Origin of the sequence: Actinoplanes sp. L3-i22 (genome assembly GCF_019704555.1) — a bacterium.
Lineage (GTDB): Bacteria > Actinomycetota > Actinomycetes > Mycobacteriales > Micromonosporaceae > Actinoplanes.
Map to the genome: position 1 here is coordinate 11879953 of NZ_AP024745.1, position 55968 is coordinate 11935920.

60 protein-coding genes are annotated in these 55968 nt (G+C 70.8%); 40 read left to right on the forward strand and 20 right to left on the reverse strand.

Translation table 11 applies throughout. From position 1 onward, the window contains the following. Window positions 1-8: 8 nt before the first annotated feature. The gene (locus tag L3i22_RS52660; protein WP_221324861.1) at window positions 9-410 is read left to right on the forward strand and encodes a PH domain-containing protein; all 402 of its coding nucleotides are present in this window, start codon (window positions 9-11) and stop codon (window positions 408-410) included. Window positions 411-543: 133 nt separating this feature from the next. Here the strand turns inward: L3i22_RS52660 and L3i22_RS52665 are convergent, their stop codons facing one another. Further along, complete coding sequence (locus L3i22_RS52665; RefSeq protein ID WP_221324862.1) at window positions 544-1455, reverse strand: rhomboid family intramembrane serine protease; 912 nt, start codon at window positions 1453-1455, stop codon at window positions 544-546. Between the two features lie 23 nt (window positions 1456-1478). Next, complete coding sequence (locus tag L3i22_RS52670) at window positions 1479-2003, reverse strand: peptidylprolyl isomerase (RefSeq protein WP_221324863.1); 525 nt, start codon at window positions 2001-2003, stop codon at window positions 1479-1481. A 169-nt stretch (window positions 2004-2172) separates the two neighbouring features. Between L3i22_RS52670 and L3i22_RS52675 the strand changes: the two genes are divergently transcribed. Next, the gene (locus L3i22_RS52675; RefSeq protein WP_221324864.1) at window positions 2173-2739 is read left to right on the forward strand and encodes a hypothetical protein; all 567 of its coding nucleotides are present in this window, start codon (window positions 2173-2175) and stop codon (window positions 2737-2739) included. Between the two features lie 13 nt (window positions 2740-2752). Here L3i22_RS52675 and L3i22_RS52680 read toward each other — a convergent pair whose 3' ends face one another. From L3i22_RS52680 to L3i22_RS52690, 3 genes are all read right to left on the reverse strand, one after another. After that, window positions 2753-3754, reverse strand: coding sequence for a type VII secretion protein EccB (locus L3i22_RS52680; protein WP_221324865.1), 1002 nt, complete (start codon window positions 3752-3754; stop codon window positions 2753-2755). Between the two features lie 33 nt (window positions 3755-3787). Continuing rightward, window positions 3788-4915 (reverse strand): magnesium and cobalt transport protein CorA, encoded by a 1128-nt coding sequence (locus tag L3i22_RS52685; protein ID WP_221324866.1) that lies wholly within the window; start codon window positions 4913-4915, stop codon window positions 3788-3790. A gap of 166 nt (window positions 4916-5081) precedes the next feature. After that, window positions 5082-6176 carry a PLP-dependent aminotransferase family protein gene (locus L3i22_RS52690; RefSeq protein ID WP_221324867.1) on the reverse strand — a complete coding sequence of 365 codons (1095 nt, stop codon included), beginning with the start codon at window positions 6174-6176 and terminating at the stop codon, window positions 5082-5084. A 155-nt stretch (window positions 6177-6331) separates the two neighbouring features. Here L3i22_RS52690 and L3i22_RS52695 point away from each other — a divergent pair, with 155 nt between their 5' ends. From L3i22_RS52695 to L3i22_RS52705, 3 genes are read left to right on the forward strand one after another with little or no spacing between them, the layout of a single operon-like run. After that, on the forward strand, window positions 6332-7063 hold the full coding sequence (locus L3i22_RS52695; RefSeq protein WP_221324868.1) for a sugar phosphate nucleotidyltransferase: 732 nt from the start codon (window positions 6332-6334) through the stop codon (window positions 7061-7063). Continuing rightward, complete coding sequence (locus L3i22_RS52700) at window positions 7051-8112, forward strand: iron-containing alcohol dehydrogenase family protein (RefSeq protein ID WP_221324869.1); 1062 nt, start codon at window positions 7051-7053, stop codon at window positions 8110-8112. Before L3i22_RS52695 ends, L3i22_RS52700 begins: the two co-directional genes overlap by 13 nt. Beyond that, window positions 8087-8818 carry a CDP-alcohol phosphatidyltransferase family protein gene (locus tag L3i22_RS52705; protein ID WP_221324870.1) on the forward strand — a complete coding sequence of 244 codons (732 nt, stop codon included), beginning with the start codon at window positions 8087-8089 and terminating at the stop codon, window positions 8816-8818. Before L3i22_RS52700 ends, L3i22_RS52705 begins: the two co-directional genes overlap by 26 nt. Before the next feature lie 54 nt (window positions 8819-8872). Here the strand turns inward: L3i22_RS52705 and L3i22_RS52710 are convergent, their stop codons facing one another. Together L3i22_RS52710 and L3i22_RS52715 are read right to left on the reverse strand one after the other, a co-directional pair. Then, entirely contained in the window at window positions 8873-10372 is a 1500-nt protein-coding gene (locus L3i22_RS52710) for an arylsulfotransferase family protein (protein ID WP_221324871.1), read from the reverse strand. 30 nt (window positions 10373-10402) lie between these two features. After that, entirely contained in the window at window positions 10403-11575 is a 1173-nt protein-coding gene (locus L3i22_RS52715; protein ID WP_221324872.1) for a glycosyltransferase family 4 protein, read from the reverse strand. Window positions 11576-11599: 24 nt separating this feature from the next. Between L3i22_RS52715 and L3i22_RS52720 the strand changes: the two genes are divergently transcribed. The 12 genes from L3i22_RS52720 to L3i22_RS52775 all read left to right on the forward strand — a co-directional run bounded on the left by L3i22_RS52720 (window position 11600) and on the right by L3i22_RS52775 (window position 26585). Further along, window positions 11600-12463: an Fpg/Nei family DNA glycosylase gene (locus L3i22_RS52720; RefSeq protein WP_221324873.1), complete on the forward strand. Its 864-nt coding sequence runs from the start codon at window positions 11600-11602 to the stop codon at window positions 12461-12463. Window positions 12464-12640: 177 nt separating this feature from the next. After that, entirely contained in the window at window positions 12641-14236 is a 1596-nt protein-coding gene (locus tag L3i22_RS52725) for a sugar transferase (protein ID WP_221324874.1), read from the forward strand. 628 nt (window positions 14237-14864) lie between these two features. After that, window positions 14865-16064 (forward strand): sensor histidine kinase, encoded by a 1200-nt coding sequence (locus tag L3i22_RS52730; protein WP_221324875.1) that lies wholly within the window; start codon window positions 14865-14867, stop codon window positions 16062-16064. A 178-nt stretch (window positions 16065-16242) separates the two neighbouring features. Next, on the forward strand, window positions 16243-16998 hold the full coding sequence (locus L3i22_RS52735; protein ID WP_370644333.1) for a LytR/AlgR family response regulator transcription factor: 756 nt from the start codon (window positions 16243-16245) through the stop codon (window positions 16996-16998). Window positions 16999-17715: 717 nt separating this feature from the next. Then, window positions 17716-18405, forward strand: coding sequence for a response regulator transcription factor (locus tag L3i22_RS52740; RefSeq protein WP_221324877.1), 690 nt, complete (start codon window positions 17716-17718; stop codon window positions 18403-18405). Next, complete coding sequence (locus L3i22_RS52745; protein WP_255657814.1) at window positions 18402-19454, forward strand: HAMP domain-containing sensor histidine kinase; 1053 nt, start codon at window positions 18402-18404, stop codon at window positions 19452-19454. Before L3i22_RS52740 ends, L3i22_RS52745 begins: the two co-directional genes overlap by 4 nt. A gap of 49 nt (window positions 19455-19503) precedes the next feature. Further along, on the forward strand, window positions 19504-21042 hold the full coding sequence (locus L3i22_RS52750; protein ID WP_255657815.1) for a DUF4153 domain-containing protein: 1539 nt from the start codon (window positions 19504-19506) through the stop codon (window positions 21040-21042). Between the two features lie 31 nt (window positions 21043-21073). Next, on the forward strand, window positions 21074-21457 hold the full coding sequence (locus L3i22_RS52755; RefSeq protein ID WP_221324879.1) for a DUF485 domain-containing protein: 384 nt from the start codon (window positions 21074-21076) through the stop codon (window positions 21455-21457). Then, on the forward strand, window positions 21454-23079 hold the full coding sequence (locus tag L3i22_RS52760) for a cation acetate symporter (protein WP_221324880.1): 1626 nt from the start codon (window positions 21454-21456) through the stop codon (window positions 23077-23079). The genes L3i22_RS52755 and L3i22_RS52760 overlap by 4 nt, the downstream gene beginning before the upstream one ends. Before the next feature lie 64 nt (window positions 23080-23143). Beyond that, complete coding sequence (locus L3i22_RS52765; protein ID WP_221324881.1) at window positions 23144-23821, forward strand: septal ring lytic transglycosylase RlpA family protein; 678 nt, start codon at window positions 23144-23146, stop codon at window positions 23819-23821. 401 nt (window positions 23822-24222) lie between these two features. After that, on the forward strand, window positions 24223-25002 hold the full coding sequence (locus tag L3i22_RS52770; RefSeq protein ID WP_221324882.1) for an ABC transporter ATP-binding protein: 780 nt from the start codon (window positions 24223-24225) through the stop codon (window positions 25000-25002). Next, window positions 24993-26585, forward strand: coding sequence for an ABC transporter permease (locus L3i22_RS52775; protein ID WP_255657816.1), 1593 nt, complete (start codon window positions 24993-24995; stop codon window positions 26583-26585). Before L3i22_RS52770 ends, L3i22_RS52775 begins: the two co-directional genes overlap by 10 nt. 3 nt (window positions 26586-26588) lie before the next feature. Here the strand turns inward: L3i22_RS52775 and L3i22_RS52780 are convergent, their stop codons facing one another. After that, entirely contained in the window at window positions 26589-26813 is a 225-nt protein-coding gene (locus L3i22_RS52780; RefSeq protein ID WP_221324883.1) for a hypothetical protein, read from the reverse strand. A 139-nt stretch (window positions 26814-26952) separates the two neighbouring features. Here L3i22_RS52780 and L3i22_RS52785 point away from each other — a divergent pair, with 139 nt between their 5' ends. Further along, the gene (locus L3i22_RS52785; protein WP_221330596.1) at window positions 26953-27660 is read left to right on the forward strand and encodes a GntR family transcriptional regulator; all 708 of its coding nucleotides are present in this window, start codon (window positions 26953-26955) and stop codon (window positions 27658-27660) included. Here the strand turns inward: L3i22_RS52785 and L3i22_RS52790 are convergent. Next, entirely contained in the window at window positions 27608-27886 is a 279-nt protein-coding gene (locus L3i22_RS52790) for a hypothetical protein (RefSeq protein ID WP_255657817.1), read from the reverse strand. The genes L3i22_RS52785 and L3i22_RS52790 overlap by 53 nt on opposite strands. Before the next feature lie 98 nt (window positions 27887-27984). Between L3i22_RS52790 and L3i22_RS52795 the strand changes: the two genes are divergently transcribed. From L3i22_RS52795 to L3i22_RS52830, 8 genes are all read left to right on the forward strand, one after another. Beyond that, a complete protein-coding gene (locus L3i22_RS52795; RefSeq protein ID WP_221324884.1) occupies window positions 27985-28491 on the forward strand; it encodes a flavin reductase family protein in 507 nt (168 codons plus the stop codon). 110 nt (window positions 28492-28601) lie between these two features. Further along, the gene (locus L3i22_RS52800) at window positions 28602-28961 is read left to right on the forward strand and encodes a DUF485 domain-containing protein (RefSeq protein WP_221324885.1); all 360 of its coding nucleotides are present in this window, start codon (window positions 28602-28604) and stop codon (window positions 28959-28961) included. After that, window positions 28961-30640: a cation acetate symporter gene (locus tag L3i22_RS52805; protein WP_221324886.1), complete on the forward strand. Its 1680-nt coding sequence runs from the start codon at window positions 28961-28963 to the stop codon at window positions 30638-30640. Before L3i22_RS52800 ends, L3i22_RS52805 begins: the two co-directional genes overlap by 1 nt. A 147-nt stretch (window positions 30641-30787) precedes the next feature. Next, window positions 30788-31915 (forward strand): LCP family protein, encoded by a 1128-nt coding sequence (locus L3i22_RS52810; protein WP_221324887.1) that lies wholly within the window; start codon window positions 30788-30790, stop codon window positions 31913-31915. A gap of 28 nt (window positions 31916-31943) precedes the next feature. After that, window positions 31944-32279: a rhodanese-like domain-containing protein gene (locus L3i22_RS52815; protein ID WP_221324888.1), complete on the forward strand. Its 336-nt coding sequence runs from the start codon at window positions 31944-31946 to the stop codon at window positions 32277-32279. Beyond that, a complete protein-coding gene (locus L3i22_RS52820; RefSeq protein WP_221324889.1) occupies window positions 32276-33064 on the forward strand; it encodes a glycerophosphodiester phosphodiesterase family protein in 789 nt (262 codons plus the stop codon). Before L3i22_RS52815 ends, L3i22_RS52820 begins: the two co-directional genes overlap by 4 nt. A gap of 48 nt (window positions 33065-33112) precedes the next feature. Beyond that, the gene (locus L3i22_RS52825; protein WP_221324890.1) at window positions 33113-34294 is read left to right on the forward strand and encodes a sensor histidine kinase KdpD; all 1182 of its coding nucleotides are present in this window, start codon (window positions 33113-33115) and stop codon (window positions 34292-34294) included. A 70-nt stretch (window positions 34295-34364) separates the two neighbouring features. Next, a complete protein-coding gene (locus L3i22_RS52830; protein ID WP_221324891.1) occupies window positions 34365-35237 on the forward strand; it encodes a DUF5926 family protein in 873 nt (290 codons plus the stop codon). Between the two features lie 184 nt (window positions 35238-35421). On the opposite strand, the gene L3i22_RS52835 is transcribed toward L3i22_RS52830, so the two are convergent. Both L3i22_RS52835 and L3i22_RS52840 read right to left on the reverse strand, forming a co-directional pair. Next, complete coding sequence (locus tag L3i22_RS52835; RefSeq protein WP_221324892.1) at window positions 35422-35886, reverse strand: hypothetical protein; 465 nt, start codon at window positions 35884-35886, stop codon at window positions 35422-35424. A 42-nt stretch (window positions 35887-35928) separates the two neighbouring features. Further along, window positions 35929-37125 carry an arginine deiminase gene (locus tag L3i22_RS52840; protein WP_370644334.1) on the reverse strand — a complete coding sequence of 399 codons (1197 nt, stop codon included), beginning with the start codon at window positions 37123-37125 and terminating at the stop codon, window positions 35929-35931. Window positions 37126-37418: 293 nt separating this feature from the next. Between L3i22_RS52840 and L3i22_RS52845 the strand changes: the two genes are divergently transcribed. The 5 genes from L3i22_RS52845 to pheA all read left to right on the forward strand — a co-directional run bounded on the left by L3i22_RS52845 (window position 37419) and on the right by pheA (window position 40893). Continuing rightward, window positions 37419-38156: a hypothetical protein gene (locus L3i22_RS52845; RefSeq protein WP_221330599.1), complete on the forward strand. Its 738-nt coding sequence runs from the start codon at window positions 37419-37421 to the stop codon at window positions 38154-38156. 80 nt (window positions 38157-38236) lie between these two features. Then, window positions 38237-38698 (forward strand): PAS domain-containing protein, encoded by a 462-nt coding sequence (locus tag L3i22_RS52850; protein ID WP_221324893.1) that lies wholly within the window; start codon window positions 38237-38239, stop codon window positions 38696-38698. Between the two features lie 83 nt (window positions 38699-38781). After that, window positions 38782-39168 (forward strand): ACT domain-containing protein, encoded by a 387-nt coding sequence (locus tag L3i22_RS52855; protein WP_221324894.1) that lies wholly within the window; start codon window positions 38782-38784, stop codon window positions 39166-39168. Window positions 39169-39208: 40 nt separating this feature from the next. Further along, window positions 39209-39808 (forward strand): hypothetical protein, encoded by a 600-nt coding sequence (locus L3i22_RS52860; protein ID WP_221324895.1) that lies wholly within the window; start codon window positions 39209-39211, stop codon window positions 39806-39808. A 137-nt stretch (window positions 39809-39945) separates the two neighbouring features. Then, entirely contained in the window at window positions 39946-40893 is a 948-nt protein-coding gene (pheA, locus tag L3i22_RS52865; protein ID WP_221324896.1) for a prephenate dehydratase, read from the forward strand. Window positions 40894-41177: 284 nt separating this feature from the next. Here the strand turns inward: pheA and L3i22_RS52870 are convergent, their stop codons facing one another. Next, entirely contained in the window at window positions 41178-41522 is a 345-nt protein-coding gene (locus tag L3i22_RS52870; protein ID WP_221330600.1) for a metallopeptidase family protein, read from the reverse strand. 68 nt (window positions 41523-41590) lie between these two features. Next, window positions 41591-42019 (reverse strand): OsmC family protein, encoded by a 429-nt coding sequence (locus L3i22_RS52875; protein ID WP_221324897.1) that lies wholly within the window; start codon window positions 42017-42019, stop codon window positions 41591-41593. A 153-nt stretch (window positions 42020-42172) separates the two neighbouring features. Between L3i22_RS52875 and L3i22_RS52880 the strand changes: the two genes are divergently transcribed. The 4 genes from L3i22_RS52880 (at window position 42173) to L3i22_RS52895 (ending at window position 45778) form a co-directional block, all read left to right on the forward strand. Beyond that, window positions 42173-42754 carry a hypothetical protein gene (locus L3i22_RS52880; RefSeq protein ID WP_221324898.1) on the forward strand — a complete coding sequence of 194 codons (582 nt, stop codon included), beginning with the start codon at window positions 42173-42175 and terminating at the stop codon, window positions 42752-42754. A gap of 54 nt (window positions 42755-42808) precedes the next feature. Further along, complete coding sequence (gene serS / locus L3i22_RS52885; RefSeq protein ID WP_221324899.1) at window positions 42809-44065, forward strand: serine--tRNA ligase; 1257 nt, start codon at window positions 42809-42811, stop codon at window positions 44063-44065. Window positions 44066-44174: 109 nt separating this feature from the next. After that, window positions 44175-44987, forward strand: a complete 813-nt coding sequence (locus L3i22_RS52890; protein ID WP_221324900.1) for an HAD family hydrolase — start codon at window positions 44175-44177, stop codon at window positions 44985-44987. Next, window positions 44987-45778: an HAD family hydrolase gene (locus tag L3i22_RS52895; RefSeq protein ID WP_221324901.1), complete on the forward strand. Its 792-nt coding sequence runs from the start codon at window positions 44987-44989 to the stop codon at window positions 45776-45778. Before L3i22_RS52890 ends, L3i22_RS52895 begins: the two co-directional genes overlap by 1 nt. 323 nt (window positions 45779-46101) lie before the next feature. Here the strand turns inward: L3i22_RS52895 and L3i22_RS52900 are convergent, their stop codons facing one another. Both L3i22_RS52900 and ddaH read right to left on the reverse strand, forming a co-directional pair. Further along, window positions 46102-46641: a bacterial proteasome activator family protein gene (locus L3i22_RS52900; RefSeq protein WP_221324902.1), complete on the reverse strand. Its 540-nt coding sequence runs from the start codon at window positions 46639-46641 to the stop codon at window positions 46102-46104. A 96-nt stretch (window positions 46642-46737) separates the two neighbouring features. Beyond that, window positions 46738-47568: a dimethylargininase gene (gene ddaH / locus L3i22_RS52905; protein ID WP_221324903.1), complete on the reverse strand. Its 831-nt coding sequence runs from the start codon at window positions 47566-47568 to the stop codon at window positions 46738-46740. Between the two features lie 68 nt (window positions 47569-47636). Here ddaH and L3i22_RS52910 point away from each other — a divergent pair, with 68 nt between their 5' ends. Continuing rightward, complete coding sequence (locus L3i22_RS52910; protein WP_221324904.1) at window positions 47637-48098, forward strand: Lrp/AsnC family transcriptional regulator; 462 nt, start codon at window positions 47637-47639, stop codon at window positions 48096-48098. A 22-nt stretch (window positions 48099-48120) separates the two neighbouring features. Here the strand turns inward: L3i22_RS52910 and L3i22_RS52915 are convergent, their stop codons facing one another. The 3 genes from L3i22_RS52915 to L3i22_RS52925 all read right to left on the reverse strand — a co-directional run bounded on the left by L3i22_RS52915 (window position 48121) and on the right by L3i22_RS52925 (window position 50357). Continuing rightward, window positions 48121-49191 (reverse strand): YbjN domain-containing protein, encoded by a 1071-nt coding sequence (locus tag L3i22_RS52915; protein ID WP_221324905.1) that lies wholly within the window; start codon window positions 49189-49191, stop codon window positions 48121-48123. Window positions 49192-49527: 336 nt separating this feature from the next. Then, window positions 49528-49779, reverse strand: a complete 252-nt coding sequence (locus tag L3i22_RS52920; RefSeq protein ID WP_221324906.1) for a DUF6457 domain-containing protein — start codon at window positions 49777-49779, stop codon at window positions 49528-49530. Next, window positions 49776-50357, reverse strand: a complete 582-nt coding sequence (locus tag L3i22_RS52925) for an NTP transferase domain-containing protein (RefSeq protein WP_221330601.1) — start codon at window positions 50355-50357, stop codon at window positions 49776-49778. The genes L3i22_RS52920 and L3i22_RS52925 overlap by 4 nt, the downstream gene beginning before the upstream one ends. A 327-nt stretch (window positions 50358-50684) precedes the next feature. Here L3i22_RS52925 and fdhD point away from each other — a divergent pair, with 327 nt between their 5' ends. Further along, a complete protein-coding gene (gene fdhD, locus L3i22_RS52930) occupies window positions 50685-51512 on the forward strand; it encodes a formate dehydrogenase accessory sulfurtransferase FdhD (RefSeq protein WP_221324907.1) in 828 nt (275 codons plus the stop codon). A 127-nt stretch (window positions 51513-51639) separates the two neighbouring features. On the opposite strand, the gene L3i22_RS52935 is transcribed toward fdhD, so the two are convergent. Together L3i22_RS52935 and L3i22_RS52940 are read right to left on the reverse strand one after the other, a co-directional pair. Further along, a complete protein-coding gene (locus L3i22_RS52935) occupies window positions 51640-52638 on the reverse strand; it encodes a DUF4192 domain-containing protein (RefSeq protein ID WP_221324908.1) in 999 nt (332 codons plus the stop codon). A gap of 87 nt (window positions 52639-52725) precedes the next feature. After that, window positions 52726-53229, reverse strand: coding sequence for a GNAT family N-acetyltransferase (locus tag L3i22_RS52940; RefSeq protein ID WP_221324909.1), 504 nt, complete (start codon window positions 53227-53229; stop codon window positions 52726-52728). A gap of 56 nt (window positions 53230-53285) precedes the next feature. Between L3i22_RS52940 and L3i22_RS52945 the strand changes: the two genes are divergently transcribed. The 3 genes from L3i22_RS52945 (at window position 53286) to L3i22_RS52955 (ending at window position 55890) form a co-directional block, all read left to right on the forward strand. Further along, window positions 53286-54233 carry a fructosamine kinase family protein gene (locus L3i22_RS52945; RefSeq protein ID WP_221324910.1) on the forward strand — a complete coding sequence of 316 codons (948 nt, stop codon included), beginning with the start codon at window positions 53286-53288 and terminating at the stop codon, window positions 54231-54233. Between the two features lie 239 nt (window positions 54234-54472). Then, window positions 54473-55489 (forward strand): GTP 3',8-cyclase MoaA, encoded by a 1017-nt coding sequence (moaA, locus tag L3i22_RS52950; RefSeq protein WP_255657820.1) that lies wholly within the window; start codon window positions 54473-54475, stop codon window positions 55487-55489. A 131-nt stretch (window positions 55490-55620) separates the two neighbouring features. Further along, complete coding sequence (locus tag L3i22_RS52955) at window positions 55621-55890, forward strand: MoaD/ThiS family protein (protein ID WP_221324911.1); 270 nt, start codon at window positions 55621-55623, stop codon at window positions 55888-55890. Window positions 55891-55968: the final 78 nt, after the last annotated feature.

A 55968-nucleotide genomic window follows, 5' to 3' on the forward strand; every position in this document is an offset into this window, starting at 1 on the left:
GTGTCCCCATGCAATGGCGCGTCAAGCCGGTCCTGCCGGTCACCAAGCTGATGGGCGCGGTCGCGGTGGTGGTGCTGGCCGTCGCGTTCGCCGGCCGCGATCCGGTCCGCTGGACGCTCGCCGTCGTGGTCGGCTCGGGGCTCGCCCTCTGGGCCCTCCGCGACCTGCTGGTGCCGGTCCGTCTCGCCGCGGACACCGACGGCGTCACCGTGGTCACCGGGTTCGCCGGGCGGCGGCGCCTGCCCTGGCCGCAGGTCGAGCGCCTGCGCGTGGACCGCACCAGCCGCCGCGGCCTGAGCAGCGAGTTGCTGGAGATCGACGCGGGCGACGCCATCTATCTCTTCAGCGCACACGAGCTCGGCGCCCTGCCCGAGGACGTCCTTGCCGAGCTCACGGCCCTGCGCATTTAACTGCCGATTTGGTACGACGTGAGCACGGTCCCCCGGCGGTCGCGGTCGCGAGGTCGTCCCCACTCACGGCCGCGGCGCGACGCGCGCGGGGTCACGGGGCGGTGCTCACGCCGTACCCAATAAGGGGTTGAAGTCAAGGAAGAATGTCGTTGGTGCGCCAGATGGCGATGGCGATCAGCGCGACCAGCAACAACACGCAGCCGACCACCTGTTTCGCGGTGCGGTGCGGAAGGCGGGAGTAGGCCAGCACCGTGGTGGCCGCGGCACCGACCGCGAGCCCGCCGAGGTGGCCCTCCTTGGAGACCTGCGGGATCCCGAAGGTGAAGAGCAGGTTGGTGACGAGCAACGGAACCAGGGAGCTGGTGTCCAGCATCAGCCGCCGGTTCACGATGATGATCGCGATGATCAGGCCGAACGTCGCGGTGGAGGCGCCGGCCGACGGCTGGTTGGCCGGCTGCAGGAGGTAACACGCGACGTTGCCGCCGAAGCCGGCCAGGAAGTAGATCGCGAGGAAGCGCGCCGGGCCGAAGCGGGATTCCAGATATGTCCCGATCTGCAGCAGCAGCGTCATGTTGAGCAGCAGGTGCACCACGCCGTAGTGCAGGAACATCGCGGTGATCAACCGGTACCACTCGCCGGCGGCGATGCCGTGCACCGAACCATCCGGATAGGACGCCCAGCCGATCACCTCACCGGCGTCGGTGACCGGGGTGCCCGCGCCCAGCAGGCCGAAGAAGCCACCGGCGCCGGCGATCGCCTTCGGTCCGCCGAGGATCACCGATGCCACCATCACCAGGACGTTGATCCCGATGATGGTGCGCACGGCGTAACCCCCGCGGCCCGCGGCGAGACTCCCGCCGAAGGCGTTGAGCGCTCGCCGCTGGGACCGGCGGCCGTCCTTGACGCAGTCCGGGCATTGATAGCCGACAGTCGCGTCATTCATGCATTTGGGACAGATCGGCTTTTCACACCGACTGCAGCTGAGCAGGGTCTCCGTATCCGGATGCCGGTAACACACCGGAGTCTTGGAGGGCGCCTCACTCATGGCACCAAAGGTACCGTGAGCGCTCAGGCGCGCTCGATCACCACCCGCTCGATGACGACATCCTCACGCGGCCGGTCGCCCGGGCCGGTGGGGGTGTTCGCGATCGAGTCCACGATCTTCGCCGACTGCTCGTCCGCGACCTGGCCGAAGATCGTGTGCCGACGGTTCAGGTGCGGGGTCGGGCCGACCGTGATGAAGAACTGCGAGCCGTTGGTGCCCGGCCCGGCGTTCGCCATGGCCAGCAGGTACGGCCGGTCGAAGGACAGCTCCGGGTGGAACTCGTCACCGAACTTGTAGCCCGGGTCGCCACGGCCGGTGCCGGTCGGGTCACCCAGCTGGATCATGAAGCCGGCGATGACCCGGTGCGAGATGGTGCCGTCGTAGTACGGCCCGCTGCCCGGCTGGTTGGTCCGCGGGTCGGTGTACGGCTTGGTGCCCTCGGCCAGTCCCACGAAGTTCCGGACGGTCTCCGGAGCGTGATCCGGGAACAGCTGAAGCCGGATCGGACCATGGTTGGTTTGCAGGGTGGCGTAAATCGTCTCGGCCACGGGTACTCCCGTCTGCGTTGGATGGGAACAGTCTCTTCAGTTCGGATCCTCCCCCATGTGTCTGATCCGGCCGCGCGGGGGTACCCGAGAGGGCAACATGGGCTGGGAATAACCACAGGAGGTGGCACTGGTGTTCGCAACGATGCGTCGTAAGCGCCGGAGTGCGCGGATGCGTACCGAGCTCGGGCAGAGCGTGGATCACTTCAAGCGCGCCGCTTCGATCGCCGCGCAGGAGACCAGCTCGACCGTCGGGCCTCGGCTCAACGCCGCGGTCGAGCGCGTCCAGCCGGCCGCCGAGAAGGCCAAGGGCGCGGCAACGCAGAGCTGGGACAGCGCGCTCGCGGCGCTGACCCCGCTGGTCACCGCCGCGACCGACAACGTGCGGCAGGCCGGCAAGACCAGCAAGAAGGTCACCAAGCGGGAGCTCAAGGCCCAGCGCAAGCAGGCCGAGAAGCTGCAGCGCAAGGCCCAGAAGGCGCTCGGCCGCAAGCCGCGTGGCCGGGGCAGCAAGCTGGCCGGTTACGCGCTGCTCGGCACCGCGCTCGGGGTCGGCGCCGCCTGGTACGCCAAACGTCGCAGCCAGGCGCAGTGGGAGGAGTACGACGCCGCGCCCAACCCGTCGCCGACCGCTGAGGCCGACGACGCGGCGTTCGAGCCGCTCGAGCCGACCGTCTACACCACGGCGAACGGCACCGCGGCGGCGGCCGAGACCGGCAAGACCAACCCCGCCAAGTAACGAGATCCACCGCTCAGTGCCGGCCGGCCAGCTCCCGATCCAGGAGCGGGCCGGCCGGCAGCATGCCCAGCAACTCCGCCGGGACGGTCACCGGCCGCACGTCCGGGTAGCCGAGCCGGGCCAGTAGCTCCTGGCTCGCCAGCGGGAAGCCCCGCCCGTCCTCGGTGATCAACTGGACGGATCCGGTGCCCGAGGTCACCACGGCGCCCGTGCCGCGGGGCACGTAAATCTCCGCCGTTCCGGCCGGGATCACCGGATCGAGGCGGATCGTCGCCGGCTCGCCCGCCGGGCGGGTGACACACGCCCGTACCGAAAAATCGGTCTGCTCCTCCTCGGCCGGCGCGGCCGTGAGGTCCGGACCGGCCGGCACCGCGTCGATCCAGGCCGTGCTGACCGGCGCCGGGGTCCGCCCGGGCCAGAGATCCGCCGAGCCCTGGAACCGCCGGCCGTCGCGCACCAGGAACGTCCGGCCCGCCGGATCGCGGACCAGCAGCGACCGCGCCCCGGCCGGCGCACCCGGCGGGACCGTGCCGACCAGCAGCGTGCTGCGGCCCGCGCGGTCGGTGCAGACCGTCCAGGCGCCGGTGAGCAGACTCTCCCTCGGCGGCAGCGCGTCCGGCGCGTCCGGGATGCCCAGCGTCGCGCCCAGCGGGACCTTGGCCAGCTTCCCGGTCGCGACCGGCCGGGCGCCGGGGCTCTCGCCGGCCGCCAGCAGCAGACCGGACGTGTAGTTCAGCACCGGGTGCAGGCGGCGGTCGGACTCCAGGTAGACGTACTGCGCGCCGGAGCCGCGGTCGAACAGGACCACCGACGGGTCGGTGGGCTCGGCCAGGCTCGCGCCGGTGAGCATCCCGTAGCCACCCAGCAGGCCGGCGCCGAGCGCGGCGATCAGGACCCCGGTCAGCGCCACCGGGCCGGGCCGGCGCAGCGCGGGGCGGCCCGGATCCGCGTCGTGGGCGACCAGGGCACCGATCAGACGTTCCGACGAGAGCCGCAGGGCCGGTAGATCGCGCACCCGGTCACCTTATCTACCGCTATCGATCTCCGGTCAGAGCCAGCCGTTGCGGCGGAACGCGCGGTACAGCACCACGGTGATCAACGAGAGCAGGGCGACCAGGCCGGGATAGCCGTAGCGCCACTGGGTCTCCGGCATGTAGTCGAAGTTCATCCCGTAGACGCCGGCCGCCGCGGTCCACACCGTGGCGATACCGGCCCAGGCGGCGATCTTGCGCATGTCGTTGTTCTGGTCGACCGTGACCTGGGCCAGGCGCGCCTGCAGGATCGAGTTGAGCAGGTCGTCGTAGGAGGAGACCTGCTCGACCGTACGGGTCAGGTGGTCCTGCACGTCCCGGAAGTACCGCCGGATCTCCTTGGGCACCACGCCCTGGCTCGCGATGATCCCGGCGAGCGGGCGCTGCAGCGGCACCACCGCCCGGCGGAACTCCACCAGCTCCCGCTTGAGCTGGTAGACCTGCTGGATCGGCGCGCTGCGATCGCGGGAGAAGACGCCCTCCTCGATCAGGTCCAGGTCCGCCTCGACCTGCTCGGCGACCTCGAGGTAGCTGTCCACCACCCGGTCGGTCACCGCGTAGGCCACCGCCCACGGGCCCTGCTGCAACAGGTTCACCCGCTGCTTCTCCAGGTCGGCCCGGACCGGCGACATCTCGGACGCCTCGCCGTGCCGGACGGTGATCACGAACCGGTCGCCGACGAAAATCATCATCTGGCCGGTCTCCACCACCTGGGAGCTCTCGGTCAGCTCCTGGTGCGGCACGTACCGCGCGGTCCGCAGGACCAGGAAGTGCATGTCGCCGAACTGCTCCAGCTTCGGCCGCTGCTCGGCCTTGACCGCGTCCTCCACGGTCAGCTCGTGCAGGCCGTAGGTGTGGGCGATCGCGGTCATCTCCAGCTCGGACGGCTGATGCAGGCCGAGCCAGACGAACGCGTCGTCACGCCGGCGCGCCTCGGCGAACGCCTCGTCCGGAGTGAACATGCCGGGAATCCGCTCACCGGCGACGTAGACCCCGCAGTCGACGACGGCGGTCCCGTCCGTACCGGGCTCGCCGGTCTTCTGAATCGCCTCGGCGGAACCGAGGAAGCGATTCATCGCGCGAGCCGCCCAAGCCCTGGACAACGGGCGGTTGCGGCTCCAGGAACCGTTCTCCTGCTCGCTCATGCCGACCTCCCCCGGGTGACCCGACAAACCAATCGAGGCTACTTCGTCGAGCCGCGGGGAGGTTCGGCCGGGCGGGCCGCCGATTGTCGGCGGGGGGTCGGACGCACGGGGCCCACCCGGACGGACCTACTAATGCCCCGATCCGCCCGGGTGGAAACCGGCTGAATTAACCGCGAACCTCGGCGATCGCCGCGGCGAGCCGCCGGACGCCCTCGTCGATCTGGTCGACGGTGACCGCGGAGTACGCCAGGCGCACCGAGCTGCGGCCGCCCTCGAGCAGGAAGTCGCTGCCCTTGACGATCGCGACGCCCTTCTTCATGGCCGCCGGGAACAGCTTGTCCACGTCGACGTCGGAGGGCAGGTCGACCCAGAGGAAGTAACCGCCGTCCGGCTCGGTGAAGGTCGCACCCGGGATGTGCGTACGGATCGACTCGGCCAGCACCCGGGCCCGCTCGCCCAGCGCCGAGCTGACCTTCTGGACCGACTTGTCGATGTCGCCGGAGACGCAGAACTGGTGCACGATCGCCTCGGAGACCATGCCCGGGGAGATGTAGAGGTTGGTCGCCTTCTTCGCGATCGCGTCGATCAGCGCGGCCGGGCCGACCAGGTAACCGACGCGGACGCCGGGGCAGACCGTCTTGGTGAAGCTGGAGGCGTGCACCACCAGGTTGTTCGAGTCCAGCGACAGCATCGACGGCAGCGGCTCGCCACGGAACCGGATGTCGACGTACGGGTCGTCCTCGAAGATCAGGAACTCGTACTGCTCGGCCAGCGCGAGCAGCTCGCGGCGCTTCTCCGCGGAGAGGGTGAGGCCGGCCGGGTTCTGATAGTTCGGGATGATGTGCGCCAGCTTCGGACGGACCCCGGACTCCAGCAGCGCGCGCAGCTCGGCGGTGTCGATGCCGTCCGGCAGCAGCGTCACCTGGTGCACCTTGGCGCCCAGGTTCTGCAGGTTGAGCAGGGTACGGTCGTAGGTCGGCTTCTCCACGATCACGTCGTCGCCGGGCCGCACCAGGTGGCCGAAGAGGAACGCGTCGGCCTGGAGCGAGCCGTTGGTCACGATGACCTGGTCCGGCGAGACACCGTGCTTGTCCGCGATCCACTTGCGCAGCGGCAGGTAGCCGACGGACGTGCCGTACGCGGTAACCCCGGCCGGATCGGCGTCGAAGGCGCGGACGGCGGCGGCCTTCAGGCCCTCCACGTCGACGATGTCCAGCGACGGAGCACCACGGGCGAACGAGATGAGCTGCTCAGCGGTCATGCTGACAAGCTTAGAAGCAGCCCTCGCGGCCTTTGTCCAGTGGCCCGGCGTCCCAAAAACCCTGGCTGCTAGGGAAAGCCAAGGTCACAGGGAAAACAAAGTGAACAATGGGTATATTGCCGGGGTTGCATCATCACCCCTGAAAGGAACGCTTCATGATCGGTCTCGTTCTTGCCGCCGGTGCTGGCCGCCGGCTGCGCCCGTACACGGACACGCTGCCGAAGGCGCTGGTCCCGGTCGACGGGGAGACCACGATCATGGACATCTCCCTGCGAAACCTCGCCGCGGCGGGGCTGACCGACGTCACCATCGTAGTCGGGTACTGCGCAAACGCGGTCGAAGAGCGCAAAGAGGGCTTCGAGCAGAAGTACGGCGTCACGATCTCCCTGGTCCACAACGACAAGGCCGAGGAGTGGAACAACGCCTATTCGTTGTGGCTCGCCCGGGACCACTTCGCCGCGGGTGTCCTGATGGTGAACGGCGACACCGTGCACCCGATCAGCATCGAGCACACCCTCCTCGCCAAGCGTGGCCCCAGCATCCTGCTCGCCGTCGACACCGTTAAGAAGTTGGCCGACGAAGAGATGAAGACGGTTTTCGACGCGGACGGCCAACTCACCAAGATCACGAAGCTGATGGATCCCTCCGAGGCGTACGGCGAGTACATCGGGGCCAACATCATCGAGGCGTCCGCCGCGTCCGCGCTGGCCGACGCGCTCAAGACGACCTGGGAGCGCAACCCTGATCTCTACTACGAGGACGGCTTCCAGGAGTACGCGAACCGCGGTGGCCAGGTCCGCGCGGCCGAGATCGGCCAGGTGGACTGGGTCGAGGTGGACAACCACGACGACCTGGCGAAGGCCCGGGACATCGCATGCCGCTACTAGCCCGTAGCGTCCAGACCCCGCTGCACATCGACGTCCGGCGGGGTGCGGTCGCGGACCTCGGCCGGATCCTCGCCGACGGCCGCATCTCGGCCGGTGGCGACGTCGCGGTGGTGGTCGGCCCGGGGCTGGGCGAGCGGATCGTCGACCTGCTGCGGCCCTCGCTGAAGTCGGCGACGGTCTACGTCACCACCGGCGGCACGCTCGACGCCGCCCTGGAGCTGGCCGACAAGCTGCGCTCCGGCCACTACGACGCGGTCGTCGGCATCGGCGGCGGCAAGACCGTCGACACCGCGAAGTACGCCGCCAGCCGCTGGGGTCTGCCGATGGTCTCGGTCGCCACCAGCCTGGCCAACGACGGCATCGCGTCCCCGGTGGCCAGCCTGGTCAACGACGGGATCAAGGGGTCGTACGGGGTGCACATCCCGTTCGGCGTGATCGTCGACCTGGACTTCGTCGAGACCGGGCCGGAACGGGTCAACCGGTCCGGCATCGGTGACGTGATCAGCAACATCAGCGCGCTGGCCGACTGGGAGCTGGCCCGGCTGGTCCGCGGCGAGCCGGTGGACGGCCTGGCCGCGTCACTGGCCCGGATGGGCGCCGAGGCGGTGCTGACCATGCCCGGCGACATGAACGACGACGCGTTCGTCACCGTGCTCGCCGAGGCGCTGATCTCCAGCGGCCTGGCGATGGCGGTGAGCGGCAGCAGCCGGCCGTCCAGCGGCGGCTGTCACGAGATCATGCACGCGATCGACTCGCTCTTCCCGGACACCGCCTCGCACGGCGAGCTCGCCGGGCTGGGCGCGCTGTTCTGCACGTTCCTGCGCGGCGACGAGCGTCGCTTCGGGCAGATGGCGGACTGTCTGGAGCGGCACCTGCTGCCCCGGACGCCGTCCGACGTCGGCCTGAGCGCCGAGCAGTTCGTCGAGGCGGTCGAGTTCGCTCCGCGGACCCGGCCGGACCGGTACACGATCCTCGAACATCTGGCCATGTCGCCGGAGGAAACCCGCCAGAGGTTGACCGAGTATGAGAACGCCCTCGCAGCCCGCTGAGGCCGGACCTCAGCCCACCGCCGCCGACTACTACGCGGTCAACCGGGGCGGCGGCCTGTTCAGCGAGGCGATCAGCCAGCGGATCGGCGCGCGGCTCGCCGTCTTCGCGTACCGCAACCGGCTCAGCCCGACCGTGATGACCATCGGCAACCTCGGCTTCGGCTGCCTCACCTCGTTCGTGGTGATCGCGACCGCCGGTCCGGTCGCGCACGGTCAGGTGTGGGGCTGGTTGATCGGCCTGGTCGCGCTGGTCGGCTGGCAGCTGGCCTACGCGTTCGACTGCTCCGACGGCCAGCTGGCCCGGGTGACCGGCCAGACCAGCGCGGCCGGCGGCCGACTCGACGTGCTCTGCGACGTCGCGGTGCAGTCCGCGCTGGTCGCGGCGATCTCGGCGGTCGCCAAGGCGCAGCAGCCGGACACCCCCGCGTGGCTGCTGTCCGCGTTCGCGGCGACCTGGATGGTCAACCTGGTCACCTCGGTGATGCAGACCGGCGCCCAGGCGTCGAGCATGGTGACCAGCCGTTCGCTGCCGATCCGCGCGGCGAAACTGGTTCGCGACTACGGCGCGGTGATCGCGCTGGCCGGCGTCGTGCTGACCGCCGCACCGCAGTGGGCGGTCTGGTTCGTCGGCTTGTTCACCCTGGTCAACGGCGGTTTCCTGGCGGCCAGCATCGCGTTCACCGGACGCACCGCGCTGCGGGGTTAACGGCAAAGTCAAAAACATTGCGACGGTACGTCGTACCGTCGCAATGTTTTTGATCTAGACCCGGACCGGAATCGCGGAGGACGAGCCCAGCACCGTCCCCTTGGCGTCCAGCGCCTCGGCCACCACGTACTCCGGCGTGCCGGTGATCGTCAGCGTCGTCTCGAAGCCGGTCCGCGCGGCCTCCACGGTCGCGCTCAGTTCTTGCGGCTGACCGCCGGCCCGGGCCCGCCATTTCGCCACCCCGGTGTGCCCGTTCCAGCTGGCCGTGACGATCACGTTGCCGCCCTCGACCCGCAGGCCGAGCGCCGGCTGGTCGTGCGGCGCCCCGGCCCACTCCGCCTTGTAGGCCCGGTACGACTGGTTGTCCAGCGGCAGGTGCCCGGCCAGGCGCACGGTCCCGTCCACGGCGTGCTCGGTGAAGTGCGGGTCCTGCCCCCAGCCGATGAACGAGCCGCCGTCGGCCAGCTCCCGGAAGTTGCCCTGGGTGGGCGCGGAGACCCGGTCCGGGTGCACGTACTCGGCGGCGAACGTGACCTTCTTGGCCGCCTCGTCCACCTTGAACACCAGCCCGCGGGAGTAGTCGCGCACCTTGGTCACCCCGGCGCCGTTGTCGAAGACGCTGTAGCTGCCGTCCCGGCGCCGCCGGAAGTCGTGCTGCCAGGCGAACTTCGCCTGCTCGTCGACGGCGAAGTCGGACTTCTTCCCGCCGATCCGCCAGAGCACCTCGCCGGTCTCCTTGTGGACCTTGTAGACGGTCCAGGTGTGCCGGGCGGAGAGCAGCAGGTGCCCGTCCGCGTCCAGGCCGACCGAGTTCGGGTGCAGGTAGTCGTAGGGCAGGTGGGCCGAGTCGCCCTGGGGCAGCGGGGCGTACGACTCGGCGAGCGTGACGTGCTCGCTGGCCCGCCACTCGAACAGCTTCTTCCCGGTGGCGATGTCCACCTCCTGCAGCAGCCCGTCGTGCAGGACGCCGTCCTTGGGGCCGCCGAGCGGGCTGAGGTCGTACGCGATCGGGTCGTAGACCCAGAACAGCGCGGTGTCCCGCGGGGTGATCACGAAGTCGTGCTGGTCGGCCTGCTCGGTGCCGGCCGCGCGCACCCGGGTGATCTCCCGGTAGGCCTGGTCCGCGATCACGAACTCGCCCTGCCCGACGCCCTGTCCGCCGGTGCCGCCGATGGTCCCCTCCCACCAGGTCAGCACGGGTTTGTCCCGGTACAGCTGCGCCTTGAAGTCGATCGCCACGGTGGCCGGGTCGGGCACCTTCTTGAACCAGACCGGCGACCCGGTCTCGTCCACCATCAGCGGGCCCCACAGCCCGGTCCCGGAGGCCGGGGTCAGCAGGATGTAGCCCGGCACGGTCCCGTTCGCCGCGGTGGTGATCGTGACGTCCGGGAGCGTGCGCAGGTCGGGGCGGGAACGGTACTTGGGCGGGCCGGCGGCGGTGGTCGGCTTTTCCACCGGCGCGGGTGGATCGCCGATCTTGCCGAGGGCGAATCCGGCCCCGCCGGCGGCCACGGCCGCGGCGGAGCCGACGAGGAGAGCACGACGCGAAATCACAGACGCGAACTTCCCCGACGAGGCCGAAAACTACCTCGACGTACGCTGTGAATCCGTCCTCATGCCCGCGTAGACCTCGATCAAACGCTTGGTCAGCACATCCGGGTGGAAATGGCTCAGGTACCGCTCCCGGGCCGCGACCGCCGCGCCCGCCGCCCCGGCCCGCGCCACCGGCAGGACCTCGGCCAGCGCCGCCGGGTCCGGCTGCGCCAGCCAGCCGGCCGACCCGATCAGGTAGGGCACGCCGCCGACCGCGGTGCCGAGCACCGGCCGGCCGGACGCCATCGCCTCCAGGATCACCGTGGGCAGGACGTCCTCCCAGGTCGGGACGGCGACCACGACCGACGACGCGCGCCGGGCCGCGGTCATCCCGGCCCGGTCCAGCGGGCCCAGGTAGGTCACGTCGGCCCGCTCCGCGGCGGCCTGCTCGGCCAGGTGCCGCAGCTCGCCGTCGCCGGCGATCCGCAGCGGGCCGAGTGACCCGTCCGGGTGCCGCCGCCACGCGTCCAGCAGCAGGCCCAGGCCCTTCTCCGGGGAGAGCCGGGCGCCGTAGAGGAACCCGTCACCGAGCGGTTCCGGCTGCCCCGGGTCGGGCAGCCCGTTCGGCTTGATCACGATGCGCTCGTCCGGGATGCCGTAGTCGGCCAGGTGCGCGGCGATCTTGTCGGTGAGCGCGATGTAGCGGTCCACCGAGCGCCAGGTCGGCCGGTGCACGGCCAGCGTGGTCGCCATGATCGCGCTCTGCGCCGCCGAGCCGCGGTAGCACTTGTGCTTGATCGCCGGCCAGCCCAGCACCTTGCCGCGGCAGTCGTGACAGTTGTGCCCGTCCCGGAAGTACAGGCCCGAGGAGCAGACCTGCCGGTAGTTGTGCACGGTCTGGACGACCGGGACGCCGAGTCGGTGCGCGGTGCGGATCACCCTGGGCGATAAGAGGGGGTATGGGTTATGGAGGTGCAATACATCCGGTTTTTCATTTTCAATCAAAGCTGCAAGATCACGCTGGGCCTGGACGCCGAGCAGCGGCGCCACCGGCAGCAACGCTTTCTGCGCGGGCGAGAACGACTCGATCGAGTCCGAGCTCCGTTGAAACGGCACGACGTCCAGGCCGGCCGACCGGAGCTGCTCGATCTCGGTGTCCACGATGACGTTCTCCCCGGAGGGAATCGCCTCGCGGTACCGGTTGTGTGCAACCACCACCTTCACGGGTCAGAACGCTACCGTGGAGCTGTGCCCGAACTCCCCGAGGTCGAGGCGCTCGCTGCGTACCTGCGGGAGCGCGCGGTCGGCCACACCGTGCAGCGCTTCGAGGTCTCCTCGTTCAGCGCGTTGAAGACGTACGATCCGGCGCCCTCGGCCCTGACCGGACTGCCGATCACCTCGGCCGGCCGGCACGGCAAGTTCCTGGACATCGGCATCGGCCCCGAGGTGCACCTGGTCGTGCACCTGGCCCGGGCCGGCTGGCTGCACTACCGGGACGCGTTCAAGTCGCCGGCCCCGCTCAAGCCGGGCAGCGGCCCGATCGCGCTCCGGCTCCGCCTCGACGACGGCTCCGGCTTCGACCTGACCGAGGCCGGCACGCAGAAGTCGCTCGCCGCCTACCTGGTGCGCGACCCGCGTACCGAGGTCCCCGGCGTGTCCCGGCTCGGCCCGGACGCGCTGGAGGTCTCCCGCGACGAGTTCGCCGCCCTGATGAAATCCCGGAACGGCCAGGTCAAGGGCGTGCTCGTCGACCAGGAGGTGATCGCCGGGATCGGCAACGCCTACTCCGACGAGATCCTGCATGTGGCGAAGATGTCACCTTTCGCCCTCACCGGGAAGCTCACCGACGAGCAGCTCACCACGTTGTACGAGGCGATGCGCGAAGTGGAGACCGACGCGGTGCAGCGCTCCGTCGGACAGCGAGCCGCCGAACTGAAGGGCGAGAAGCGGGCCGGAATGCGGGTGCACGCCCGGACCGGTCTGCCGTGCCCGGTTTGCGGGGACACCGTGCGTGAGGTCTCGTTCGCCGACAAGAGCCTGCAATATTGCGCTACCTGCCAGACCGGTGGGAAACCGCTCGCCGATCGCCGCCTGTCCAAGTTGGTCCGGTGAACGCAGCCACCGGCTGGTTACGCAGCGTGCCGGTAAGGATTGCTACCACAACGTCACCTTCTCTCCGGCCGATCCATCGGTATAGTGGCCCGGTCCCTGGACACCGTTGTGACGCGAACGGGTACGGCGGACCCGCCGACGGCCCCGAGGCCGTGGCGGTGCGTAATCTTTTTCCGGATGCGGGAGGACGTAGGCGAAGTGACGACTAGCCTGCATCGCCCAACGACCGACAGCAGCCGGAGTAAGAACGTGCGGTACGACAGCTTCGAGTGGCCGCAGAAGGACGAGCAGCCACCGAGCAACGGTGTCCCCCGATCGGCGTGGACCCGACAGCACCGCCGGCTCTCGCGCTGGCATCGGCCGTACACCGCGGTCTTGATCGTTCTCGACATCCTCTCCACCCTCGGCGCCAGCCTGATCGCTGACAACTTCCTCGAGAAGTCGCGGAGTGGTTTCCAGTTCAAGAGCTGGGGCTTCCTCGAGGGCGGCGACCTCTTCAACTTCTTCGCCTACGTGGTCCTCCCGCTCGGCTGGCTGATCCTGCTCTGGACCAACGGCACGTACGACCGCCGTTACCTGGGCCTGGGCAGCGAGGAGTTCAAGCGGATCGTGCGCACCTCGGTCACCGTGGTGGCCGCGGTCTCGCTGCTCGCGTTCGCCACCAAGACCGGCCTGTCGCGTGGCACGGTCGCCACGGTGTCGCTGAGCGCGCTGCTGTTCATCCTGATCGGCCGGGTCACCGCACGGCAGGTGCTGCACGTCTCGCGCCGCCGCACCGGCCACGGCGCGCACCGGATGGTCCTGGTCGGCACGCTGCCCGAGGCGCTCGAGGTCTACACCGCGGTCACCCGCAGCCCGGCCGCCGGCCTGATCCCGGTCGCCATCCACATCACCGACGGCTACGCGGCCACCCGCGGCATCGAGACGCCGATCCCGATCTTCACCGGCCGGGACGTGCTGTCCCTGGTCCGCGAGGTCGGCGCGGACACCATCGCGGTCTGCGGCTCGGCCAGCGCCGAGCCCGGCGAGCTGCGCCGCCTGGCCTGGCAGCTGGAGGGCACCGGCGTCGACCTGGTCGTCGCGCCGCAGCTCACCGACATCGCCGGCCCCCGGGTGCACATCCGCCCGATCGAGGGCCTGCCGCTGCTGCACGTCGAGGAGCCCACGCTCTCCGGCCCCGGCTGGCTGATCAAGAACCTGATCGACCGGGTCGTCGCCGCGATCGGCCTGCTCCTGATCAGCCCGATCCTCGCGGTGATCGCGCTCGGCATCCGGCTCTCCGACCCCGGCCCGGTGATCTTCCGGCAGACCCGGGTCGGCCACGACGGCCAGACGTTCAAGGTCTGGAAGTTCCGGACGATGTACGTCGACGCCGAGGAGCGCAAGGCCACGCTGGAGGAGCTCAACGAGTCCGACGGCATGCTCTTCAAGATGAAGCACGACCCGCGGATCTTCGCCTTCGGCCAGAAACTGCGCGCGACGTCGCTGGACGAGCTGCCCCAGCTGATCAACGTGCTCAAGGGCGAGATGTCGCTGGTCGGGCCGCGCCCGCTGCCCGCCGACGACGGCGACTACCTGGGCGACGTCCGCCGACGCCTCCTGGTCCGGCCCGGCATCACCGGGTTGTGGCAGGTCAGCGGCCGCTCCGACCTGTCCTGGGACGAAGCGGTCCGGCTGGACCTCTACTACGTCGACAACTGGTCGCTCACCTACGACCTGAGCATCCTGTGGCGCACGATCTGGGTGGTTCTGCGGCGCAAGGGCGCTTACTGACCGACAGCTTTCCGGAACGGCCCGCTCCTTGCGGGCCGTTTTTTGTTGCCTCAGGCTTCGCCATCAAGATCTTTTTTGCCTCGGCTGCGGCCAATAACTGATCGTCGCTCCCGCGGGGACCCCTGCGGGCTTCGCAGGGCGCTGGCGCGCCCAGAACGCGAAGCCCTCCGGGGCGATGTCCGTGGGTGGTTGCGGCCCCAAAACCCCGTCACCGAGCAGCGGAAACGTCGCCTCCGGGAACTTTCTCCAAAAAAGTTCGGCCGGGGTGTCACCTGAGCCGGCCGGAAGCCACGTCTATCCAGGCGTCAGTCCATTGAGCACAGCGGGCTGAGGGAGGATCACGACCGGCGCGCCCGGCGTGTCACTGCGGTCCGGCTGCCACGGGGGGAGCCAGACGAGCGACCCGCCGGGCGTCCGCCACGCCCGTGTCCACAACCCCGTCAACGCCCCAAGCCGGATCGTTCAGCCGCAGGTCCGCTTGCTCCGGGGTCGCGGGGGATCGACTGCCTGATCGTGCTGGGCCGACTGCTTGGTCGCGGGACCGGTTTGCCGGGGCACGCGGGCGAGTTATCCACAGGCGTGGAAGTGGGCATGGCGCGCGGGGCGGGAAGGCGACAGGATCTGTGCCGTGGCGGGACAGATCGGAAGCGTGCTGGCGGTCATCGCCGTGCTGGCGGCATTGGCCGCCGCGGTGGTGGCCGTGTTGCGGCTGCGCGCCCGCCGCGGGATCGCCACCACCATGCAGCGCGCCACCTGGGAGGTGCTGCACACCGCGTCGCTGGCCGCCGAGCCGCTGCGGGCCGGGCTCACCCCGGCCACCGCCGCCAAGGCCGCGCGACATCTGCGCACGCTGGTGGGCGCGGTCGGCCTGAGCCTGTCCGACGGTGATCGTTGCCTGGCGTTCGACGGCCGCGGCGCCCACCACAGCGACCAGTTCACCGCCGCCGCCCAGCGGGCTCTCGGCAGCCGGCGGTCGGTCGTCCTGACCGCCGGTGACCTGCCCTGCGATCGGGTGGACTGCGTGGTCCGCGGCGCGGTGGTCGCCCCGCTGCCCGGGCCGGGCGTGGCCGCCGCCGGTGCGGCCGCCCTGGTCGCGGTCTCCGACGGCCCACCCGCGCCGGGCCTGGTTCAGGCCACGCTGGAGGCGGCCCGCTGGGCGAGCTCGCAGCTCGCGCTCGCCGAGCTGGACACGTCGCGGGAGCGGCTGGCCCGGGCCGAGGTGCGAGCGCTGCGCGCGCAGATCAGCCCGCACTTCATCTACAACGCGCTGACCGCGATCGCCTCGTTCGTGCGCACCGACCCGGAGCGCGCCCGCGAGCTGATCCTGGAGTTCGCCGAGTTCACGAGATACTCGTTCCGGGCCCACGGCGAGTTCACCACGCTCGCCGAGGAGCTGCGCTCGATCGATCGTTATCTGACCATCGAGCGGGCCCGGTTCGGCGACCGGCTGCAGGTCCGGCTGCAGATCGCGCCCGAGGTGCTGCCCGTCGGTCTCCCGTTCCTGTGCCTGCAGCCCCTGGTGGAGAACGCGGTTCGCCACGGCCTGTCCCGCAAACCCGGCGTCGGTATGGTGAGCATCGAGGCACGTGACGCCGGCGCGGAGTGCCACATCACGGTCGAGGACGACGGCGTCGGCATGGACCCGTCGGTGTTCGGCCAGGACAGTTCGGACAATGAGGATGGCCAGCACGTCGGCCTGGTGAATGTGGACGAACGCCTGCGCTCGGTGTTCGGCGACCACCACGGCCTGGTCGTCGAGACGGCGCCCGGAGCGGGGACGAAGGTGAGCATGCGAGTGCCGAAATTCCACCCACAGGTGCGAGCATGACCGCTGCTCTGGCCGGCGCCGGCCACACTTCGCGCGCGGGCACGATCACTGCTCGGGCCGGGGGCGACGGGGCTTCGCGGGCGGGCGTGATCGCTGGCCGGGTCGGGGCGGGCAACACTTTGCGGGCGGGTGTGGTCGCTGCTCGGGTCGGGGTTGACGGGGCTTTGCGGGGGTGGGCATGAGTCTTGTCGTGCTGGCGGTGGATGACGAGCCACCGGCGCTGGACGAGCTGGCCTACCTGTTGAACGCGGACGGCCGGGTGGCACACGTGCACCGGGCCGGCGACGCGACCGAGGCGCTGCGGGTGCTGCGCGACACCGAGGTGGACGCGGTCTTCCTGGACATCCGGATGCCCGGGCTGGACGGCATGGAGCTGGCCCGCATCCTGCGCCGGTTCGCGCATCCGCCGGCGATCGTCTTCGTCACGGCCTATGACGACGGCGCGGTGGACGCGTTCGACCTGGGCGTGACGGACTACGTGCGGAAACCGGTGCGCGCCGAGCGGCTCGGCGAGTCGTTGCGGCGGGTGGCCGGGCTGCGGGCCGCCGCGACACCGGCGACGTCCGCCGCCGCGGCCACGCTGCCGGACGAGCCGGCGATCCCGGTCGAGCTGGCCGGCACCACCCGGATGCTGCCCCGCTCCTCGGTGCGGTGGGTGGAGGCGCAGGGCGACTACGCGCGGCTGCACACCGCGGAGGCTTCTCACCTGGTCCGGGTCTCGCTGGCGACGCTGGCCGAGCGCTGGGCGAATGCCGGTTTCGTCCGGATCCATCGATCGTTCCTGGTGCAGTTGCGGCTGGTCACCGAGCTGCGGTTGACCGGTTCCGGCTATGTGGTGGCGGTCGACGGCGTCGAGCTTCCGGTCAGCCGACGGCACACGCGAGAGCTGAAAGATCGTCTGATTCGTGCCGCCAAGCACGACTGGACCCGCTAATCCACACCACTATCCACAGCCTCACCGACTTTCCCACAGAGTTATCCACAGGCTGGCGGGGGTTAACCACAAGCCCGCCTTAAGGCGTCGACGCTCTTCCACCGGCCCGGCGGCGGCCTTCCGGAATGCCTCGCAAGCCCGGCACCACCTGCGCAAACGATCAACTGGAGCGGCTGCCGACGCGCACCGGAGAATCGATGTCCGTTACTGGTCAGCGCCAAAATCCGGGCCGCGCCGGGATGCGGACGGCCGTAATCGTCTCGGCCGTGCACGCCACGCCGGGATCCGGGCGGGCGTGGTCGTCTCGACCGTGTGCGCCACGCCGGGATGCGGACGGCCGTGGTCGTCTCGGCCGTGTGCGCCACGCCGGGATCCGGGCGGGCGTGGTCGTCTCGACCGTGTGCGCCACCGCGGGATCATCTCCACAGTTCGTTCACAACTCCACCCCCAGCCCTCCCCGACCGGTCAATAGGCTGCTGCCCACACGACGCGAGCCGGTGAGTCACGGGGGCGCACCGGTCCGCGTCGTGTGCAGGGCAAACCTTAGGATCCGGTCGGCAAGCCGGGTCCGAAGAAACACGGCGCAGCGCCGAAGCAGTGGCAAGGCAGCGGTAGAAGCGGCACCACAGCGGTGGCAAGGCAGCGGCAGCAGCGGCGCCGAAGCAGTAGCAGGGCAGCGATAGATCAGCGGTGAAGCAGCGGTAAGGGGTGACGGCGATGGAGACGACGGCCGAGCGACGGGTTCTCGTCGTGGAGGACGATCGGGCCATCGCCGACGCCGTGGCCGCCCGGCTGCGTGCCGAGGGGTTCCTGGTGCAGATCGCCGGGGACGGGCCGAGCGCGGTCGAGGCGGCCCGGCGCACCCCGCCGGACGTGATCGTCCTGGACGTGATGCTGCCCGGCTTCGACGGTCTCGAGGTGTGCCGCCGGATCCAGGCCGAGCGCCCGGTCCCGGTGCTGATGCTGACCGCCCGCGGCGAGGAGACCGACCTGCTGGTCGGCCTGGCGGTCGGCGCCGACGACTACATGGCCAAGCCGTTCTCGATGCGCGAGCTGGCCGCCCGGGTGCACGCGCTGCTGCGCCGGGTCAGCAAGGTGCAGCCGAAGGCCGGCCCGCCGACGCTCCGGTTCGGGGACCTGGAGATCAACCAGGCCGAGCGGCGGGTGCTGCGCGGCGGCGCCGAGAAGCACCTCACGCCGACCGAGTTCGACCTGCTCGTGCACCTGGCCCGGGCGCCGCGCACGGTGCTGCCCCGGGAGCGGCTGCTGGCCGACGTGTGGGGCTGGGCGGACGCCTCCGGCACCCGGACGGTCGACAGCCACATCAAGGGGCTGCGGCGCAAGCTCGGGGCGGACCTCATCCGTACCGTGCACGGGGTTGGTTATGCCTTGGAAGTCGACCGATGAGCGCGCGGTTGATGCAGCTCATCCACGACGTGGCGGCTCGGCTGTTCCGGTGGCTGCCACGGCCGCTCGACCCGGTGCGGTCGATCAAGGCGAAGCTGTCGCTGGCGCTCGGGTTCGCCGGCGGGATCGGGTTGCTGGTCTTCCTGTGGAGCATCGACTTCTACCGCGTGGACGTGCTCTGGATCGGCATCGCGGCCGCGTTGGGCCTGGTCACGCTGCAGGTGATGGCGCACGGGGCGACGATCCCGCTGCGCGAGATGACGGTCGCGGCCCGGGCGATGGCGCGCGGCGACTACACCACCCGGATCCGCACCCGGTCCCAGGACGAGGTCGGTGAGCTGGCCGAGGCGTTCAACCAGATGGCCGCGGATCTGGCCGCCGCGGACCGGCAGCGCCGCGAGCTGATCGCGAACGTGTCGCACGAGCTGCGTACGCCGATCACCGCCCTCCGGGGCCTGCTGGAGAACATCGTCGACGGGGTGGCCGACACCGATCCGGAGACGATGCGCACCGCCCTCACCCAGACCGAGCGGCTCAGCCGTCTGGTCGGTGACCTGCTGGACCTGTCCCGGCTGGACGCCGGCGTGGTGCCGCTGCGCCGGGAGCTGATCGACGTGCCGGAGTTCCTGGACGACGTGGTCCGGGAGGCGAAGGTGAACGCGGACGGCATCGGGCACGACGTCCGGTTCGAGGTCGCCACCCCGGCCCTGGTGCTCCCCGGCGACCGGGAGCGGCTGCACCAGGTCTTCGCGAACCTGCTGGACAACGCGACCCGGCACAGCCCGCGCGGCGGTCTGGTCACGCTGCGCGCCGAGCGCCGCGACGAGCAGGTGCTGTTCGCCGTCGCCGATCAGGGTGACGGCATCCCGGTGGCGGACCGGGAGCGGGTCTTCGAACGCTTCACCCGTGGCGAGCGGCCGACCGGCGGCGGTACCGGCCTGGGCCTGGCCATCGCCCGCTGGGTGGTGCAGCTCCACAACGGAACGATCGCCGTGGTCGAACCCGCCGAGCGGCGCGGTTGCCACATCCACGTACGCCTGCCCCTGTAGAAGAGGAAACGACATGTCCACGGCACCTCCAGCTCTACAGAAGCCGCAAATGCCGATAAATGGTCAGCTCCACGGCCCCTGGCCGGAGTGGCGGCCGTGGCGCAAGCGGGTGCCCGGCCCGCCCCGGCCGGCCTCGCCGCGAACGCTCGCCGCGATCGCCGGCGCCGTCGCGGTGGCCGTGCTGAGCTTCCCGCTCGCGCAGACCGGCGTCGGCTGGCTGATCACCGCGGTCGCCGCCGCGATCGCGCTGCTGGTGGCCCGGCCCGCGACGAGCAGCGTTCCGGTGCTGGTCGACCGGCCGGCGCCACGGCCGCGCTGGGACCAGTACGCCTGGGGCGCGGCCACGATCGCCCTGCTCGGGGTAGGCACGTTCCGCGCGGCGGGCTGGCTCTTCGTGCTCTGCGTGCTCACCGCGACCCTGACGTTCGCACTGGCGATCGGGGCGGGGCGGTCGATGCGGGCGGTGTTCACGACGTACACAATCGGGCCTTTTGCGATGTTGTCGGCGCTGCCCTGGGTGGTTCGCGGCCTGGCCCGGCTGCGACGTCCCGGGAAGGGGGGCGCCGGCACGGTCCGGATCGTCGCCACCGCCGCCGTCTCGGTCGTCCTGCTCGCGGTCTTCGGCCTGCTGTTCGCCTCCGCCGACGCCGAGTTCGCCCGGGTGACCAGCGCGCTCGTCCCGGACATCAGCGTGCCGGGCGTGTTCCGCTGGGTGTTCGTCAGCTGCCTCGTCACCCCGGTGCTGGCCGGCGCCGCCTACCTGCGGGTCGCCCCGCCGAACCTGCGCGACCTGGATCGCACCGAGGGCCGCAAGGTCAACCGGCTGGAGTGGGCCGTGCCGCTGGGCCTGCTGACCCTGCTCTTCGCGGCGTTCGTCACGGTGCAGCTGACCGTGCTGTTCGGCGGGGAGGAGTACGTCCGGAGCACCACCGGCCTGACCTACGCGCAGTATGCCCGGGGCGGCTTCTGGCAGCTCTGCTTCATCATCGGGCTGACCCTGGCGGTGCTGGCCGGCGCGGCCCGCTGGGCACCGCGCGAGGCGCCCGGCGACCGGGTCGTGTTTCGCGCGATCCTCGGCGCGCTGACCCTGCTCACCCTGGTCATCGTCGCGTCGTCGCTGGTCCGGATGCAGGTCTACATCGACGCCTACGGCCTGACCCGGATGCGCCTGCTGGTCGCCTGCTGCGAGGTGTGGTTCGGGGTCATCCTGGTCCTGGTGCTGCTGGCCGGCATCCGGATCCGCGCGGCCTGGCTGCCCCGCGCGGCGATCGCGGCCGGGGTGTTCGCCCTGATCGGCCTGGCGGTGGCGAACCCGGACCTGCTGATCGCCCGGAACCAGCTGGACCGCTCGGCCGACCGGATCGACGTCGGCTATCTGTCCACCCTGTCCCCGGACGCCGTCCCGGCGATCGCCGAGATGACCGATCCCGTCGACCGCACCTGCGTGCTGTTCCAGATCAGCCTGGACCTGGGCGAGCGCGAGTGGCGGACCTGGAACCTGGGCCGGGAGACCGCCGCCGGCCTGATCGGCGACAACCTCTACCCGATGGACCCCCGCTCATGCTCGGCATCGCGGTACGGCTATTGACAAACCGGCACGGGCGGCGAGACTGCCGGACATGGCCGACAATCCGCCGCCCCCGCGCACCCGGGTCGTGCTGGGTGACGCTGCGGGCCGGCGCCGCCCGACCGACCCGGCCCGCACCGACCTCGCCGAGCCGAACGCGGTCAACGAAGCGCTGGTGAAAGGCCTGGTCCGGGCTCAGTTGGCGCTCGCGCTGCGGCTGTCGCTGGTGGTGCTGGCCGGGCTCGGCGCGCTGCCGTTGCTGTTCGCGGTGGCCCCGGCGGTCGGCGAGATCAAGGTCTACGGGATGCACCTGCCGTGGCTGCTGCTCGGCGTGCTGTCGTTCCCGTTCCTGGTGCTGGTCGGCGCCGCGTACGTGCACTGGGCCGAACGCAACGAGCAGGACTTCACCGCCGTGATCCGCCGACCCGAGCGATGAACCCGTACCTGGTCCCCGGCCTGGTCGTGGTCGTCCTGGTGACCGTCGCGATCGGCGCGTACGGCCTGCGGTTCGCCCGGACCACCTCGGACTTCCTGGTCGCCTCCCGATCGGTCAGCCCGTCCTGGAACGCCGCCGCGATCAGCGGGGAGTACCTGTCCGCCGCGTCGTTCCTGGGCGTGGCCGGCCTGATCCTGCGGTACGGCGTCGAGGTCCTCTGGTACCCGGTCGGTTTCGCCGCCGGCTATCTCGCGCTGCTGCTGTTCGTGGCCGCGCCGCTGCGCCGGTCGGGCGCGTTCACCCTGCCGGACTTCTGCGAGGTGCGGCTGCGGTCGATCGGGTTGCGCCGGCTCGCCACCACGTTCGTGCTGTTCATCGGCTGTCTCTACCTGCTGCCTCAACTGCAGGGGGCGGGGCTGACGTTCGCCACGGTGACCGGGGGGTCGTACGCCTGGGGTGCGCTCTTGATCGGGGTGGTGGTCACCGGCAACGTGGCCTTCGGCGGGATGCGCGCGATCACCTTCGTGCAGGCGTTCCAGTACTGGCTGAAGCTGACCGCGCTGGCCGTGCCGATCCTGTTCCTGATCTTCCAGTGGCAGTCCGACGGCCGTCCCGCGGTGACGCCGCCGGCCGGTGCGGTCTTCCACACCGCGACCAGCGTGGTGATCGAGAAGGACGCCGTGCTGGCCGGGATCGGCCCGGTGTCGGCCGGCGAGACGCTGCACTTCGCGGCCGGTGCCACGGTGCCGAAGGTGAGCACGGTCGACGCGACGTTCGGCGCGGACTGGCTGCAGCCCGGTGGCGACTCCGGGCTGTTCGGGACGTACTCGCTGATCCTGGCGACGTTCCTCGGGACGATGGGGTTGCCGCACGTGCTCGTGCGGTTCTACACGAACCCGGACGGCGCCTCGGCCCGGCGGACCACGCTCGTCGTGCTGGCCATGGTCGGGCTGTTCTATCTGCTGCCGACGCTCTACGGGGTGCTCGGCCGGATCTACACCCCGCAACTATTGATGACCGGGCGGACCGACGCCGTGGTGCTGCTGCTGCCGGAGGCCGCGCTCGGCGGCGGGCACCTGGGCCGGCTGCTCGGCGCGCTGGTCACCGCGGGTGCGCTGGCCGCCTTCCTGTCCACCTCGTCGGGGCTGCTGACCAGCGTCGCCGGGGTGATCTTCACGGACGTGCTGCGGCCCGGGCGGTCCGGCTCGGTGCGCGACTTCCGGCTGGCGACGTTGCTGGCCGCGGTCGTACCGATCACCATGTCGTTGTTCGTGTCCGACATGGACGTGTCCCGGGTGGTCGGGCTGGCGTTCGCGGTGGCCGCGTCCAGCTTCTGCCCGCTGCTGGTGCTGGGGATCTGGTGGCGTGGGCTGACCGCGGCCGGGGCGATCGCCGGGATCCTGGTCGGCGGTGGGTCCGCGGTGGTCGCGGTCTTCGTGACGGTGTTCGGCGCCGACCTGCCGAGCGGTCTCGCCGAGTTCGCCGGGCAGCCGGCGGCCTGGACCGTGCCGCTGGCGTTCCTGGTCATGGTGGTGGTGTCGCTGCTGACCAGCCGGCGCGTGCCGGCCGACGTGGGCGCGACGATGTTGCGCCTGCACGCGCCCGAGTCCCTGCGGTCCTGAGCATTTAAGGATCTTTAAGGTACGTCCCTCAACCGCCCCGGACGCGCGCCGCGTAAACCTGGGCATGAGGAGATCACGCAGCTACAAACGGCCCGGCAGTGGCATCACCGGACGCAACCGCAAGATCGCGATCGGCGCCGCGGTCGCCGTGCTGGTCGGTGGCGGGATCGCGGTCGGCACCGGGATGAGCATGGCCTCCACCACGTGTGACGGGCTCGACCAGTCGCTGCGCGAGACGATCTCCTTCATGAACGAGCAGAAGGCGCACCCGAACGCGCAGACCGACGCCGTGCTGGCGAACCGGCAGGCCGTGGTCGACCTGATCAACCTGCAGCGCAAGCAGGCCGGGTGCACCACGAACATCGCCGCGCCGGCCGCCCCGGTCACCACCGCGCCCACCAGGGCCGCGACGAAGCCGCCGACCAAGGCCCCGACCAAGGCGCCCACGACCGCGCCCACCACGGCCCCCGCGAACAATGCCGGGACCGGCGCCGGTGAGGTCGTCTGCAAGGGCTCGACCGTGACGCTCTCCGGTGAGGCCGGCGCGCCGTTCGCGTCCAGCGGGACGTTCCCGATCGGCACCAAGCTCAAGGTCACCAACCTGGACAACAACAAGAGCATCACGGTGACCGTGCAGACCACCTCGGGCAGCTGCGTGCTGCTCAACAACGCCGCGTTCGAGCAGGTGCGCGAGGCCGGCAAGTTCCTGATCCGGCGCGCGGTCATCGAGCGGGTTGGTTAAAAACAACGGCCGATAATCACACCGTCACGCTGCGTGGGCTGATCGGGCCCGAGTGTTCCGCGTTCCCCCGTTTACACCGCGGAACACCCGGGCCCGTTCGAGCGCCAGAAATGGCGCCCAGCTATTTCCGTGACGCAGCAAATAATCGGCATATTTCGGTCGGCCGCGCCAGATCTTGCGCCAATCATCGTCGATCGAGCAAGCCGATCCGGGCCGCTGTGAGAATGGCTACAGCCATGCCGGAAATGTCAATCCACTGAACTTATCGGCGACAATTCCTCCATTGTGGAAACCGCCCGATCGGCCGAACCGCCATCCCGTTCTGCCCGGACCGTCACATCACCCGCGAGCGCGGGTGTTCAGGCTGGTCGCGGCCCCGGCGCCCGGCTAGGTTGCAGGGCATGACGGTGCCGGCACAACGCACGGGCGAGCTACCCGTGGCGATGGCGCTGCGCGGGCTGGTCAAGCACTTCGACGCGAAGCTCGCGGTCTCCGGCGTCAGCCTGGACGTCCCGGCCGGCTCGTTCTTCGGCCTGCTCGGCCCGAACGGCGCCGGGAAGACCACCACCCTCTCGATGGCCGTGGGCCTGCTGCGGCCCGACGCGGGTCAGGCTTTCCTGCTGGGGTACGACGTCTGGCAGTCCCCCACCGAGGCCAAGTCCCTGGTCGGCGTCCTCCCGGACGCGAACCGCATGTTCGACCGGCTGAGCGGCCCGGAGCTGCTGGCCTACCAGGGCCTGCTCCGCGGCATGCCGGCCACCGTGGTCGACCAGCGCGCCCGGGACCTGCTCGACGTCCTCGAGCTCGGCGTCGACAACCGCACCCTGGTGATCGACTACTCGGCCGGCATGAAGAAGAAGATCGGCCTGGCCTGCGCGCTGCTGCACGCGCCGCGGCTGCTGGTGCTGGACGAGCCGTTCGAGGCGGTCGACCCGGTGTCGGCCGCGCTGATCCGGGACATCCTGCAGCGGTACGTGACCGGCGGCGGCACCGTGGTCTTCTCCAGTCACGTGCTGGAGGTCGTGGAGCGGCTCTGCTCGCACGTCGCGATCATGTCGGACGGCGTGCTCCGGATGCACGGCACGCTGGACGTGGTCCGCTCCGGCCGCTCGCTGCAGGACGTGTTCGTGCAGGTGGTCGGTGGCCGGGTGGCGACCGGCTCGGAGCTGGCGTGGCTGTGAGCGTCTGGCCGTTCGTCCGGCTGAAGCTCCGGATCACCGCGAACGGCCTGCGCGGGCGCCCGGCCCGGATCACCCTGTTCGTCCTCGGGGCGTTCGGCGCCACCGTGCTCGCCGTCCTCGGCTACGCCGCCTTCGCCCTGCCCGGGCTGCTGCACGAGCGGCACGCGGCGGAGATCCTGCTGCCGTTCGGCGGCGCGCTGCTGGTGCTCGGCTGGCTCTTCCTGCCGCTGCTCTTCTTCGGCGTCGACGAGACCCTGGACCCGGCCCGGTTCGCGCTGCTCCCGCTCTCCCGCCGCACGCTGATCGCCGGGCTCGGCACGTCCGCGCTGATCGGGCTGCCGGCGCTGGCCACGCTGGCCGCCACGGCCGGGATGGTGGACACCGCGGCCCGGCTCGGCGGCCCGCTCGCCGGGCTGGCCCAGGCCGTCGGAGTGCTCGGCGGGCTGCTCCTGTGCGTGGCCCTGAGCCGCGCGGTGACCAGCGCGTTCGCGACGGCGCTGCGGTCCCGCCGGGCCCGGGACCTGGCGACGATCATGCTGGCCGTGGTGGCCGCGTCGGTCGGGCCGCTGCAGTTGCTGCTGCTCGGGCTGCTGAACAAGGCGGACTGGGACAACGTGGCCGGGATCGCCGAGGTCGCCGGGTGGACACCGCTGGGGGCGCCGTACTCGGTGGGCCTGGACGTGGCGGCGGGGCGGGGCTGGGCCGTACCGCTGAAGCTTTTGATCGATCTGGCCGCCATCGGCGGCCTGGTGCTCTGGTGGAACCGCACGCTGGAACAGGCGATGACCGGCCTGTCCTCGGCGGGGCGCCGGGTCTCCGCGCGCGCCGACGGCCGCGGCCCGGTCGATCAGCTGATGTTCCGCTGGTGGCCGCGCACCCGGTTCGGTGCCCTGGTGGCCCGCGAGACGCGCTACTGGTGGCGGGAGAACCGGCGGCGGGCCGGTCTCGTCGCGCTCACCATGGCCGGGCTGTTCCTGCCGGTGACCTCGGTGATCGGGCCGAATGCCGAGTTCGTCAGCGGCATGGCGGTGCTGGTCGGGGCGTTCGCGCCGGTGGCGCTGGCGAACCAGTTCGGCTACGACGGCAGCGCCTACGCCACCAACGTCGCGGTCGGGATCCCCGGTCGCCTGGAGATCCACTCGCGGGCCACCGCGCACGCCCTGGTCACGTCTCCGCTGCTGATCGTCGTGGCGGTGCTGGCCGGGCTGCTCGCCCACGACCCGGCCGGGATTCCGGCGCGGCTGGGCACGCTGCTCGCGGTCTACGGCACCGGGCTCGCCGTGCTGCTGCCGATCTCAGTGCGCGCCGCCTACGCCCTGCCCGAGTCGACCGGCCCGTTCGCCGTCTCGTCCGGCGGCAGCCTGGCCAAGGGCCTGCCCGGCCTGGCCGGGATGCTGGGCGGCCTGCTCGGGGCGCTGCCGGTGCTGCTGGCCGGCCATCTGCTCGGGCCGGCCTGGACGTGGGCCGGGCTGCCGATCGGCCTGGGTTACGGAATCGCCGCGTATCTGATCGGTTCCGGAATGGCCGGGGATCTGCTTGATCGCCGCATGCCGGAAGTGCTCGCCGCGATCACGCCGCGCTAGTCGTCATATTTTCTTCAGACCATCCCGGCGTACGAATATCAGTCGCCGTTCCGTCGCGTCGCCGGACGGTCCCAGCGCATATCCGTCGATCCACAGCCAGCCGGAATAGGTGAGTCGCGAGTCGACGCGAATCACCCGGAACGTCAACGCCCGATCGCCCGCGAACTGGACGCTCGCGGCGCCACCGACGTGCAGCACGTCTCCTGCGCGAGGCAGGTCGTCGGTCATTACGGCACCCCCGCACGACATTACACAAAATGTGTAATCAGATGACACCCCACCGATAGTCCACTTTCGAGGGTTAATAGGGCACCATGATCCGCGGCCTTTTGTTCACTCGGATCGAGGAGGATGCGCATTGGCTGCCGTGCCCGACGACGGCCATCGCTCCCGCCAGCGACAGCTCGCCGGCGATCTGCGCGCCCGGATCCTGGCCGGCGACATCGGCCCGGACCAGCGGCTGCCCAGCACCGCCGAGCTGACCCGCCGGTACGCGGTCACCAACATGACCGTCACCCGGGCGATGGGCATCCTCAAGGCGGAGGGCCTGGTCACCGGCCACAAAGGCCGGTCGGTGGTGGCCACCGGCCGGCGCCCGGCCGCGGTCGACGCCGACCTCGCCCCGCTCGCGACCGGCTCGGTCCGGCTGCTCGACGTCGGCGAGATCCCGGCGCCGGCCCAGGTGGCCCGGACGTTCGGCCTGGACCGGGACGAACCGGTGGTGGTCCGCCACCAGTTGTTGCTGCTCGACGACGAGCCGGCCGAGCTCAGCTGGACGTATTACCCCACGCCGCTGGCCCGCGGCACAGCCCTGGCCGAGCCGCACCGCCTGCCGGACGGCTCATCGGCGGTGCTGGCCGCGCTGGGCCACCCGCTGCGGCGCGCGGTCGACCAGGTTTCGGTACGCCCCGCGACGGTGGCCGAGTTCGTCGCGCTGCGCCTACCCGAGGACATCCCGGTGCTGCGTCAGTTCCGGGTCGGCTACACCGACGGCGGACGGGCGGTCGAGGTGAGCATCATGATCAAGGCCGGCCAACAATTCGAGATCCGTTACGAGGTGCGGGCACCCGGTTGACCCGGATCGGCCGGAGCCCGTCCTGGCGGACGAAGATGCGCCGGCGCTGCAGCGCGTTGCCGGCCGGGCCGACGACGTAGCCGTCCAGCCAGATCCAGCCGTCGTAGGTGACCCGCGGATCGACCCGGATGATCCGGAAGGTCAGCGCCCGGTCGCCGGAGAACTGCACGCTCGCGTCCGGACCGACGTGCACCACGTCACCCGGTCGTATCGCCACTTGGGGCATGCGTGTCCCCTTCCGCCAAAGGTCCCCAGAGGAAAATAGCTGTTGATCAATTAAATGCGATAGCTACGTGCGCGATCTGTAATCGGGAGAATGATCGGATGACCATCCACTCCACCGACCCGTTCGCCGTCCCGGACGGCGAGAAGTCGCCGGTGCGCAGGCTGCGCGGCCGGCTGGCCGCCCCGGTCACGCTCTGGACCGCGCCCGGCCCGGCCGGTCTGACCGTCTCGTCCATGCTGGTCGCCGACGGCGATCCGGGCCGGGTGCTGGGCCTGATCGACGAGGAGAGCGACTTCTGGGACGCGGTCTCGGCGGCCGGGCGGTTCGCGGTGACGCCACTGACCCCGGCCGACCGTCAGCTCGCCGACAAATTCGCCGGGCTGATGCCGGCGCCGGGTGGGCTGTTCGCCGCCGGCGAGTGGCTGCAGACGGCGTACGGCCCGGTGCCGGCGCACGCCGGGGCCTGGGCCGGCTGCTCGCTCTCGTCCGAGCGTCCGTGCGGCTGGGCGCTGCTGGTGGAGGGGATCATCGAATCGGTCCAGCTGGATACCCCGACCGAGCCGCTGGTGCACTTTCGTGGGCGCTACTCGGGACTCGACCGCTGAGCGCAGTCAGACCACCACTCAGCGCAGACGCCGACCGGTGACCGGGGGCGGGCGGCTTTCCTTCGTACGGTGCCGGAAAAGTCCGCCCCGCCAATGAAGGTGGTGACACCGTGCCGGCCACCCCCGAGAAATATCTCGAGGTGCAGAACTCCGATGAATTCGGGCATCTGCGCCGTACCCTTCGCAGGTTCATCTTCCCGACGACGATCGCGTTCATCCTCTGGTACGCCCTGTACGTCCTGCTCTCCGCGTACGCCCGGGACTTCATGGCGGTCAAGCTGTTCGGCAACATCAATGTCGCCCTGCTCCTCGGCCTGCTGCAGTTCGTCTCGACGTTCGTGATCGCCTGGTACTACTCGAAGTTCGCCGCGGAGAAGGTCGACCCGCTCGCGGACGACATCTACAACGAGATCGAGGGCGACTCCCGCCCGGCCTCGGCGGCCACCACGACCGAGGACGGGGCTCTCTGATGCCGGCGACCACCCTGCTCGCGGCCGAGGCCTCGTCGAGCACCTCGCGCACGCTGACCATCACGCTGTTCCTGATCTTCGTGGCGATCACCCTGGGCATCACCATCTGGGCGAGCCGGCAGACCAAGACCGCCACCGACTTCTACGCCGGTGGCCGGCAGTTCTCCGGCTTCCAGAACGGCATGGCGATCGGCGGCGACTACATGTCGGCCGCGTCGTTCCTCGGCATCGCCGGCCTGATCGCGCTCTACGGCTACGACGGCTTCCTCTACTCGATCGGCTTCCTGGTCGCGTGGCTGGTCGCGCTGCTGCTGGTCGCCGAGTTCCTGCGCAACTCGGGCCGCTACACGATGGCCGACGTGCTGGCGTTCCGGATGCGTCAGCGCCCGGTCCGTACCGCCGCCTCGGTCTCCACCGTGGTGGTGTCGATCTTCTACCTGATCGCGCAGATGGTCGGCGCCGGCGCGCTGGTGTCGCTGCTGCTCGGGATCACCGCGGACGAGACGTTCCTGGGGATGGACGCGAGCACCGCCAAGGTGTTCACGATCATCCTGGTCGGCGCGCTGATGATCGTCTACGTCGTGGTCGGCGGCATGAAGGGCACCACCTACGTCCAGATCGTCAAGGCGTTCATGCTGATGACCGGCGCCCTGGTGATGACGATCATGGTGCTCGCGCACTACAAGTTCAACCTGTCGACGCTGCTGGGTGACGCCGCCGCGCAGTCCGGCAAGGGGGCGGCGTTCCTCGAACCGGGCCTCCGGTACGGGGTCGAGACCGCCGGCGACGCCACGAAGACCTTCTACAGCAAGATGGACCTGCTGTCGCTGGGCCTCGCGCTGGTGCTCGGCACGGCCGGTCTGCCGCACATCCTGACCCGGTTCTACACCGTGCCGACCGCCCGGATCGCCCGCAAGAGCGTGCTCTGGGCGATCGGCATCATCGGCGTCTTCTACCTGTTCACCCTGGCCCTGGGCTTCGGCGCGGCGGCTCTGGTGGGCGGCAAGGCGATCACCGCGCAGGACAAGGCCGGCAACACCGCCGCGCCGCAGCTCGCGCAGAAACTGGGCATCGACTACCTCGGCGGGGACACCGGCGGCGCGGTGCTGCTGGCGATCATCGCGGCGGTCGCGTTCGCCACCATCCTGGCGGTGGTGGCCGGTCTGACCCTGGCGTCGTCGTCGAGCATCGCGCACGACTTCTACGCCAGCGTGATCAAGAAGGGCAACGCGTCCGAACGCAACGAGGTCGGCGTCGCCCGGATCTCGGCGCTGGTGATCGGCGCGATCGCGATCGCGTTGTCGATCTTCGCGCAGAGCCTGAACGTGGCGTTCCTGGTGGCGCTCGCCTTCGCGGTGGCCGCCTCGGCGAACCTGCCGGCAGTCCTCTACAGCCTGTTCTGGAAGCGGTTCAACACCTCGGGCGCGCTCTGGTCGATCTACGGCGGTCTGCTCTCCGCGGTCATCCTGGTGTTCTTCTCGCCGGTCGTCTCCGGCACGCCCACCGCGATGTTCCCGCACGAGGACTGGCACTGGTTCCCGCTGTCCAACCCGGGCATCATCTCGATCCCGCTGGGCTTCTTCTTCGGCTGGCTGGGCACCGTGCTCACCAAGGAGACCGACGTGAAGAAGTACGCCGAGCTGGAAGTCCGTTCCTTGACCGGCCACGGCGCGCACTGAGTCGTACCAAAAAGAAAGCCTTCCCCCTCAGCCCGGGCCGGTGTCGTCGCCGCGCCGGTCCGGGCCCGGGAGCACCCATCTCCCACCTTCGTGCCGTACCCCTGGCGGCTAACCGGATCACGGGCGATTCCGACCTAATGTGGTCCCATGTCTGCGACCACCTCTCCCAGCGGCAACTCCTCCGGACGGGCCTCCGTCCCGCCGTCCGGGCCGGCTTCCGCCCGGCCCACGGGACCGGGCGATCGGGGTCACTCCTACCAGGGCGGCAAGGGCCCGCGGGTCCGCCCGCGCTGGGGCCGCATCGCGCTCGTCGCCGGCGGCGTGGCGGTGATCCTCGCCCTGGTCGGTGGCATCTTCGCGGTCAACTACGTGAGCGGGATCGACAAGGATCTCAAGCGGACCAACGCGTTCTCCGGGCTCAGCGCGGACCGGCCGGCCAAGACGGTCGAGGGCGCGGTCAACATCCTGCTGGTCGGCAGCGACTCGCGGGACCCGGACACCAAGGACGACGCGGCCAACGCCTGGCGCGCGGACACGCTGATGGTCATGCACGTGCCGGCCGACCACAAGTCTGCGCAGCTCATCTCGATCCCGCGGGACCTGTGGGTGGTCGTCCCGAAGAGCAATGACGCGGCCTGCAGCGACGGCTCCCGCGCCAAGATCAACGCGTCGTTCGCCTTCGGTGGCCTGCCCCGCGCGGTGCACACCGTCGAGTGCCTGACCGACGTGAAGATCGACAACGTGATGGCGATCGACTTCGGCGGCTTCAAGGAGGTCACCGACGCGCTCGGTGGCGTGGACCTGAAGGTCGACCAGAGCATCACCTCGATCCACAAGCCGTTCCGGGTGTTCAAGAAGGGCATGATGCACATGGACGGCGCCCAGGCGCTGGACTGGGTGCGTCAGCGCAAGCAGTTCCCCCGCGGCGACTTCGCCCGCATGCAGCACCAGCAGGAGTTCCTCAAGGCGCTGATGGACAAGGCGGCCAGCAGCGGCACCCTGACCAGCCCGGGCAAGCTCGACGGCTTCCTCAACGCGGTGGCCAAGGCGGTCACCGTCGACCAGGACTTCTCGCTCAAGGACATGGTGTTGCAGTTCCGCAGCCTCCGCGGCGACAACCTGACGTTCCTGACCAGCCCGAACAAGGGCAGCGAGACGATCGCCGGGCAGTCCGTGGTGGTCTCCGACCGGGAGAAGGCGCTGGCCCTGTTCCAGGCGGTCGCCGCCGACAAGATGGCCGAGTGGATGGCGGCCAACCCGGTCAAGAAGTCGTGACCGAATCCGGGGTCGTACGCTGGTAGCCGTGTTCGGACCTCAGGTACCCAGCGTGACCCCGGATCAGGTCGATTCCGACGCCTATCTCCTCGACGTGCGCGAGCCGGATGAATGGACCGCCGGCCACGCGCCGGGCGCCCATCACCTGCCGATGATGGAGGTGCCGGCCCGGATGGCCGAGGTGCCCAACGACGGCGAGGTCGTGGTGATCTGCCGCGCCGGCGGGCGCTCCGGCCAGGTGGTCGGCTATTTGATCAACAACGGCTGGGACAACGTGCGCAACCTAGACGGCGGGATGCAGTCGTGGGCGGCGGCCGGCCGCGACGTGGTCAGCGAGGACGGGCAACCGGCCCGGGTGTTGTGACCGGCTATCGGCCTCTCGTCTTCGCGCATCGCGGGGGCGCCGACGCGCTGCCCGAGCACACGCTCGGGGCCTACCTGCGCGCGCTGGACGAGGGCGTCGACGGCCTGGAGTGCGACGTCCGGCTGACCCGCGACGGGCACCTGGTCTGCTTCCACGACCGGAACCTGAGCCGCACCAGCAACGGCCGGGGCCTGGTCAGCCGGCGCACCCTGGCCGAGCTCGACCGGCTGAACTACGGCTCCTGGCACCCCGGCTACCCGGCCGACGAGGAGCTTCCCGACCTGAGCCGGCTGCTCACCCTGGAGCGCCTGCTCGAGGCGGTGCGCGACTCCGGCCGCGCGGTGCGGCTGCTGATCGAGACCAAACACCCCTCGATGTACGGCGCCGAGGTGGAACGCCGCCTGATCAAGATGCTCCGCAAGTTCGGGCTGGCCGAGCCGAAGCCGGACGATCCGGTGCAGGTGACGGTGATGTCCTTCGCGGCGCTCGCGCTGCGCCGGATCCGCGCTCAGGCGCCCGGTGTGCCGACCGTCTACCTGATGGAGCTCCTGCCGCCGATGGCCGGCAAGGGGAAGCTGCCGTTCGGCTCCCGGATCGCCGGGCCGGGCGTGGAGCTGCTCCGCAACCGGCCCGGTCTGCTGCCGGCGATGCGGGCGGCCGGCCACCAGGTCTACGTGTGGACCGTCAACGAGCCGGACGATCTGGAGCTGGTGCTCCGGCACCAGGTGGACGGCGTGATCAGCGACCGGCCACGGTTCGTCCTGGAACGCCTGGAGCAGATGTGATCGCGCACACATCTGCAGGATGCTGAGCGGCGGGGCAGACTCGCAGACATGCCGGATCGTCCCGACTATCCAGCGCTGACCCGGGGTCAGATCGCGGTCCTCGACCGCGTCAACGCCGGGGAGAGCGGCCTGCCCGTGCTCCAGCAGCTGGTCCAGCTGGCCCAGGACGTGCTCGGCGCGCGCGGCGCCGGCTTCGCGGAGTACTCCGGCGGCCACGGCCGGATCATCGCGGCCACCGGCGTGTGCGAGGCGGCCGTCGGCCGCCGGGTCGAGCGCCGGCTGGAGTCCGGCGCCCGCACCCTGCTGGTGCCACTCGACTCGGTGAACGACGAGTTCGCCCGGCAGATCGAGGGCGGCGAGCTGCGGCACATGCTCGGCGCCCGCTGCGAGGCCGGGGACACGTTCGCCGGCTCGGTGCACGTCTACTTCGGCGCCGACGCCGGCGAGCCCGGGCCGGAGCATCACGCCGTGCTCGAGCTGCTGGCCGGGCTGGTCGGCCGGCTCTACGGCCGCGGCGCCGGGCTGCCGGTGCACCCGGTGACCGCGCCGGCCCAGGCCGACCGGGATCTCTGGGTCGCGGTCACCAGCCACGAGCTGCGCACCCCGGTCACCGTGATCAAGGGGTACGCGGACACCCTCACCAACCACTGGGAGACGCTCGGCGAGCCGGGCCGCCGGGAAGCCGTCCGGGTGATCGGCAACCGGGCCGGCGAGCTGGCCCGGCTGGTCGACCGGCTGCTGTCGGCGGCCAGCGACGGGGTGCTCGGCTCCGCGCCGGCCGGGCCGTTCGACCTGGTCGAGGCGCTGCGCGAGGCGGCCGGGGAGCTGCCGGCCGACCTGCGCCGGCGGTTGAAGCTCGGGGACATGCCGGAAAACCTGCCGAAGGCGTACGGGCACCGCGACACGATCGCCACGATCCTCACCGAGCTGTCCACGAACGCGGAGAAGTACTCCCCGCCGGACAGCACCGTCGAGGTGTGCTCCGGGACCGACGACGACACCCTGCTCTTCCGGGTCTCCGACCGGGGCGCCGGCATCGCGCCCGAGCACGTCGAGCACGCCTTCGAGCGGTACTGGCAGGCCGAGGGCGGCGACCGGCACCACCACCCGGGCGCCGGCCTGGGCCTCTACCTGGTCCGGCAGATGGTCGAGCGCCAGCACGGCTGGGTCTCGCTGCGCCCGCGTGAGGGCGGCGGCACGGTCGCCGAGGTCCGCCTGCGCCGCGCCTAGGGCTGACTTGACCCGGCCGGGGTGGGCCGCGTCACCGCTTTACGGGCGACACCGCCTAGGCTGTTCCCCCGTGAGCAAGCGTCGTAAGTCCCAGTCCGAGCCCAAGACCAAGGTGCGCGACATCTTCGTCGCCCGCCCGTTCGAGGGTCTGACCGACGAGCCCGAGTGGGTCGCGCTGCGGGAGCTGGTCCCGGCCGCCTCCGCGCCGCTGACCCTGAAGCCGGAGATCGTCGAGGAGTACGGCGACCGCCCGGTCACGCTCTCCACCGTGCTCCCGATGGCCTGGCCGGCCATGTCCCGCCAGGACGGGCAGGTCTTCATCGGCCTGCAGCGGCACGTCCAGTCCGGGGACGTCTCGCGCGACCTGGCCGTGGCGATTCTTTCCGCGCTGCGGACCAAGCCCGGCGACCCGGTCTCCGTGCCGGCGCTGCCCGGCGAGGGCCCGCGCCTGCAGGACGTGCTGGTCGACGGCCCGCTCGAGATCACCATGCAGGACGGCTTCGAGTACTGGCTGGACCCCGAGCAGCTGCAGGACGCCAGCGTGAAGGCGTCGCTGGAGCGGGCGAACGCGTCGATCTACCCGACCGTGCGCCTGGCCGCGGCCAAGGCGGCGTACTGGTGCCGGATCGCGCCGGACAAGGGCCACGTCCGCTGGGTGCTCGGCGACGACGAGGACCAGGGGCTGGACACGCTGGCCCGGCTGTCCGCCGCGGGCGAGCTGGTGCTGCGCGAGGACACCAAGTTCGCCGGCATGTTCCGCGCGCACGGCCTGTTGGTGCCGGTCTGGGACATCCCGGGCGAGCCGGAGGCGGCCGACTGGGAGGCGCCGCTGGCCGACTTCGCCAAGCGCTACCAGGACACGTTCGCGATCACCGAGCCGCTCGACGCCGCCGCGCGCCGCGCCAAGCAGGGCCTGATCGGCCGCCAGCTGACGCTGCGCTGACCTCCCGGCGGCCTTCGGCAGGAAGATCAAATTCTTCTTTGCCTCGGTCCGCCGGGGTACAGATCGTCGCTCCCGCGGGGACCCTTCCGGTCCTCGCAGGGCGCTGGCGCGCCCAGAACGCGAGGCCCTCCAGGGCGATGTCCGTGGGTGGTCGCGGTTTCAAAGGACCCGAAAACCCGTGGCCTCAGCGGCCGGTCCGGGTGAAGTCGGCGATCCAGTTCGGCTCCCAGGTCTCGCCCTTGTCGGTGGAGAAGGCCTGCTCCCAGCGGGCCGACTCGGCGGTGATCCCGGACCACAGGAACCGGACCCGGATCGGCTGCCCGTCCCACTCCTCGTCGTCGTAGAAGCGGCCGCACCCGTCCGCCTCGAACCGGCCCACGGTCGGCGGCAGGGCCAGCCCGCCCCCGCTGCGCGCCCAGTAGAGCGACCACAGGTCGGTGCCCGGGTCGTACAACCGCACGGTCAGCCCGAACGAGTCCCCGAAGCGGACCTCGTCGACGTTGCCGGCGCCGTCGAAGATGTTCCAGCAGCGGGTGGTCGCGCTGACCTCGTACCAGTCGTCGGACCCGGCCAGCGCCTTCCGCAGCCGCCGCTGCTTCGAGCTCCAGGTCCCGACGAAGAAGTCAAAGTTGTTCTCGGCAAGCGTCATGACCGGACGCTAGGCCCGGCCCCCTGACACCTTCTGTCAGGTTCAGCCGGCCAGCGGATCCCGCAGGATCGGGCAGCTCATGCAGCGAGGGCCGCCTCGGCCGCTGCCGAGTTCCGACCCCTGGATCCGGATGACCTCGATGCCGGCGTGCTCCAACTGGGCGTTCGTCTCCACGTTGCGCTCGTAGGCGACGCACAGCCGCGGGGCCAGGGCCAGCGTGTTGTTGCCGTCGTCCCACTGCTCACGCTCGGCGGTGACCGGGTCCAGGCCGGTGTCGATCACACGCAGCCGGTCGATCCCCATCGCCTCGGCGGCCGCCTCCAGGAACGGGCGCGGCGGCCGTACGCTCAATTGCTCTTGATCTTGACCGGAAGTGATGGTCCACGCCTGGAGCGTGTCGGCGACGTTGGGGTACATCACCACGGCGTCCGCGTCCACCATGGTGCAGACGGTGTCGAGGTGCATGGTGGCGCGCTCCTGCGCGATCGGCACGGCCAGCACGGTGTGCGCCAGACCGGCCGCCAGCACCCGGCGGGCCAGCCGCTCGGCCCCGGCCGGCGTGGTCCGCTCGCCGACGCCGATCGCCAGCACCTGGGGCGCGAGCACCAGCACGTCACCGCCCTCGACGTGCTCCAGCGCCGGGTCGTAGAGCAGCTCGGCGCGGGCGAAGCGCGGGTGGTACCGGTACACCGCGTGGGTGAGCGTGGTCTCCCGCCGCCGGGCCGGCATCGCCAGGCTGGTCACCGCGACCCGGTCGCGCACCCAGACCGACGAGTCCCGGGTGAAGAGCAGATTGGGCAGCGGGTCGATGACGAAGTCGCTGCGCGCCAGCATCTCGTAGACCAGGCTGCCACCGCCCGGCTTGACCTCCTCATGGGCCAGACCGGCGACGAGCACCTCGGCGAGCCGGTCCGGATCCTGGTCGGCCAGGTAGTCGGCGACCCCGGCGCGCAGGCCGTCGCCGAGCCGCGCGTCGGCGAGCACCCCGGCGGTCAGCTCCGCGCGGGCCGCCGGCACGGCGAGCGTCTCGGCGAGCAACTGAGAGAGATAGAGCACCTCGACACCGCGGGACCGCAGTGCCTCGGCGAACCGATCATGCTCCTCCTGGGCCCGGCCGACCCAGGGGATGCCATCGAAGAGCAACGAGCCGCTGTTCCGCGGCGTGAGCCTGGCCAGCTCTTTTCCCGGTCGGTGGAGGAGGACGGTGCGCAGGCGGCTGACTTCACTGTCGACGTACACCAGGCCGACGTTAGTCCGTACCGAACGCGATCGCCCGGTCACGTTCTGATCTAGATCCTGAGACGGGCATGCACCGATCCGGCGTCAGGGATAACTTGGCAGAGTGCGACGAAACCCCGGACCGCTCGTGTGGAGTAGCACTATCCGCAAGAAGAGGTTGTCCGTGAATGCGGTATTCATCCACACTTCTTTCTCTTTCTTTCCACTCCGCCGCCCTTCTCCGTGAGGGGCTGAGCACGTACGGTAGTTGGAAACAGAGAGCCAGCCCGAAAGACCTTTTGCCGGAGGTCGCAGTGACTGTCTTCCCCGCCCGCCCTGCCCTGCCCGTGCCCTCAGCCAACCGCGCACTGACGCCGGTCGGTCATGCGGCGCCTCCGACGGCTCTCGAGCCCCGGTTGACGCCGATGGAGTGGGCCCGGCGCCGACGCGCCGATCGCGAGAACCGCCGCATGGAAGCGGCCGGAGCTCGCGCCCTGACCCGCCTCGACCGACTCGGTTCGGCGTGGCACATCGTGGACTGGCCGCGAACCGACCTGTCCCAGTCGTATTACGAGCCCGACCCCGCCGACGAGCGGGCCGGGTTCCTCGCCATCGGCCCCGGTGGCGTCTATGCGGTGACCGTGGCCGACCACGGCCGCTCCCGCGTCCTGATCGCCGGTGACGTGGTGCAGATCAACGGTAAGCGGCCGCAGTACGTGGCCGAGGCCCGTCGTGACGCCCGGCGTGCCGCGAAAGCACTCTCCGCGGCGGTCGGCCTGAACGTGCCGGTCACCCCGGTGCTGACGTTCGTCGGAAACGGTGTGATCAGCGTCCACGGCCTGCCGAAGGATTGTCTGGTCGCCACCGACAAGGAGCTCGACCGGCTGCTGCTCGCCGGTGGCGCTCGCATCTCCGCGGCCACTGCCAGCAAACTCTCGGCGGTCGCGAGCAACCCGGCCACCTGGTCGAACGCACCCTACCGGCCGGCCGGTGACTACCGTTGGTACAGCAACGGACAGACGGCCGCTGACAAGCGGCCGACCCGCCGGTAACGTTCCTTGCAACGCCGTCGACGGTGGCGCCCCGTTCCCCAGGGGCGCCCGGTCGGCGCGACGGAAGCGAGGAGGAGCGGGTGGCGCATGTTGAGCTCTCCCTCTCGGGAGCGTTCGTCCCCCAGGCACGCACACCGGCCGAGGCCGAATTCATCACCGGCGTCGAGCGCTGGGCCGGCACCGTGGCGGTCGCCGACGAGCCCTGTCTGATCGTCGACGAGACCGGCGCGATCGTGGCCGTCTCCCCGTCCGGCAGCGAGCTGCTCGGGCTGGGCAAGCCGTCCGACGCGATCGGCAAGCGGCTGACCGCGGCGCTGCAGCTGATCGACTTCACGGCCGGCGCGGGCCCGCTCGAGGACCCCGAGGCGGAGAAGATCCCACCGCTGCTCGCGGTCCGCAGCGCGCGCCTGACCCGCGGGCTGCTGCGCGTCCTGCCGGATGCCGAGAAGGCGCCGCTGACGGTGGACGCGGTCTCCACGCCGCTGCTGACGGGCGACCGGGTGGCCGGATCGTTGACCTTTCTCTCCCCGGTTCACTACTGACGTCCGGTTTGCCCGTGGCGGTGTGGTGTTCGCCGCATCCGGTAACCATTGGGTGTTACCGATCCGTAACGTAGTCTGCCGTCATGCTCGATCTAGACCTGTTACCAGGGGAATACGCGGTGTGCCGCCTGCCGGCCGGTACGCCCTTGCCCACCTCCCTGACCACGGGTCCGGATGACAAGAGTGTCCTCTCGGTGACCTGGGGGCAGGACGAGATCTCGATCATCTGCCTGGCCGACCGGGTGCCGGCGGGCGCCGAGGCCGACACCGCCTGGCGATGTCTGCGCGTGGCCGGGCTGACCACCGCGATGACCGGGGTGCTGGCCTCGCTGGTCGGGCCGCTCGCCGACGCCCGGGTCAACATCGTCACGTTCTCCACCTACGACACCGACTATCTGCTGGTGCCGACGGTGCGGCTGACCGAGGCGGTCAACACGCTCACCGCGGCCGGGCACCGAATAGCCGGCTGACGATCTGGCACAGCCCGGGTAAGGCTTCTAGCATGACCGGGTGTCCCCGCACACCCGCTACATCCCCCTGGCCGTCGGCGCCCTGCTGCTGACGGCGGCCTGCGGCTCGTCCCACTCCGACTCCCGTTCCGATGCCGCACCGGCGCCCTCGGCCAGTCTGCCGTCGGTGGTCGGCCTGCAGCCGCCGGTGTCCCTGCCGCCGCCGACGTTCACCCCGATCACGCCGGGCGCGCTGCCGACGTGGACACCGCCGACATACGTGTACCCGCCCGTCATCACGCCCACGACCACCACGCCGACCGCGGCGCCGCTGACCAAGTCGCCGACGCCCACCCCGGCGCGGGCCGCCAAGTGCAGCGGGCAGCCGACCGGGGCGGAGATCCTCGCGCTGATCAAGGGCAAGCCCGGCATCCCGAACAAGACTCTGCAGGTGCAGGACGGGCCGTTCTGCTCGGGGACGTGGACGTTCACGACGGTGAAGCTGGCCGGGTCGGGCAGCGATCAGCAGGAGCCGTTGAGCGTGGTGAGCACCGGGAAGGGCAGCACGCTGACGCTGATCACGGCGGGGTCGGATGTCTGCAACGCTCAGGTCCAGGCCAGTGCGCCGGCCGGGATCCGGGTCATGGCCTGCGGCTTCTGAGGTCGGCGCGGTTCCGACCGCTGGGCTCGCGCTGGGAACTCGCCCTGGGTGCTCGCGCTGGGAACTCGCCCTGGGTGCTCGCGCTGGGCGTGACGTGCTGGCGCTGGGCGTGACGTTCCGGGTCCTAGACTGACGGGATGCCCGGAACGCCGCCCACGCGCTTCACCTACCTCGGCCCGGAGGGGACCTTCACCGAGGCGGCCCTGCGGACCATTCCGGCCGCTGAGCACGGGCTTCGGATCCCGGCGCGGAGCGTGCCCGAGGCGCTGGAGGCGGTGCGGGCCGGCGAGGCCGACGCCGCGCTCGTCCCGATCGAGAACTCGGTCGGCGGGGCCATTCCGGTCACCCTGGACGAGCTGGTCACCGGCAGCCCGCTGATGATCGCCCGCGAGGTGCTGCTGCCGGTCGAGTTCGTGCTGGCGGCGGACGCGCTGAAACCGCTCACCGAGCTCCGGAGCATCGCGGCGCACCCGCAGGCGTCCGCGCAGTGCCGGCACTGGCTGCAGGCGAACGTGCCGGACGCGGTCGTGGTCGACGTGCTCTCCAACGCGGCGGCGGCGCTCAGCGCGGCCGCCGGGGAGTACGACGCGGCCCTCTGCGCCCCGATCGGCGTGCCCCGCAACCGGCTCACCGTGCTGGCCGAGAAGGTCGCCGACCGGGCCGAGGCGGTCACCCGCTTCGCCCTGCTGACCCGGCCGGGGTCACCGCCGCCGCCGACCGGTGACGACGTCACCTCGCTCGCCGTGTCGATCCGGCACGATCAGGTGGGGGCGCTGCTCGCGGTGCTCACCGAGCTCGCGGTGCGCGGGGTCAACCTGTCCCGGATCGAGTCGCGGCCGACCGGGGAGCAGCTCGGGACGTACTTCTTCTTTCTGGACTGCACCGGGCACGTGGCCGGGGCGCGTCTCGGGGAGGCGTTGCGGGGGCTGCGCCGGATCTGTGCGGAGGTGCGCTTCCTGGGCAGCTACGCCCGGCACCGCCTCCAGCCGGAGCCGCCGGTCCAGGCGCCGGCCGGCCTCTCCGACCTCGACTTCGCCGACTCCTCCGCCTGGCTGGACCGCCTCCGCTCCGGCGAGCCCGGCTGACCCGCCCGGCGAACCCGGCTGACCCGCCCGGTGAGCCCGGCTGACCCGCCCGGCTGGCTGAGTGCCGGCCGGGACCGTGAGTCGCGGCTGGGCCTTGGGCCGGCAGGCGGCTCGCGGGGTCCTTTTAAACCGCAACCACCCACGGACATCGCCCTGGAGGGCCTCGCGTTTTTGGGCGCCCCGCGCCCTGCGAGGCCCGGAAGGGTCCCCGCGGGAGCGACGATCAGTTATTGGCCGCAGCCGAGGCAATGAAGACCTTGAAGTTGATCTTGATTGTCCGAAATCTATCCCCAGCCGAGTTCGTGGAGGCGGGCGTCGTCGATGCCGAAGTGGTGGGCGATCTCGTGCACGACGGTGATCGCCACCTCCTCCACCACGTCGTCCTCGGAGTCGCAGACGCGCAGCGTGGGCAGGCGATAGATGGTGATCCGGTCGGGCAGGACGCCGGCGTAGTCCCAGCCGCGGTCGGTGAGCGCGGTGCCCTCGTAGAGGCCGAGCAGGTCCTCGCCGTCCGGCGGGTTGTCCTCGACCAGGAACACCACGTTGTTCATCAACGACAGCAACTCGTCGGGCACCTCGTCGAGAGCATCACCGACGAGTTCCTCGAAACGCTTCCGATCCATCTCCACCGGCACACCGACCATTGTGCCGCCGGCGCGGCCCGTTGCCAGGCCGCGCCGGAGCGGGCGAACGAGGGTCAGACGAGCTTCGCGGAGAGGCTGATCGCGGCACCCGGGCTGAGCAGGCGCGAGATCGGGCAGTTCTCCTTGGCGCCCTCGGCGATCTTCTGGAACGTGGCGTCGTCGATGCCGGGGACGTCACCGACCGTCTCCAGGTCGATCCGGGAGACGCCGAAGCCGCCGTCGGTCTTGTCGAGGTGCACCTTGGCGACGGTCTCCACCGAAGTGGGCGTGAAGCCCGCGTCGGCGAGACCCTTCGAGAACGCCATCGAGAAGCAGCCGGAGTGGGCGGCGGCGATGAGCTCCTCGGGGTTGGTTCCCTCACCCTCCTCGAAGCGTGACTTGAAGGAGTAGTTCCCCTGCAGGCCACCCTTACCGGTCTTTACCGTGCCGGAACCCTCGGTGAGGTTCCCTTCCCAGCGGGCCGTGGCAGTACGAATAGGCATGAACAGAACGCTAGCCCATCCGGGCCCCGGTGGAAGGCCGACGACGCAGGGCCCATCATGGATCACATGTCGGAAACGGGGTCCGGGACAGTGATCGAATTCGGTTCGGCGGAACGGCCGAGCCGCTTCCGTGGCTTGACCGGGGATCGACGGGTGGCGCCACTGGTCGCCGGGCTGGGCGGGGTGGCGGCGTTCGCGTCGCTGATCTCCGAGTGGCAGGTGACCACGGTCGACGGGTTGGCGTACGGCAGTGACGAGGTCGGCGAGACGAAGATGCTGCCGACCGACCTGTTCGACCTGTCGGGCGTCGGCGCGGCGTACCTGATCGGGCTTCTTCTGCTGACCGTCGCGGTGCTGCTGGCGCTGGTCGGGCCGGCCGCCGGGCAGCGGTATGCCCGGCTGGCCGGGCTGGGCGCCGGCGGCGTGCTGTTCGCGCTGCTGCTCGCCATGATCCAGATGCTCGGCGCGCAGAGTCGCCTGGTCAGTCGCGCCTACATGATCGCCGAGGATGCCGAGCACCTGAAGGTGGCGCTCGGGCGCGGCCTGTGGTGTGCGCTGGCCGCGGTGGCCGCCGCGTTGATCGCCCTCTGGCTGTCCGGCCGCGGGTCCGCGAAGCCGCCGGTGCACCGGGAGGTGCCGGCCGAGCTGGACGAGGACGAGCCGCTGGAGTTGAGCATCATGCCGACGGCGCCGTTCGCCCCGACTTCCGACAACCGGGACATCCCCCTTCGATGACCGCCGGAATACTCGCGCGAAAGCGCCGGTATTCAACCGGTAGGCTCCACAATCGTGATTGACCTGCGTCTGCTTCGTGAAGATCCGGAACTGATCCGCGCGAGCCAGCGGCTGCGCGGCGAGTCCACCGAGTTGGTGGACGACCTGCTGCGTGCCGACGAGGAGCGCCGTTCCGCCACCCAGCGGTTCGAGACGGTCCGGGCCGAGCAGAAGTCCATCGGCAAGGAGGTCGCGAAGGCTTCCGGTGACGAGCGGACCGCCCTGCTCTCGCGGACCAAGGAGCTGTCCGCCGAGGTGAAGGCCGCCGAGGCCGCGGCCGGCGAGGCCGAGCAGGCGCTCAAGCGCGCGCACCTGGCCGTGCCCAACGTCGTCCAGGGCGCCCCGCCCGGCGGCGAGGACGACTTCGTGGTGCTCCGTGAGGTCGGCGCGATCCCGGAGATCGCCGACCCGAAGGACCATCTGGAGATCGGCGAGGCGCTTCGGGCGATCGACACCGAGCGGGGCGCCAAGGTGTCCGGCTCGCGGTTCTACTTCCTGACCGGCGTCGGCGCGCTGCTCCAGCTGGGCATGCTGCAGCTGGCCATCCAGCAGGCGGTCGAGCACGGCTTCATCCCGTCGATCACGCCGACCCTGGTCCGGCCGGAGTCGATGGAGGGCACCGGCTACCTGGGCGCCCACGCCAGCGAGGTGTACCGGCTGGAGGCCGACGACCTGTACCTGGTCGGCACGTCGGAGGTGGCCCTGGCCGCCTACCACTCGAACGAGATCCTCGACCTCGACGAGCCGCGGCGGTACGCCGGGTGGTCGTCCTGCTATCGGCGGGAGGCCGGCTCGCACGGCAAGGACGTGCGCGGCATCCTGCGGGTCCACCAGTTCGACAAGGTGGAGATGTTCTCGTTCGCCCGGCCGGAGGACGCCGAGGCCGAGCACCAGCGTCTGCTCGCCATGGAGGAGGAGATGCTGGCCAAGGTCGAGATTCCGTACCGGGTGATCGACGTGGCCGCCGGCGACCTGGGGACGAGCGCGGTCCGCAAGTTCGACTGCGAGGCGTGGGTGCCGTCGCAGCAGCGCTACCGCGAGGTCACCTCGACGTCGAACACGACGACGTTCCAGGCCCGCCGGCTCAACATCCGGTACCGGGACGAGAACGGCAAGCCGCAGACCGTGGCGACGCTGAACGGCACGCTCGCCACCACCCGCTGGCTGATTCCGATCCTGGAGAACCACCAGCAGCCGGACGGCTCGGTTCGGGTGCCGAAGGCGCTCCAGCCGTTCCTCGGCGGCCGCGACGTGCTCGAACCCAGCCGCTAACGATCTCGACATCGCCCGGTCACCAGTTGTCATAGATGCTGGTGGCCGGCCCGGTGTAACGTTCTCCTTCCGCCCTCCGCGGGGGTCCGCAAGACCCACGGAGGTTCCGATGCTCAAGCCTGGGCTGCCGAAGCTCATCGCCACGGATCTCGACGGCACGCTCGTCCGCAGCGACGACACCGTCTCCGCGTTCACGCACGAGGTCCTGGGCCGGGTCCGCGACGCCGGCATCCGGATCGTCGCCGCGACCGGCCGTGGTCCCCGGCTCACCGCGCTGACCCGCAACGACATCCGGGTCGCCGACTACCTGGTGCTCGCCCAGGGCGGCTGGGTGCTCGACCAGGCCGATTCCCGCTATCTTCGCCAGGCGCGGCTGCCCGGGTTCGTGCTGGCCGACGTGCTGGCCCGGATCGAGGCCGTGGCCGGCCCGCTGTCGGTGATGTTCGAGGCCCTGGAGCACGACGACTCCCCGCTCTGGGGCGACTTCGACCCGACCTGGCGCTACCCGGTGACCGTCGAGGCGCGCACCCGGGCCGAGTGCGTCAGCGGTGACGTGATCAAGGCGTTCGCCCGGTCGTTCGGGCACCACGTCGACGAGCTGCTGGCGATCGCCCGCGAGGTCGTGCCGGCCGACGTGGCCACCGTCACCCAGGCCGGTCTCGACTATGTGGAGATCTGCCCGGCGAACGTGGACAAGGGCACCGGCCTCGCGGTGGTCGCCGAGGCGGTCGGCGTCGACCCGGCGGACGTGCTGGTCTTCGGCGACATGCCCAACGACCTGCCGATGTTCAGCTGGGCCGGGTGGGGCCGGGTGGCCGTCGCCAACGCGCACCCGGAGCTGCTCGCGGTCGCCGACGAGGTGACGCTGACCAACGATCAGGACGGGGTGGCGGTGTATCTCGACCGGCTATTGTCGAGGTGATGGCACCCTGGCGACTCGTAGCGACCGATATTGACGGCACCCTGATCGACGACGAGCGCCGGCTCAGCCGCCGGACCATCGAGGTGCTGACCGCGCTTCCGGTGCCGGTGGTGCTGGTGACCGGGCGGCCGCTGCGCTGGCTCGAGGATCTCTACGATCAGTTGCCGGCCCGGCTGCCCGCGGTCTGTGCGAACGGCGCGGTGATCTACGACCCGCACGCCGACCAGGTGCTGCGGACCGATCCGCTCTCCTGCGAAGCGCTGGTCGACGTGATCGGCCGCCTGCGCGACGCGGTGCCGGACCTGTCGCTCGCGGTGGAGATCGAGGACGGTCGCGCCTTCCGGCACGAGTCGACCTGGCCGATCCGCTGGGTCGATCACCGGGTGCGGGTGATCGCCACGCCCGAGGAGCTGACCTCGGAGCCCGCGGTGAAACTGCTGGCCCGCTCGGCGACCGCGGATCCGGACGACTTCCTGGAGCTGGTCAGCAAGGCGCTCGGCGGGGTCGCCGAGGCCACCCGGTCGTCGTCGTCCGCGCTGGTGGAGATCTCGGCGGCCGGGGTGACCAAGGCGGCCGGGCTCGCCTGGTTCTGCGAGCGGGAAGGGATCACCGCGGACCAGGTGGTCGCGTTCGGGGACATGCCGAACGACATTCCGATGCTGGCCTGGGCCGGGCGGGCGGTCGCGATGGGCAACGCGCACCCCGCGGTGCGCGCGGTGTCCGACGAGAGCACGCTGACCAACGTCGCGGATGGCGTTGCGGTTTACCTGCAAAAAGCTTTCAACATCTAAGAGCATTTCGCCGTACGGCCGGAGCAGGCGCCCTGGGGTCTCCCCGACTCGGCGCCCAGCCGCGTCCCGCCCCTGGGCCGGCTCACTCTTCCACCAGCGCCCAGCCGCGTCCCGCCCCTGGGCCGGCTCGCCCTTCCACCAGCGCTCAGCCGCGTCACGCTCGCGGGCCGGCTCGGCTTTCCGGCTGGTGCTCAGGGTTGTCTTGCGGGCTTTGAAGCGCCCTGAGCACCAGCCGGGCGGCGGGAGCGCGTTGCGGCCCGGAGCGGCAGCGGCCGTGCGCGGGATCGGCACGGGCGCGGCTCCACGGCGTACCCAAATCGGGTCTAAAGGTATTGACCTGTGGGGCTTTCCGATTTGCCCGGGATGCCCATCGGCAGGGCGGGACGGCCCTGGCCGCCGCGGATCTGCTCGAGCTGGAGACGGGCGGCCATCTGCTGCGCGACAAGCGCGGCCTGGATGCCGTGGAACAGCCCCTCCAGCCAGCCGACCAGCTGCGCCTGGGCGATGCGGATCTCGGACTCGCTCGGCGGTTTGTCGCCCTCGAACGGGAGGGACAGCCGCTCCAGCTCCTCGCGCAGCTCCGGGGCCAGGCCCTCCTCCAGCTCCTTGATCGACCGCTCGTGGATCTCCCGCAGCCGACCGCGGCTGACCTCGTCGAGCGGAGCGGCCTTCACCTCCTCGAGCAGCTGCTTGATCATGCTGCCGATGCGCATGACCTTCGCCGGCTGCTCGATCAGGTTGCCCGGCTCCTCGGGGCTCATCGTGCCGTCCTCCTCGATGGTGCCCAGCGGGCGGCCGTCCGGGCCCACGACGATGACGGAGCCGTCTTCCTTGTGCTCAGTGGTGCGGGTGTCCTCGGTCATGCGAACCATCTTTGCGCACGGGATCCAAAGGTGCCCGTGAGGTCAGTGCCTTCTCGGCCCTCAACTCGGCGACGGCTGGGTTGGGGATCGCGGCGGCTAGGCCCTCAACTCGGCGACGGCGCACTTCACGCTGCCGCCGCCGCGCTTGAGTTCGGAGAGATCCACGTGGACGGGCTGATATCCGGCGGCGCGGACCTTGCGGCCCATGTCGATCGCGTCGGTGTTCAGGATCACGTGGCGACCGTCGCTGACCAGGTTCAGGCCGAACGCCTCGGCGTCGGCGCGGTCGGCGAGCACGGCGTCCGGGAAGAGTTGGGCGAGCACCTGCCGGGAGGCCGGCGAGAACGCCTCCGGGTAGTACGTGACGTGCCGGTCGTCGAGCGCGGCCAGCGCCGTGTCCAGGTGGTAGAAGGCCGGGTCGATCAGGCGGAGCGAGATCACCGGGCGGCCCAGCGCCTCCTGCGCCTCGGCGTGCGCGGCCGGGTCGGTGCGGAAGCCGTAGCCGGCCAGGACGATGCCGCCGTAGGCCGCGGGCAGGTACGCGAAGTCGCCCTCACCCTCGTTGACGTGCACCGGAGCGACGAACTTCCAGCTGCCCGCGGTGTCGTAGAACGCCTGGTGGGCCATCGCCTCGTCAGCGCGCTGCGGATAGCGGAACCGGGCGCCGTAGACCGTGCCGTCCACCGAGAACGCGCCGTTCGCCGAGTAGACCATGTCCGGCAGGCCCGGCCGGGCGTCCAACACATGCACCACGTGACCGAGATTGATCAGGGTGCTGCGCAGCGATTCCCACTGCTTCACGGCCCGGACGGCGTCCACTTCCGCGGTGATGTCCATCCACGGGTTGATCGCATACTCGACCGTGAAATGCTCCGGGGGACACATCAGGTATGTCCGTTTCCGCGGGGCTCGCTCCAAGTGGCTCATGAGGTTTTAGCGTAGGTAGGCTGCGTTGCAGCAAACAGCTCGAAATCTTGCTCCTCGGAGGCGAATCGTTGCAGATGGACGCCGTCGACCAGCGAATCATTGCGTTGCTCGTTGCGGACGCCCGCGCTTCGTACGCCGACATCGGGGCCCGGGTGTCACTGTCCGCCCCCGCGGTGAAGCGCCGGGTGGACCGATTGCGCACGGCCGGGGTGATCAAGGGATTCACCGCAGTGATCGAGCCGGCCGCGGTGGGGTGGACGACCGAGGCTTTCGTGGAGCTGTTCTGCACCGGGCGGACCACGCCGGCGCAGATCACGGTGGCCACCCGGCGGCATCCGGAGGTGGTCGGCGCCTACACGGTCTCCGGGCAGGCGGATGCCCTCGTGCACCTGCGTGCGGCCGATATTGGTCACCTGGAGCAGGCGCTGGAGCGGCTGCGCGCCGAGCCGTTCGTCACCTCGACGCGCAGCATGGTGGTGCTGTCCCGCCTGGTGGAGACACCGACCGCGGTGCCGGCGCTGCCGGATTGACAGCGCCGGGCCGGTCGTCGAACTAGAGGTACATCCCGGTGCGGTGGTCGTCCTCGTTCTTCGGCGGGGTGGGCTTGTCGCCCTCGCCGAAGAAGCGCTTGCCGCCGAACTCGCCGTGCAGCCGATCGTCCAGCTCGTCGGCCAGACCGGTCATCACCTGCACCGCGAGCATCAGGTGGACGGCCTGGAAGTTGCGGCCGAAGACCGGGATCGACGCCCAGACCGTGTCCTGCGCACAGTAGAGCCGGCCGATCGGCATCCGGTTGGTGAGCTCGGACAGCTTCACGTAGAGCTGCTCGGTCGGCTCGACCTCGGTCAGGATCGGCGAGAAGACGTCGACCAGCGGCGGATTGTCCCGGACCCGGACGAACACCATCGCCGAGCCGGCCCGGATGCCGATGTCGCCGTCCGTGTCGACCTGGAGCTGGTCGACCGTGGTCTTGGACATCGTGGAGATCACCGTGCGGACCCGCTCCTCGAGCGGCACCTCCTCGCCGGTGACCTCGCCCAGGAGCTCCTCGTCGGTCAGCTCGGTGGCGGAGGTGATCTGCTCCAGGCCGGGCTCCTGCCGCGCGGTGGCCAGCGGGCCGGCGTCGAGCGGCTCGTCCTCCTCGTCGTGCACGAGGTAGACCAGGAAGGCCGGGTGCGGAGCCCCGTAGACGTCACGCAGCGTGCGGGAGACGGTGGCGGCCACCGCGGGCGCCTTGGCCTGCTCCGAGCGCAGACCGAACGCGTCGCGCGAGCCGGCCAGCACGCCGGGCGGGGACCAGCCGAGCGCGACCATGTCGGCGACCGTGGCCCGGTCCATCCGGAACTCGGCCGGCAGCCCGGCGTTGCCCACGGCGAGCGCCTCGAGCACGCCGGCCGGCAGCACCCGGAGGCTGACCGAGTAGACCGCGGTGCCGGTGCCGGACGCGGTCGGGTCCAGGGTGAGGTCGATCTGGGCGCCGGACGGCAGGCTGGACAGCATGCCGGCCAGGGCACTGGCGAACTCGCGCCACGCCTCGGTGACCTTGGCCCGTAGGTCGGCCGTGGTCGGTTCGTCGAGCAACACGCTCTCGGGCGTGTCGCCCGCCGGGATCTCTGCCGTCATGATCGCACCTCCATCACCGTCACCCTATCGAGAGCGGCCGTGCTGTAAACGCCCGTCTCGGGTTCGGTTCCCGGGTTGCGCGTTTTCCCTGCTCCCGTGCCTGCCGTCGGGTTCGCCGCGGTTCGTCCGAGGGGCGCGTCCGAGTGCTTCCGGGCCCCGGCTCCGACGGCGGATTCCGGGCCCCGGCTGTGGCTGCCCGGGATGCCCGCTTTCAGCCCTCGGTCCCTGGCCGGGGCCTCGCGCTCGGGCTCGCGCTTTCAGCACTCCGGCGGCGCGGGCAGTTACTCCGGGCTGGCGCTTTCAGCCCTCAGTCGGCTCGGGCCCGCGCTTCAGCCTTCAGCTTTCGGTCGGCTCGGGCTCGCGCTTCCAGTCGAGGGCCAGGGCGGTCACCCGTTCGGCGACCTCGGCCGGGTCCGCTCCGCGGCCCACCGCCAGCCCCATCAGGTAGGCCGTGACCGGCGCCCCCGGACGGATCACGTTGTGTGCCACGTCCCGCGCCATGTCCAGCACCGCCTTGACGGCCACGTCCTCCGGCAGCACGCCCAGCTCCGCCCCGGCCGCGGCGACCCACCTGTCCAGCTCGTTCACCGCGCCCACTCCTCGGCCGTGCGCAGGTCGTCGTCGGTGTCACAGTCGAACCACGGCGGCGGGCCGGGCCGGCGCCAGGACACCTCGGCCACCCGCAGCTCGCCGATCAGCTCCCGCACCGGCGCGCCGTGCAGGCCACCCCGTTTCGCGGCGAGCCGGTCGATCGCCGCACGCAGCGCCGCCGTCTTCCACACCCCGCACAGGATCTGCAGCCGCCCGTCGGTGTCCCGGTAGACCGCGCCCTCCATCGGCGCCGACTCCACCGTCAGGCGCAGCACGTCGATCGCCTCACCGGTGAGGAACGGCAGATCGGCGGCGAGCAGAGCGGTGTAGGCGATCGGCCCGGGGACCAGCGCGAGGCCCGCCGCGGCGGCCGCGACCGGACCGCCACCGGGTGGCTCCTCCCGGGTCACATGCACCGGAACCGGCAGGTCAGAGGGGACACGACCGACCACCACACGCGGGTCGGCGTCGTGCACGGCGGCCAGTACCCGGGTCAGCATCGACTGGCCGGCGACAGCCAGAGTCGGCTTGTCCGCACCGCCCATTCGCCGCGCCGCACCACCGGCCAGCACCACCGCCGCAAATCCCCCCACGTGAGTACCGTATCCCGAGCGACCCGCAGGCGTGTCCACGCGCTCTTGTTGTTCCCGGTTAGGCGGCGTGTGCGGGGACCCGCTCCCGGGCCGGACGCGGTTGCCGGGACGTCTCCGGGCCGGCGCCGGATTCGGCGAACGTGGCGTTCTCGGCAAGCTCCTCGGGACCCGGCCGCAAGCTCCCGCAGTGGCGTTTCCGCCATCACCTCCACCAGCGCCGCCAGCACCCCGAACTCCCGCGGCGGCGGTTCCGCCAGCACCCCGAACTCCCGCGGTGGTGTTTTCGCCGGCGCGACGTAAGCTCCGGCCATGGGCAGGAGCACGACGCGGCGACCGGTGGTCCGCATCGATCTCGCCGGCCCGCCGGGCAGCGTGCGGCGGCCGGACGAGCTCGCCGCCGAGGAGCCGCTGGAGATCCGGGTGCGCAAGCAGCCGCTCGCGGTGACCATGCGCACCCCCGGGAACGACATCGACCTGGCGATGGGCTTCCTGCTCAGCGAGGGCATGATCGCCGTCGCCGAGGACGTGACCACCGCGCAGCTGTGCGCCGGGACGGACACGCCGAACACCTACAACGTGGTGGACATCGTGCTCGGCGCGCACGTGCCGCCGCCGCTCACCGATCCGACCCGGAACTTCTACACCACCAGCTCGTGCGGGGTCTGCGGGAAGGCCAGCATCGACGCGGTGCGGACCAAATCGCGCTTCGACGTGACCGGCGACCCGTTGCGCGTGCCCGCCGCCACCCTGGCCGAGCTGCCCGGCCGGCTGCGGGCCGCGCAGCGCACCTTCGACCGGACCGGGGGCCTGCACGCGGCCGGGCTGTTCACCGCGGCCGGCGAGCTGCTCGTGCTGCGGGAGGACGTCGGCCGGCACAACGCCGTGGACAAGGTGCTCGGCTGGGCGCTGCGGGAGGGTCGGCTGCCGCTGACCGGGCACGTGCTGATGGTCTCCGGGCGGGCCAGTTTCGAGCTCACCCAGAAGGCCTGGATGGCCGGGCTGCCGCTGCTCGCCGCGGTCTCCGCCCCGAGCACCCTCGCGGTCGAGCTCGCCGACGAGGCCGGGATGACGCTGGTCGGCTTCCTCCGCGGGCAGACCATGAACGTTTACGCCGGCGTGGAGCGCGTCACAGTCTGACCACACGACATCCCCCTGTCGGCCACTCGTCGTATCCATTTACCTTCATCCATGCCAGCGCGGCATCGACATGCAGCACTGCCGCCGGATCCGGTGGCGCCGACCGGGTCCCACCCGGCCGGCGCTCTCATCGGTGCCCCCGGACCCGCAGCATCTGCGGTGACAGGCCGAAGCCCAGCACGTTGTGCAGCAGGCCGGCCAGCTCGTGCCGCGGCTCCTCGGCCAGCGCCCGGTCGATCGCGACCCGGGCCAGCGAGCCCCGCCCGGCCTGCCACGCGGTGAAGCCGAGCAGGCAGGCCGGCGGCGCCACGTAGGCCGGCTCGACCCGGCGCAGCACGTCGGTCCAGAGCCGGATCCGCCAGTCGTGCGCGGTGGCGGCCCGGTCCAGCGCGAAGTCCTCCACCGACCGCTCGACCAGCAGCGCGCCGAGCCAGGCGATCTCGTCCGGCTCGAGCGAACCGCCGGAGCGGTAGCACTTCTCCGCCGCCCGGACCGCGAGCCGGCCCTGTTGGCGGACCAGCCGCCCGTACCGTTCCGCGGTCAGGTCCTCGGCGATCAGGTCGGTGAAGCGGCGCCGGGCCCGCTCGGTGGCCCGGACCATCTCGGCCCGCTCCGCCCCGCCGACCGCGGCCACCTGCGCGGTCAGATCCTTCCGGCTGGGCAGCGCGACCTGGCCCTGGAAGGTGGCCTCGGCGGCGATCACGCTGTCCCCCGGCAGGCAGGGCGTGCCCTCCGGCGGACAGCAGGACGGATCGCTGCACAGGTAGGACCACCAGCGGTCGTCGCTGACCCGCATCACGTCGAGCACCTCGAGGCCGCGCCCACGCACCGCCTCGGCGCTGCGCAACACCGCCGGAAGCACCCGGGGCGGCGGCCCGTAGCCGACGATGGCCACCAGTTTCGACCGCTGCCGGGCGACGGCGGCGGCCACCTCGTTCGCCGCGACCCGGACGTCGGCCTCGGTCCAGTCGGGCGGTGGCAGGTCGTGGCAGACCGCGAACTCGATCCGCGAGCCGATCAGGCCGACCGTGGCGACGCTGTGGTGCGGGTGATAGCCGAGCACGAACGGGACGATCGCGATCAGGTCGGCGGGGGTCCGGACGGCGAGGCTGCAGTTGGCTGTCATGCCGGGCAGCTTGGCCCGGTCCGCGCGCTCGGCGAGTGCCTTTCTCGGCGCCTGTGGACAACTCGTCCACAGGCGGGGGCGCTTCGGTCAGTTACGGAAGGGCAGACCCTGCAGCTCCAGGCCCTCCTGCTGCCAGGCGTGGGCGTGCCGGTCCAGATCCATGGTGAGCTCGATCGAGGAGACCACGTCGTAGCCGGCGGCGTGCAGGCTGCGGATCGCCTCCACGTTCCGCGACGCCGGCGAGATCGTCAGCGAGGTCATGCTCCGCTTCTTGGCCTCGGCCGCGACGTGTTGCAGCAGCTTGCGGCCGACCCCCTTGTGCCGGTGGGTGACCGTGACGATCACCGGCTCGACCTCGCCCGCACGGTTTCGCATGATCAGGCCGACCATGCCGATCACCCCGTCGTCGGCGTGGTCGGCGACCCACAGGCCGCTCAGGTCGAGGCGGGTCAGATACTCCTCGAAACCGGCGCCGCCGTCGTCGTCGAGCTCGCCGTACATCTCGTGCTGCTGACGTGTCAGCTCAGCCCACAGCCGCCGGCCCGCGGAGTGGTCAGCCGGGCGGTACGAGCGCACTGCGACAGGGGCCATGCCGACATTTTGCCTCTGAAATGGGATGTCCGTCACCCGAAGCGCAAGATAACCGGGTGGACATGGCGTATCTGCGCGCGCACCCGGAGCATCTCCCGACATTCCTTACCCATCAACGGATCCGGGAGACGCCGCTGCGTCGTGGGGTCAGTTCGGCTGCGCGGTTGACGCTGGACGATGGGGTGTCGCTGTTCGCGAAGTCGTGGCCGTCCGGTTCTGATCACGCGCCGCCGGGGCCTGCGGCTGCTGCTGACGGGCCCGCGGACCGCACGGCTTCCGCCGCTGGTGCGCCGGATGGGTTCTTCGCGGCGGAGGCGGCCGGGTTGCGGTGGCTGCGCGGGGCCGGGGCTGTCGCCGTACCCGAAGTGATCGTCGCTCTTCCGAATTTGATCGCGATGGAATGGGTGGAGCCGGGCGACGTGGGCCAATCGGCTGCGGAGACTTTCGGACGCGGCCTGGCGGCGCTCCACCGCAGCGGCGCGGAAACTTTCGGCGCGCCCTGGGCCGGCTGGATCGGACCGCTGCCGCTCGACAACACGCCGTCCGACGGACCCTGGTGCTCCTGGTTCGCCGAGCGTCGACTGCTTCCCTACCTGCGGATTTCTGCCGATCAAGGTGCGCTTTCCGGCGCCGACACCGCTCTGGTCGAGGAGATCATCAAGACAATTGATCGGTACGGGGTGGAGGAGCCGCCCGCGCGAATCCATGGTGATCTGTGGCCCGGAAATCTCCTGTGGGGAGCGGACGGGCGTGGGTGGCTCGTCGATCCCGCGGCACACGGCGGTCATCGGGAGACCGATCTGGCGACGATGTCGCTGTTCGGCGGGGTGGAGCGGCTGGACGTGATCCTCGGGGCCTATCGGGCGGAGTGGCCGCTCGCGGACGGGTGGCAGCGGCGCGTGCCGCTGCATCAGCTGCATCTCCTGCTCGTGCACACGGCGGCCTTCGGCGCGGGCTTCCGTGGTGCCGTGGTCTCGGCGGCGCAGGCGATCCTACGCGGCTGAGCCGGCCGGCCGATTCGTCATCCACAGGCGGCCTGCCGGGGCCGGGCAACGCTCGTGCCGTTGTCCACAGGCCGCGTCCTGGGGCTGATCCAGGGGCGGTGTCGTTGTCCACAGGCCGCGTGCCGGGGCTGACGCGGTGGTGTCGTTGTCCACAGGCCGAAACGGCTTGCGGCAACTTGGCGGCGGAGCGGCTAGATTCGATTTGTGAGCGAGACGAGGAGATCAGCCGAGCGGGGCCGGTGGCAGCCGTGATCAAGCTCGCCGATCGCTTCGGCCGAGTCGCGACCGATCTGCGCGTCTCCCTCACCGACCGCTGCAACCTGCGCTGCACCTACTGCATGCCCGCCGAGGGCCTGGCCTGGATGCCCCAGCCCGAGCAGCTCACCGACGACGAGGTGGGCCGGCTGGTCCAGGTCGCGGTCGAGCGCCTCGGCGTCACCGAGATCCGGTTCACTGGTGGCGAGCCGCTGATCCGGCGTGGCCTGGTCGGCATCGTCGCCGAGGCGGCGCGGCTGAGTCCGCGGCCCAGGCTGTCGGTGACCACCAACGGCATCGGGCTGGAGCGGCTCGCGGCAGGGCTACGGAACGCCGGGCTCGACCGGGTCAACGTCTCGCTCGACACGCTGGATCCCGACCGATTCCGCACACTGACCCGTCGCGATCGGCATGCCGACGTCCTGCGCGGGATGCGTGCCGCGGCCGAGGCCGGGCTCACCCCCGTCAAGATCAATACGGTGCTGATGCGCGGGGTGAACGACGACGAGGCTCCGGCGCTGTTGCGGTTCGCCCTGGAGCATGGATATCAATTGCGCTTCATCGAGCAGATGCCGCTGGACGCTCAGCACCAGTGGGATCGGCACACGATGGTGACGGCCGAGGAGATCCTCGCCGCGCTGAAGCCCTTCGATCTGCAGCCCGACGATGTTTCACGTGGAACGGCTCCGGCCGAGACTTGGCTGGTCCCGGGGCACGTGGACGCGGCCGGCCAGCCGGCCCGGGTGGGCGTGATCGCGAGCGTGACCCGGCCGTTCTGTGGAGACTGCGACCGGACCCGGCTGACCGCGGACGGTCAGGTGCGCAACTGCCTGTTCGCCACCGAGGAGAGCGACCTGCGGAAGTTACTGCGGGACGGGGCACCGGATGCCGAGATCGCCGAGGCCTGGCGGGTGGCGATGTGGGGGAAGCGGGCCGGGCACGGGATCGACGATCCGGCCTTCCTGCAGCCGGCCCGCCCGATGTCCGCCATCGGGGGCTGACCGTTGCTGATCGTTCCGTCCCACGCTGCCGCCCGGGGGCGCGCCGTGCTGACCGTGCCGTTTCCTGTGATGACCTCGGCCGTCCGGTTTGCGGGCTGCGCCGTGCTGACCGTTCCGTTTCCCGGGGTGGCATGGGCCGTTCGGTTGGGAGCTGTGTCGTGCTGACCGTTCGCTACTTTGCGGGAGCTCGTGCTGCGGCTGGGGGTGTTTCGGCCGAGGAGGTTGCGGCTGATTCGCTGGAGGGCCTGGTTCAGGTGCTCACCGATCGGCACGGGGAGCGGCTCGGGCTGGTCCTCAAGGCTGCGAGCTTCCTGGTCGACGGGCTGGCCTGCCACGATCGGCGGGCCTCGCTGCCGGTCGGTGCGACTGTGGACATTTTGCCGCCCTTCGCCGGCGGCTGATCTCGCTTGGATCGCTTGAGCTGAACCCCGGGCGCCTCCTGCCCGACGCCCCGAGCCGGCCCGGCACGACCCAGCGCT

Coding starts and splice junctions, on each gene's coding strand:
- L3i22_RS52915 (WP_221324905.1), bottom strand. CDS start 49,191: ATGACGGCAGAGATCCCGGCGGGCGACACGCCCGAGAGCGTGTTGCTC.
- L3i22_RS52750 (WP_255657815.1), top strand. CDS start 19,504: ATGCCGATAAATGGTCAGCTCCACGGCCCCTGGCCGGAGTGGCGGCCG.
- L3i22_RS52810 (WP_221324887.1), top strand. CDS start 30,788: ATGTCTGCGACCACCTCTCCCAGCGGCAACTCCTCCGGACGGGCCTCC.
- L3i22_RS52760 (WP_221324880.1), top strand. CDS start 21,454: ATGAACCCGTACCTGGTCCCCGGCCTGGTCGTGGTCGTCCTGGTGACC.
- L3i22_RS52790 (WP_255657817.1), bottom strand. CDS start 27,886: ATGCCCCAAGTGGCGATACGACCGGGTGACGTGGTGCACGTCGGTCCG.
- pheA (WP_221324896.1), top strand. CDS start 39,946: ATGCCCGGAACGCCGCCCACGCGCTTCACCTACCTCGGCCCGGAGGGG.
- L3i22_RS52685 (WP_221324866.1), bottom strand. CDS start 4,915: ATGAGCGAGCAGGAGAACGGTTCCTGGAGCCGCAACCGCCCGTTGTCC.
- L3i22_RS52805 (WP_221324886.1), top strand. CDS start 28,961: ATGCCGGCGACCACCCTGCTCGCGGCCGAGGCCTCGTCGAGCACCTCG.
- L3i22_RS52955 (WP_221324911.1), top strand. CDS start 55,621: ATGGGCCGTTCGGTTGGGAGCTGTGTCGTGCTGACCGTTCGCTACTTT.
- L3i22_RS52735 (WP_370644333.1), top strand. CDS start 16,243: ATGAGTCTTGTCGTGCTGGCGGTGGATGACGAGCCACCGGCGCTGGAC.
- L3i22_RS52875 (WP_221324897.1), bottom strand. CDS start 42,019: ATGCCTATTCGTACTGCCACGGCCCGCTGGGAAGGGAACCTCACCGAG.
- L3i22_RS52900 (WP_221324902.1), bottom strand. CDS start 46,641: ATGACCGAGGACACCCGCACCACTGAGCACAAGGAAGACGGCTCCGTC.
- L3i22_RS52825 (WP_221324890.1), top strand. CDS start 33,113: ATGCCGGATCGTCCCGACTATCCAGCGCTGACCCGGGGTCAGATCGCG.
- L3i22_RS52835 (WP_221324892.1), bottom strand. CDS start 35,886: ATGACGCTTGCCGAGAACAACTTTGACTTCTTCGTCGGGACCTGGAGC.
- L3i22_RS52705 (WP_221324870.1), top strand. CDS start 8,087: ATGAGAACGCCCTCGCAGCCCGCTGAGGCCGGACCTCAGCCCACCGCC.
- L3i22_RS52695 (WP_221324868.1), top strand. CDS start 6,332: ATGATCGGTCTCGTTCTTGCCGCCGGTGCTGGCCGCCGGCTGCGCCCG.
- L3i22_RS52780 (WP_221324883.1), bottom strand. CDS start 26,813: ATGACCGACGACCTGCCTCGCGCAGGAGACGTGCTGCACGTCGGTGGC.
- L3i22_RS52690 (WP_221324867.1), bottom strand. CDS start 6,176: ATGACCGCTGAGCAGCTCATCTCGTTCGCCCGTGGTGCTCCGTCGCTG.
- L3i22_RS52660 (WP_221324861.1), top strand. CDS start 9: ATGCAATGGCGCGTCAAGCCGGTCCTGCCGGTCACCAAGCTGATGGGC.
- L3i22_RS52890 (WP_221324900.1), top strand. CDS start 44,175: ATGCTCAAGCCTGGGCTGCCGAAGCTCATCGCCACGGATCTCGACGGC.
- L3i22_RS52895 (WP_221324901.1), top strand. CDS start 44,987: ATGGCACCCTGGCGACTCGTAGCGACCGATATTGACGGCACCCTGATC.
- L3i22_RS52765 (WP_221324881.1), top strand. CDS start 23,144: ATGAGGAGATCACGCAGCTACAAACGGCCCGGCAGTGGCATCACCGGA.
- L3i22_RS52940 (WP_221324909.1), bottom strand. CDS start 53,229: ATGGCCCCTGTCGCAGTGCGCTCGTACCGCCCGGCTGACCACTCCGCG.
- L3i22_RS52675 (WP_221324864.1), top strand. CDS start 2,173: ATGCGTACCGAGCTCGGGCAGAGCGTGGATCACTTCAAGCGCGCCGCT.
- L3i22_RS52770 (WP_221324882.1), top strand. CDS start 24,223: ATGACGGTGCCGGCACAACGCACGGGCGAGCTACCCGTGGCGATGGCG.
- L3i22_RS52795 (WP_221324884.1), top strand. CDS start 27,985: ATGACCATCCACTCCACCGACCCGTTCGCCGTCCCGGACGGCGAGAAG.
- L3i22_RS52725 (WP_221324874.1), top strand. CDS start 12,641: ATGCGGGAGGACGTAGGCGAAGTGACGACTAGCCTGCATCGCCCAACG.
- L3i22_RS52755 (WP_221324879.1), top strand. CDS start 21,074: ATGGCCGACAATCCGCCGCCCCCGCGCACCCGGGTCGTGCTGGGTGAC.
- fdhD (WP_221324907.1), top strand. CDS start 50,685: ATGGGCAGGAGCACGACGCGGCGACCGGTGGTCCGCATCGATCTCGCC.
- L3i22_RS52745 (WP_255657814.1), top strand. CDS start 18,402: ATGAGCGCGCGGTTGATGCAGCTCATCCACGACGTGGCGGCTCGGCTG.
- L3i22_RS52855 (WP_221324894.1), top strand. CDS start 38,782: ATGCTCGATCTAGACCTGTTACCAGGGGAATACGCGGTGTGCCGCCTG.
- L3i22_RS52665 (WP_221324862.1), bottom strand. CDS start 1,455: ATGAGTGAGGCGCCCTCCAAGACTCCGGTGTGTTACCGGCATCCGGAT.
- L3i22_RS52740 (WP_221324877.1), top strand. CDS start 17,716: ATGGAGACGACGGCCGAGCGACGGGTTCTCGTCGTGGAGGACGATCGG.
- L3i22_RS52700 (WP_221324869.1), top strand. CDS start 7,051: ATGCCGCTACTAGCCCGTAGCGTCCAGACCCCGCTGCACATCGACGTC.
- L3i22_RS52935 (WP_221324908.1), bottom strand. CDS start 52,638: ATGACAGCCAACTGCAGCCTCGCCGTCCGGACCCCCGCCGACCTGATC.
- ddaH (WP_221324903.1), bottom strand. CDS start 47,568: ATGAGCCACTTGGAGCGAGCCCCGCGGAAACGGACATACCTGATGTGT.